At 66.6% G+C, this 55,750-nt stretch carries 53 protein-coding genes and 1 pseudogene (2 of these 54 only partly in view); 32 read left to right on the forward strand and 22 right to left on the reverse strand.

Annotated elements, in window-relative coordinates; translation table 11 throughout:
- The 9 genes from U5A56_RS12035 to U5A56_RS12075 all read left to right on the forward strand — a co-directional run.
- A protein-coding gene (locus U5A56_RS12035; RefSeq protein WP_321922491.1) for an aldehyde dehydrogenase family protein crosses the window boundary here: on the forward strand, nt 1–1,235 show its 3' portion. 268 nt of this gene lie to the left of the window's left edge; 1,235 of the gene's 1,503 nt are visible here — the last part of the coding sequence; its start codon lies off the left edge, out of view; its stop codon occupies nt 1,233–1,235.
- A 106-nt stretch (nt 1,236–1,341) separates the two neighbouring features.
- Nucleotides 1,342–2,682: an aspartate aminotransferase family protein gene (locus tag U5A56_RS12040; RefSeq protein WP_321922493.1), complete on the forward strand. Its 1,341-nt coding sequence runs from the start codon at nt 1,342–1,344 to the stop codon at nt 2,680–2,682.
- 252 nt (nt 2,683–2,934) lie between these two features.
- On the forward strand, nt 2,935–4,437 hold the full coding sequence (locus U5A56_RS12045; RefSeq protein WP_044846673.1) for an APC family permease: 1,503 nt from the start codon (nt 2,935–2,937) through the stop codon (nt 4,435–4,437).
- Nucleotides 4,434–5,024 carry a DUF3156 family protein gene (locus tag U5A56_RS12050; RefSeq protein ID WP_321922495.1) on the forward strand — a complete coding sequence of 197 codons (591 nt, stop codon included), beginning with the start codon at nt 4,434–4,436 and terminating at the stop codon, nt 5,022–5,024. Before U5A56_RS12045 ends, U5A56_RS12050 begins: the two co-directional genes overlap by 4 nt.
- A gap of 60 nt (nt 5,025–5,084) precedes the next feature.
- Nucleotides 5,085–6,023 (forward strand): helix-turn-helix domain-containing protein, encoded by a 939-nt coding sequence (locus U5A56_RS12055; protein WP_044846726.1) that lies wholly within the window; start codon nt 5,085–5,087, stop codon nt 6,021–6,023.
- Between the two features lie 176 nt (nt 6,024–6,199).
- Nucleotides 6,200–7,408 carry a porin gene (locus tag U5A56_RS12060; protein WP_321819820.1) on the forward strand — a complete coding sequence of 403 codons (1,209 nt, stop codon included), beginning with the start codon at nt 6,200–6,202 and terminating at the stop codon, nt 7,406–7,408.
- Nucleotides 7,409–7,601: 193 nt separating this feature from the next.
- Nucleotides 7,602–8,840 (forward strand): ABC transporter substrate-binding protein, encoded by a 1,239-nt coding sequence (locus tag U5A56_RS12065; RefSeq protein ID WP_257769420.1) that lies wholly within the window; start codon nt 7,602–7,604, stop codon nt 8,838–8,840.
- Nucleotides 8,841–8,874: 34 nt separating this feature from the next.
- A complete protein-coding gene (locus U5A56_RS12070; protein ID WP_321922498.1) occupies nt 8,875–9,744 on the forward strand; it encodes a sugar ABC transporter permease in 870 nt (289 codons plus the stop codon).
- Nucleotides 9,741–10,601: a carbohydrate ABC transporter permease gene (locus U5A56_RS12075; protein ID WP_044846678.1), complete on the forward strand. Its 861-nt coding sequence runs from the start codon at nt 9,741–9,743 to the stop codon at nt 10,599–10,601. Before U5A56_RS12070 ends, U5A56_RS12075 begins: the two co-directional genes overlap by 4 nt.
- A 9-nt stretch (nt 10,602–10,610) precedes the next feature.
- Here the strand turns inward: U5A56_RS12075 and U5A56_RS12080 are convergent, their stop codons facing one another.
- The gene (locus U5A56_RS12080) at nt 10,611–11,633 is read right to left on the reverse strand and encodes a LacI family DNA-binding transcriptional regulator (protein ID WP_321922500.1); all 1,023 of its coding nucleotides are present in this window, start codon (nt 11,631–11,633) and stop codon (nt 10,611–10,613) included.
- Between the two features lie 6 nt (nt 11,634–11,639).
- Between U5A56_RS12080 and U5A56_RS12085 the strand changes: the two genes are divergently transcribed.
- Nucleotides 11,640–12,560, forward strand: coding sequence for a phosphatidylinositol-specific phospholipase C (locus U5A56_RS12085; RefSeq protein WP_321922502.1), 921 nt, complete (start codon nt 11,640–11,642; stop codon nt 12,558–12,560).
- Nucleotides 12,561–12,674: 114 nt separating this feature from the next.
- Here U5A56_RS12085 and U5A56_RS12090 read toward each other — a convergent pair whose 3' ends face one another.
- Together U5A56_RS12090 and U5A56_RS12095 are read right to left on the reverse strand one after the other, a co-directional pair.
- On the reverse strand, nt 12,675–13,013 hold the full coding sequence (locus U5A56_RS12090) for a hypothetical protein (RefSeq protein WP_321922503.1): 339 nt from the start codon (nt 13,011–13,013) through the stop codon (nt 12,675–12,677).
- Nucleotides 13,014–13,053: 40 nt separating this feature from the next.
- Nucleotides 13,054–13,665 carry a LysE family translocator gene (locus tag U5A56_RS12095; protein ID WP_044846680.1) on the reverse strand — a complete coding sequence of 204 codons (612 nt, stop codon included), beginning with the start codon at nt 13,663–13,665 and terminating at the stop codon, nt 13,054–13,056.
- 83 nt (nt 13,666–13,748) lie between these two features.
- Here U5A56_RS12095 and U5A56_RS12100 point away from each other — a divergent pair, with 83 nt between their 5' ends.
- The gene (locus U5A56_RS12100) at nt 13,749–14,276 is read left to right on the forward strand and encodes a GNAT family N-acetyltransferase (protein ID WP_321922505.1); all 528 of its coding nucleotides are present in this window, start codon (nt 13,749–13,751) and stop codon (nt 14,274–14,276) included.
- Between the two features lie 15 nt (nt 14,277–14,291).
- Here the strand turns inward: U5A56_RS12100 and U5A56_RS12105 are convergent, their stop codons facing one another.
- From U5A56_RS12105 to gcvA, 3 genes are all read right to left on the reverse strand, one after another.
- Complete coding sequence (locus U5A56_RS12105) at nt 14,292–15,353, reverse strand: alkene reductase (RefSeq protein WP_321922507.1); 1,062 nt, start codon at nt 15,351–15,353, stop codon at nt 14,292–14,294.
- Nucleotides 15,354–15,424: 71 nt separating this feature from the next.
- Nucleotides 15,425–15,733, reverse strand: a complete 309-nt coding sequence (locus U5A56_RS12110; RefSeq protein ID WP_059449595.1) for an ArsR/SmtB family transcription factor — start codon at nt 15,731–15,733, stop codon at nt 15,425–15,427.
- A gap of 122 nt (nt 15,734–15,855) precedes the next feature.
- Nucleotides 15,856–16,755: a transcriptional regulator GcvA gene (gene gcvA / locus U5A56_RS12115; protein WP_321922509.1), complete on the reverse strand. Its 900-nt coding sequence runs from the start codon at nt 16,753–16,755 to the stop codon at nt 15,856–15,858.
- A 120-nt stretch (nt 16,756–16,875) separates the two neighbouring features.
- On the opposite strand from gcvA, the gene U5A56_RS12120 reads away from it, so the two are divergent.
- The gene (locus U5A56_RS12120) at nt 16,876–17,580 is read left to right on the forward strand and encodes an SDR family oxidoreductase (RefSeq protein ID WP_321922511.1); all 705 of its coding nucleotides are present in this window, start codon (nt 16,876–16,878) and stop codon (nt 17,578–17,580) included.
- Between the two features lie 48 nt (nt 17,581–17,628).
- Here the strand turns inward: U5A56_RS12120 and U5A56_RS12125 are convergent, their stop codons facing one another.
- The 3 genes from U5A56_RS12125 to U5A56_RS12135 all read right to left on the reverse strand — a co-directional run bounded on the left by U5A56_RS12125 (nt 17,629) and on the right by U5A56_RS12135 (nt 20,225).
- Entirely contained in the window at nt 17,629–18,768 is a 1,140-nt protein-coding gene (locus tag U5A56_RS12125; RefSeq protein ID WP_124489035.1) for a patatin-like phospholipase family protein, read from the reverse strand.
- 123 nt (nt 18,769–18,891) lie between these two features.
- Nucleotides 18,892–19,233 (reverse strand): cupredoxin domain-containing protein, encoded by a 342-nt coding sequence (locus tag U5A56_RS12130; RefSeq protein WP_044846686.1) that lies wholly within the window; start codon nt 19,231–19,233, stop codon nt 18,892–18,894.
- Between the two features lie 47 nt (nt 19,234–19,280).
- Nucleotides 19,281–20,225, reverse strand: coding sequence for a metallophosphoesterase family protein (locus tag U5A56_RS12135; protein ID WP_044846687.1), 945 nt, complete (start codon nt 20,223–20,225; stop codon nt 19,281–19,283).
- A gap of 244 nt (nt 20,226–20,469) precedes the next feature.
- On the opposite strand from U5A56_RS12135, the gene U5A56_RS12140 reads away from it, so the two are divergent.
- The 3 genes from U5A56_RS12140 to U5A56_RS12150 all read left to right on the forward strand — a co-directional run bounded on the left by U5A56_RS12140 (nt 20,470) and on the right by U5A56_RS12150 (nt 23,917).
- A complete protein-coding gene (locus U5A56_RS12140; RefSeq protein WP_063927853.1) occupies nt 20,470–20,724 on the forward strand; it encodes a hypothetical protein in 255 nt (84 codons plus the stop codon).
- An 80-nt stretch (nt 20,725–20,804) separates the two neighbouring features.
- A complete protein-coding gene (locus U5A56_RS12145; RefSeq protein WP_321922514.1) occupies nt 20,805–22,559 on the forward strand; it encodes an ABC transporter permease subunit in 1,755 nt (584 codons plus the stop codon).
- A gap of 11 nt (nt 22,560–22,570) precedes the next feature.
- The gene (locus tag U5A56_RS12150) at nt 22,571–23,917 is read left to right on the forward strand and encodes an AAA-associated domain-containing protein (protein WP_044846689.1); all 1,347 of its coding nucleotides are present in this window, start codon (nt 22,571–22,573) and stop codon (nt 23,915–23,917) included.
- 27 nt (nt 23,918–23,944) lie between these two features.
- On the opposite strand, the gene U5A56_RS12155 is transcribed toward U5A56_RS12150, so the two are convergent.
- Nucleotides 23,945–24,823 carry a MurR/RpiR family transcriptional regulator gene (locus tag U5A56_RS12155; RefSeq protein ID WP_321922516.1) on the reverse strand — a complete coding sequence of 293 codons (879 nt, stop codon included), beginning with the start codon at nt 24,821–24,823 and terminating at the stop codon, nt 23,945–23,947.
- A 368-nt stretch (nt 24,824–25,191) separates the two neighbouring features.
- Between U5A56_RS12155 and ggt the strand changes: the two genes are divergently transcribed.
- Nucleotides 25,192–26,943, forward strand: a complete 1,752-nt coding sequence (ggt, locus tag U5A56_RS12160; RefSeq protein ID WP_321922518.1) for a gamma-glutamyltransferase — start codon at nt 25,192–25,194, stop codon at nt 26,941–26,943.
- A gap of 223 nt (nt 26,944–27,166) precedes the next feature.
- Entirely contained in the window at nt 27,167–28,495 is a 1,329-nt protein-coding gene (locus U5A56_RS12165) for a dicarboxylate/amino acid:cation symporter (protein WP_044846692.1), read from the forward strand.
- Here the strand turns inward: U5A56_RS12165 and U5A56_RS12170 are convergent.
- On the reverse strand, nt 28,492–28,881 hold the full coding sequence (locus U5A56_RS12170) for a DUF3331 domain-containing protein (RefSeq protein WP_044846693.1): 390 nt from the start codon (nt 28,879–28,881) through the stop codon (nt 28,492–28,494). The genes U5A56_RS12165 and U5A56_RS12170 overlap by 4 nt on opposite strands.
- Before the next feature lie 44 nt (nt 28,882–28,925).
- Nucleotides 28,926–30,218, reverse strand: coding sequence for an NAD(P)/FAD-dependent oxidoreductase (locus U5A56_RS12175; protein ID WP_257769470.1), 1,293 nt, complete (start codon nt 30,216–30,218; stop codon nt 28,926–28,928).
- A gap of 146 nt (nt 30,219–30,364) precedes the next feature.
- On the opposite strand from U5A56_RS12175, the gene U5A56_RS12180 reads away from it, so the two are divergent.
- Nucleotides 30,365–31,018: a TetR/AcrR family transcriptional regulator gene (locus tag U5A56_RS12180; RefSeq protein WP_124892734.1), complete on the forward strand. Its 654-nt coding sequence runs from the start codon at nt 30,365–30,367 to the stop codon at nt 31,016–31,018.
- 219 nt (nt 31,019–31,237) lie between these two features.
- On the opposite strand, the gene soxR is transcribed toward U5A56_RS12180, so the two are convergent.
- A complete protein-coding gene (gene soxR, locus U5A56_RS12185; RefSeq protein ID WP_321922522.1) occupies nt 31,238–31,714 on the reverse strand; it encodes a redox-sensitive transcriptional activator SoxR in 477 nt (158 codons plus the stop codon).
- A 79-nt stretch (nt 31,715–31,793) separates the two neighbouring features.
- Here soxR and U5A56_RS12190 point away from each other — a divergent pair, with 79 nt between their 5' ends.
- The 4 genes from U5A56_RS12190 to U5A56_RS12205 all read left to right on the forward strand — a co-directional run bounded on the left by U5A56_RS12190 (nt 31,794) and on the right by U5A56_RS12205 (nt 39,664).
- Complete coding sequence (locus tag U5A56_RS12190; protein WP_321922524.1) at nt 31,794–33,020, forward strand: efflux RND transporter periplasmic adaptor subunit; 1,227 nt, start codon at nt 31,794–31,796, stop codon at nt 33,018–33,020.
- 13 nt (nt 33,021–33,033) lie between these two features.
- Nucleotides 33,034–36,207, forward strand: coding sequence for a multidrug efflux RND transporter permease subunit (locus tag U5A56_RS12195; protein WP_321922526.1), 3,174 nt, complete (start codon nt 33,034–33,036; stop codon nt 36,205–36,207).
- The gene (locus U5A56_RS12200; RefSeq protein ID WP_321922528.1) at nt 36,204–37,700 is read left to right on the forward strand and encodes an efflux transporter outer membrane subunit; all 1,497 of its coding nucleotides are present in this window, start codon (nt 36,204–36,206) and stop codon (nt 37,698–37,700) included. The genes U5A56_RS12195 and U5A56_RS12200 overlap by 4 nt, the downstream gene beginning before the upstream one ends.
- 446 nt (nt 37,701–38,146) lie before the next feature.
- Nucleotides 38,147–39,664: a purine-cytosine permease family protein gene (locus tag U5A56_RS12205; protein WP_321922530.1), complete on the forward strand. Its 1,518-nt coding sequence runs from the start codon at nt 38,147–38,149 to the stop codon at nt 39,662–39,664.
- Nucleotides 39,665–39,853: 189 nt separating this feature from the next.
- On the opposite strand, the gene U5A56_RS12210 is transcribed toward U5A56_RS12205, so the two are convergent.
- The 3 genes from U5A56_RS12210 to U5A56_RS12220 all read right to left on the reverse strand — a co-directional run bounded on the left by U5A56_RS12210 (nt 39,854) and on the right by U5A56_RS12220 (nt 42,545).
- Nucleotides 39,854–40,609: a glucose 1-dehydrogenase gene (locus tag U5A56_RS12210; RefSeq protein ID WP_321922532.1), complete on the reverse strand. Its 756-nt coding sequence runs from the start codon at nt 40,607–40,609 to the stop codon at nt 39,854–39,856.
- 43 nt (nt 40,610–40,652) lie between these two features.
- On the reverse strand, nt 40,653–41,186 hold the full coding sequence (locus tag U5A56_RS12215; protein WP_321922534.1) for a VOC family protein: 534 nt from the start codon (nt 41,184–41,186) through the stop codon (nt 40,653–40,655).
- Between the two features lie 441 nt (nt 41,187–41,627).
- A complete protein-coding gene (locus U5A56_RS12220; RefSeq protein ID WP_321922536.1) occupies nt 41,628–42,545 on the reverse strand; it encodes a LysR family transcriptional regulator in 918 nt (305 codons plus the stop codon).
- Nucleotides 42,546–42,838: 293 nt separating this feature from the next.
- Here U5A56_RS12220 and U5A56_RS12225 point away from each other — a divergent pair, with 293 nt between their 5' ends.
- Together U5A56_RS12225 and U5A56_RS12230 are read left to right on the forward strand one after the other, a co-directional pair.
- Complete coding sequence (locus U5A56_RS12225) at nt 42,839–44,155, forward strand: MFS transporter (protein ID WP_321922538.1); 1,317 nt, start codon at nt 42,839–42,841, stop codon at nt 44,153–44,155.
- Between the two features lie 150 nt (nt 44,156–44,305).
- Nucleotides 44,306–45,556 (forward strand): MFS transporter, encoded by a 1,251-nt coding sequence (locus tag U5A56_RS12230; RefSeq protein WP_321922540.1) that lies wholly within the window; start codon nt 44,306–44,308, stop codon nt 45,554–45,556.
- Between the two features lie 264 nt (nt 45,557–45,820).
- Here the strand turns inward: U5A56_RS12230 and U5A56_RS12235 are convergent, their stop codons facing one another.
- Nucleotides 45,821–46,297 (reverse strand): nuclear transport factor 2 family protein, encoded by a 477-nt coding sequence (locus tag U5A56_RS12235; protein WP_321922542.1) that lies wholly within the window; start codon nt 46,295–46,297, stop codon nt 45,821–45,823.
- Between the two features lie 158 nt (nt 46,298–46,455).
- On the opposite strand from U5A56_RS12235, the gene U5A56_RS12240 reads away from it, so the two are divergent.
- The gene (locus U5A56_RS12240; protein ID WP_321922544.1) at nt 46,456–46,824 is read left to right on the forward strand and encodes a helix-turn-helix domain-containing protein; all 369 of its coding nucleotides are present in this window, start codon (nt 46,456–46,458) and stop codon (nt 46,822–46,824) included.
- A 316-nt stretch (nt 46,825–47,140) separates the two neighbouring features.
- Here the strand turns inward: U5A56_RS12240 and U5A56_RS12245 are convergent, their stop codons facing one another.
- Complete coding sequence (locus U5A56_RS12245; protein ID WP_321922545.1) at nt 47,141–47,515, reverse strand: hypothetical protein; 375 nt, start codon at nt 47,513–47,515, stop codon at nt 47,141–47,143.
- Nucleotides 47,516–48,126: 611 nt separating this feature from the next.
- Between U5A56_RS12245 and U5A56_RS12250 the strand changes: the two genes are divergently transcribed.
- A complete protein-coding gene (locus U5A56_RS12250) occupies nt 48,127–49,233 on the forward strand; it encodes a porin (RefSeq protein WP_044846708.1) in 1,107 nt (368 codons plus the stop codon).
- Nucleotides 49,234–49,419: 186 nt separating this feature from the next.
- Here the strand turns inward: U5A56_RS12250 and U5A56_RS12255 are convergent, their stop codons facing one another.
- Complete coding sequence (locus U5A56_RS12255; protein ID WP_044846709.1) at nt 49,420–49,818, reverse strand: GreA/GreB family elongation factor; 399 nt, start codon at nt 49,816–49,818, stop codon at nt 49,420–49,422.
- A 514-nt stretch (nt 49,819–50,332) separates the two neighbouring features.
- Between U5A56_RS12255 and U5A56_RS12260 the strand changes: the two genes are divergently transcribed.
- Nucleotides 50,333–50,662: a DUF4148 domain-containing protein gene (locus U5A56_RS12260; protein WP_044846710.1), complete on the forward strand. Its 330-nt coding sequence runs from the start codon at nt 50,333–50,335 to the stop codon at nt 50,660–50,662.
- Between the two features lie 153 nt (nt 50,663–50,815).
- Here U5A56_RS12260 and U5A56_RS12265 read toward each other — a convergent pair whose 3' ends face one another.
- Nucleotides 50,816–51,277, reverse strand: a complete 462-nt coding sequence (locus tag U5A56_RS12265; RefSeq protein WP_044846711.1) for a CBS domain-containing protein — start codon at nt 51,275–51,277, stop codon at nt 50,816–50,818.
- Between the two features lie 177 nt (nt 51,278–51,454).
- Here U5A56_RS12265 and ribA point away from each other — a divergent pair, with 177 nt between their 5' ends.
- From ribA to U5A56_RS12280, 3 genes are all read left to right on the forward strand, one after another.
- Entirely contained in the window at nt 51,455–52,105 is a 651-nt protein-coding gene (ribA, locus tag U5A56_RS12270; protein WP_044846712.1) for a GTP cyclohydrolase II, read from the forward strand.
- Between the two features lie 221 nt (nt 52,106–52,326).
- The gene (locus U5A56_RS12275; RefSeq protein ID WP_321922548.1) at nt 52,327–53,619 is read left to right on the forward strand and encodes a tyrosine-type recombinase/integrase; all 1,293 of its coding nucleotides are present in this window, start codon (nt 52,327–52,329) and stop codon (nt 53,617–53,619) included.
- A gap of 319 nt (nt 53,620–53,938) precedes the next feature.
- Nucleotides 53,939–54,184 (forward strand): helix-turn-helix transcriptional regulator, encoded by a 246-nt coding sequence (locus U5A56_RS12280; RefSeq protein ID WP_321922549.1) that lies wholly within the window; start codon nt 53,939–53,941, stop codon nt 54,182–54,184.
- 116 nt (nt 54,185–54,300) lie between these two features.
- Here U5A56_RS12280 and U5A56_RS12285 read toward each other — a convergent pair.
- Nucleotides 54,301–54,771, reverse strand: a pseudogene (locus U5A56_RS12285) (integrase core domain-containing protein); the annotation flags it as partial.
- Nucleotides 54,772–54,791: 20 nt separating this feature from the next.
- On the opposite strand from U5A56_RS12285, the gene U5A56_RS12290 reads away from it, so the two are divergent.
- Together U5A56_RS12290 and U5A56_RS12295 are read left to right on the forward strand one after the other, a co-directional pair.
- Nucleotides 54,792–55,046, forward strand: coding sequence for a DoxX family protein (locus U5A56_RS12290; RefSeq protein WP_321922550.1), 255 nt, complete (start codon nt 54,792–54,794; stop codon nt 55,044–55,046).
- Nucleotides 54,997–55,344 carry a hypothetical protein gene (locus U5A56_RS12295; protein ID WP_321922647.1) on the forward strand — a complete coding sequence of 116 codons (348 nt, stop codon included), beginning with the start codon at nt 54,997–54,999 and terminating at the stop codon, nt 55,342–55,344. The genes U5A56_RS12290 and U5A56_RS12295 overlap by 50 nt, the downstream gene beginning before the upstream one ends.
- Before the next feature lie 90 nt (nt 55,345–55,434).
- Here U5A56_RS12295 and U5A56_RS12300 read toward each other — a convergent pair whose 3' ends face one another.
- On the reverse strand, nt 55,435–55,750 hold the end of the coding sequence (locus U5A56_RS12300; RefSeq protein ID WP_321922552.1) for an oxidoreductase. 605 nt of this gene lie beyond the right edge of the window; 316 of the gene's 921 nt are visible here — the last part of the coding sequence; its start codon lies beyond the right edge, outside the window; its stop codon occupies nt 55,435–55,437.

The raw sequence follows: 55,750 nt of genomic DNA on the forward strand, positions 1-55,750 counted from the left end.
AGCTCGCCGACCTGATCGAGGCCGACGCCGAAACGCTCGCGCAACTCGAAACGCTGAACCAGGGCAAGTCGATCCACGTGTCGCGCGCGATCGAGGTCGGCGCGAGCGTCGAATACGTGCGCTACATGGCCGGCTGGGCGACCAAGATCACCGGCCAGACGCTCGACGTGTCGATCCCGTTCCCGCCCGGCGCGCGCTATACGGCCTATACGCGCAAGGAGCCGGTCGGCGTGGTCGCGGCGATCGTGCCGTGGAATTTCCCGCTGATGATCGCGGTGTGGAAGCTGATTCCGGCGCTCGCGGCCGGCTGCACGATCGTGCTGAAGCCGTCGCCGGAAACGCCGCTCACCGCGCTGCGCCTCGCCGAACTCGCCCTCGACGCCGGCGTGCCGCCCGGCGTGTTCAACGTCGTCACCGGCGCACGCACGTGCGGCGCCGCGCTGTCGAGCCATCCGTCGATCGCGAAGATATCGTTCACGGGTTCGACCGCGACCGGCAAGCTGGTCGGCGCGGCGGCCGTGCAGAACATGACGCGCTTCTCGCTCGAACTCGGCGGCAAGAACCCGATCGTGATGCTCGACGACGTCGACGTCGCGCAGGCGCTCGATGGCGTCGCCGCCGGCGCGTTCTTCAACCAGGGGCAGGTGTGCGCGGCCGCGTCGCGCATTTACGTCCATCGCAGCAAATTCGCGCAGCTGGCGGATGGCCTCGCGGGCGTTGCGCAGTCGATGAAGCTCGGCGCGGGGCTCGATACCACCGCGCAGATCAACCCGCTCGTCTCCGCGCACCATCGCGACAAGGTCGTCGAGCACATCGAAGGCGCGCGCCGCGCGGGCCTCACGTTCCTCGCGGGCGGCACGCCCGCCGACGACCTGCCCGGCTACTACGTGAAGCCGGCCGTGATCGCCGATCCGCATCCGGACAGCGCGATCGTGCGCGACGAAGTGTTCGGCCCGGTGATCGTCGTCGTGCCGTTCGCCGATGCGGCCGACGCGGTGCGTCTCGCGAACGCGTCGCCGTACGGCCTCGCCGCGAGCATCTGGAGCAACGACCTGAAGCGCGTGATGAACCTCGTGCCGCAGATCGAGGCCGGCACCGTGTGGGTGAACTGTCACATTCCGCTCGACCCGTCGATGCCGTTCGGCGGCTACAAGCAATCGGGCATCGGCCGCGAGTTCGGCCAGTACGCGATCGAAGGCTTCACCGAAACCAAATCCGTCTGCATCGCGCACTGACGCGCGGCGCCTGCTCCGAATACCACGAACCCCGCGAACACCCCGAAAACCTCGAACCTCGACCCCGGGCGGTCGAGATTCAAACGATCCAAAAGTGGAGATTGCAATGAGCTACAACGAAGCGAAGTTCTGGCACCCGATGCTGCACCCGAACGAAATGAAACAGCGCAAGCCGATCCGCATCGTGCGCGGCGACGGCTGCTACGTGTTCGACGAAACCGGCAAGCAGCTGGTCGACGGCGTCGCGGGCCTGTGGAACGTGAACGTCGGGCACAACCGCCAGGAAGTGAAGGATGCGATCGTGCGCCAGCTCGACGAACTCGAATACTTCCAGCTGTTCGACGGCATCTCGCATCCGCGCGCGGAAGAGTTGTCGAAGAAGCTGATCGACATGATGGAGCCGGAAGGGATGCGCCGCGTGCTGTACAGCTCGGGCGGCTCGGACTCGATCGAGACCGCGCTGAAGATCGCGCGCCAGTACTGGAAGGTGCGCGGCCAGGCCGACCGCACCAAGTTCATCTCGCTGAAGCAGGGCTATCACGGCACGCACTTCGGCGGCGCGTCGGTGAACGGCAACACGGTGTTCCGCCGCAATTACGAGCCGAACCTGCCCGGCTGTTTCCACATCGAGACGCCGTGGCTGTACCGCAACCCGTTCACGCAGGATCCGGAGGAGCTCGGCCGGATCTGCGCGGAAATGCTGGAGCGCGAGATCCAGTTCCAGAGCCCCGACACGGTCGCCGCGTTCATTGCCGAGCCGGTGCAGGGCGCGGGCGGCGTGATCGTGCCGCCGGCCAACTACTGGCCGCTCGTGCGCGAGGTGTGCGACCGCTACGGCGTGCTGCTGATCGCCGACGAAGTCGTGACCGGCTTCGGCCGCAGCGGCAGCCTGTTCGGCAGCCGCGGCTGGGGCGTGCGCCCCGACATCATGTGTCTCGCGAAGGGGATCTCGTCCGGCTACGTGCCGCTCGGCGCGACGGCCGTGAACGCGCGGATCGAGGATGCGTTCGCCGCGAACGCGGACTTCGGCGGCGCGATCATGCACGGCTACACGTACGCAGGGCACCCGGTCGCCTGCGCGGCCGCGATCGCGAGCCTCGACATCGTCGTGAAGGAAGACCTGCCGGCGAACGCGGCGAAGCAGGGCGCGTATCTGCTCGAAGCGCTGCAGTCGTTCCCGGAACGCTTCGCGGCGGTCGGCGAGGTGCGCGGCAAGGGGCTGATGCTCGCACTCGATCTCGTCGCGAACAAGCAGACCCGCGAGCCGATCGACCCGCTGTCCGGCTATGCGAACGCGGTCGCGGAAGTGGCGCGCGAGCACGGCGTGCTGGTGCGGCCGGTCGGCACGAAGATCATCCTGTCGCCGCCGCTCGTGATCCAGCGCGAGCAGCTCGACCGGATCGTCGACGCGCTCGCGGCAGGCTTCGAGGCCGTGCCGTTCGCATGAGGCCGTGACGGCATGAGCGCATGACGCCGAACCGGCGGTGGAGGGCGGGATAATCCGTTCGCCACCGCCGGTTTGCCGATTTGCGCTATGACCGGATTATTTTGCTTGCGTATTTTTTCGACATCGGATCAGGTTTGGATCGACAGGGGCCCGGGTGCCGGCGCTTGAGCGCCGCCCCGGGCCGACCGCGAAGCATGGCTCGGAGCGGGCGCCGCAGCGCCGGTTCCGGCCCGAAAAGGGAAGGAGACGAAGATGTCGGGATGGTCTGGAATGACCGGCGCAGCGGGCGACACGCCCGCCGGTGCGTCGGCTGAAGCGGGCGGCGGCACGGTGCTGAAGGCCGGTGCGGTCGGGTTTCCGACCGCGCTGGCGAGCGCCGTCGGCCTCATCATGGCGAGCCCGGTGATTCTCACCGCGACCTCGGGCTTCGGGATGGGCGGCTGGGCGTTCGCGGTCGCGATGATCATCGCGTTCGTGATGATGCAGGCGCAGGCCACGACGTTCTCCGAAGCCGCCGCGATGCTGCCGACGGCCGGCTCGGTTTACGATTACCTGTCATGCGGGCTCGGCCGCTTCTGGGCGATCACCGGCACGATTTCCGCGTATTTCCTCGTGCACGTGTTCGCCGGCACGGCGGAGACGATCCTGAGCGGCATCATGGCGCTCGTGAACTTCGAATCGCTGAACGCCGCGCTCGAGAAGCACAACAGCTCGTGGCTCGTCGGCGTCGGCCTCGTGGTCACGTTCGCGATCACCAACATCATCGGCATCAAGGTGTTCAGCAAGCTCGAGATCGTGCTGACGGCCGGCATGTGGCTGTCGCTGATGATCTTCGGCATCCTCGGCCTCGCGGCCGCGCCGGCCGTGCATCTCGACGGCTGGTTCGGCGGCTCGGAAGTCGGCACGTCGGTGCCGGCCGTGCTGTCGCTGGTCGGGATGGCGATGTTCATGTTCGTCGGCTGCGAGTTTGTCACGCCGCTCGCGCCGGAAATGAAGGCGCCGGGCCGCACGATTCCGCGCGCGATGGCGCTCGGCCTCGTCGGCGTCGCGATCTGCATGTTCCTGTACGGCGCGGCGATCCGGCGCCAGGTCGCGAACGTGCCGGTGAGCCCGGACGGCCTCACGCACCTGCTCGACACGCCGGGCGCGATTCCCGCGTTCGCGCTGCAGGTGCTCGGGCCCTTCGGCCGCATCTGGTTCGGCATCGCGTTCCTGTGCGCGGGCGCCGCGACGATCAACACGCTGATGGCCGGGCTGCCGCGCATCCTGTACGGGATGGCGATCGACGGCGCGCTGCCGCGCTGCTTCGCGTATCTGCATCCGCGCTTCAAGACGCCGGTGGTCGGCATCGTCGCGGCGGCGGTCGTGCCGATCTTCCATGCGTGGCTGATCAACGGCAATCTCGACAGCATCCTGCACCTCGTGCTCGCCGCGACCTGCGCATGGGGCACCGCATACCTGCTCGTGACCGCGTCGGTCGTGATGCTGCGCATCCGCCGCCCGGACCTGCCGCGCCCGTACCGTTCGCCGCTGTTTCCGCTGCCGCAGATCGTGTCGAGCGTCGGCATCGTGCTCGCGATCTGGTACATCACGCCGCCCGGCATGAACGCGCGCGACATCTACGTGCCGTTCGGCGTGATGCTCGGGCTCACCGCGCTGTACGCGCTGTTCTGGACGCTCGTCGTGCAGCGTCGGCATCCGTTCAGGCCGGTGCCGGTCGAGGAAGTGCTGCGCAACGAGCACGTCGCCTCGTGAGGGCCGCGCTCGCCCGCTGGCGCGCGGCGCCCGACGCACCGCCGCCCGGCCACCGGCCCGGCGCGATCGCCGCGCGCGTGCTCGCCGACCTCGGTGCGGTGCGCGACGCGGACGGCGGCGCGGCCGAAATCCTGGCCCGGCTGCCGAACGGCGTGCGCGTGAGCATCGAAGAGCGCGTTGACCGCCAGTTCCTGATGCATACGGTCAGCGTGCAGGTGTCGATCAGCGCGGACGGCCCGGCCGGGCAGGGCCTTGCGCGCGTGCTGCAGACCGGCTGGCTGCGGCGCACCGGCATCGCGGCCGCGCCCGAGCCGGGAAGCGACCCCGGATTCGCGCGGACGGTGGCCGCGCTCGTCGCCGATTCGTCGCTCGCCGACGCGCTGCGCCCGCTGCACCTGACCGACTGTACGATCGCCGCGCACGACGGCCGCTGGACGCTCGCCGTCGTGCCGTTCGGCGGCAGCGAGGTCGTGAACCGGATGCCGTCGTTTCGCCGCTACGTGCGCGTGACCGGCGAGCAGGCCGCCGCGCTGTCGGCGGCCTGTCTTGCATTCGAAACTGCACTGCGCGGAATTTTGCGGGGGTAAGCTGTGGCGCTGCGCGCCGTGCGGCCGCAGCGTGGAATCAGGGTTTTACCGGAGATGCCGATGCTGTTCCAGTCACGCTCACACGAAGACGTGCATGACCACGGGCTCGCGATCGCGGGTTGGCATCAGGTCTACCGCCAGATGACGCCGGGCCGCTTCAGGGGCACCGTCACGCAGGTGCTGTACGACGATTTCCATTTCTTCCGCGAGACGACCAACCGGCGTGTCGCGCAAACCGGCCTCGCACCGGCCGGGCGCACGTCGCTCGCGGTGCCGCTGTCGGTGCCGCTCGCCGGCACGTTCCAGAGCCAGCCGGTCGACGGCTATGCGCTGCTCGCGCTGCGCGCCGGCGAGGATTTCGAATTCCATACGCCGGAAGGGATGGGACTGGTCGGGATCAGCGCGGCGTCGGACATGGTCGACGAGCTCTGCGAGGCCGAATTCGGCGCAGCCGGCGCGCGCAAGCTGCGGCACGTCACGCGGCTGTCGGACGCGCAAGGCGTCGCGCTCGGCGCGCGGCTGTCGTCGCTGATCGACGACGCGCAGCGCAACCCCGGCTGCCTCGAATACGCGGCCACCCGCAAGATGTTCCGCGACACGATGCTCGGCATGTTCCTCGATGCGCTCGAGCAGGGCATCGGCGTCGAGCGCCGCGACATCACGCACGCCACCTACAGCGATATCGTCAGCCGTTGCGAGAAACACCTGCGCGACCGGCCCGAGGAACCCGTCACCGTGCTCGAGCTGTGCCGCGCGCTGCGCTGCAGCCGCCGCACGCTGCAGACGAGCTTCCAGCGCGTCGCCGACGTCACGCCCGTCGGCTATCTGCGCACGATCCGGTTGAACGCGGTGCGGCGCCTGCTGCGCACGACGTCCGCGCATCAGCTCGGCGTCGGCGAGGCCGCAGCAAGCTGGGGCTTCACGCATCTCGGCTATTTCGCGCGCGAGTATCGCGACCTGTTCGGCGAGCTGCCGTCGCAAACCTTGCGCCCCGAATGACGTCTTCGCATCGCGACGGCGCCGCCGGGCGGCGTCGCGTGTCGCCCGTTCCGTTCGCTTCACCATTTGCTGATTTGGGATAGGGGTCCCGAATTTTCGCTGGATAGAGTCCTGTCACCGAAATCGACAACACCATCGGTTCGCACTGCGAATCGATGACAACAGAGGGACGGGACATGAAGATCGGACGAAGACTGGCCGCGGCCGCGGCCACGCTGGGTTGCATGCACGCGCACGCGCAGACCTCCGGCAGCGTGACGCTGTACGGCACCGTGGACACCGGCGTCATCTATTCGACGAACCAGCAGTTCACGCGCGCCGACGGCAGCACGGGCGGCGGCCATGCATGGCAGATGGGCGGCGGCAACCTCGTGCCGTCCCGCTTCGGATTTCAGGGTGCCGAGCCGCTCGGCGGCGGGCTCGACGCGGTGTTTTCGCTCGAGCAGCAGTTCCTGTCCGCGAACGGGCAGGCGCTGCAGGGCGGCACCGCGTTCAGCCGGCAGGCGTGGGTCGGGCTGCGCCAGGAGGCGATCGGCACGCTCGGCCTCGGCCGGCAATACGACTCGTACACGGACATGCTCGGCGCGTATGTATCGAGCAACAACTGGGCGACGCCGTACGGCTCGCACCTCGGCGACGTCGACAACCTGAACGCCGCGTTCAACTTCAACAACGCGGTGAAGTTCACCAGCGCGGATTTCAACGGCCTGACGTTCGGCGGCACGTTCAGCTTCGGCGGCCAGGCCGGCGACTTTTCCGCGAAGCGCGGCTATGCGGTCGCCGCGACCTACACGCGTGCGCCGGTCGCGTTCTCGGTCGGCTATCTCGACCTGCACCAGCCGCTCGACGCGGCGCTCGGCGGCGCGAGCGGCTATATCGGCGACTTCGCGTGCAGCAACCCGGGCGCGATGTACTGCCTGCTGCAGGACGCCGGCTCGATGCGCGCGTTCGGCGCGGGCGGCTCGGTGACGCTCGGCGCGGCGACGGTCGCGCTGACCTACACGCACACGCGCCTCGGCGACAGCCGCTATTTCTCGACCGGCGCGCAGCCGCGCACGCAGGCGTTCACGTTCGACATCGGCGAATTGAACGTCACGTACATGTTCACGCCCGCGCTGCAGGGCGGCGTCGCGTATATCTTCAACGCCGCGCACACGGACGGCCGCGGCACGACGCGTTTTCACCAGGTCAACGTCGGCACGAACTACAGCCTGTCGAAGCGCACCGCGCTGTATGCGGTCGCGATCGGCCAGATCGCGAGCGGCACGGGGCTCGGCACCGACGCGAACGGCAATGCGGTGAACTACGCGCAGATTCCGGTGCTCGCGAACAGCAATTCGAGCCGGCAGCTCGCGGTGATGGCCGGGATTCGCGTGAACTTCTGACGGCACGCACACGACGGCACGGGCGGCGGGCGGGGCGGCCGGCCGCACCGTCGGCCGCTTTCGCCGCGTGCCACAAATTCTTAACGATCGACGTGAACAATGGCGTTCGCTTCAGGCCGCCCGAAGCGTCGCCCGCGTTGCACACGTGTGCAACGCCCGGCGGCTCGCCACCACGCCGATCGAGAGAGACCACATGACCCTGCTGAGCCGCCTGCGCGGGCTGTCCGCCGCCGTTGCGCTGTCCGTTGCCGCCTCGCACGCCTTCGCGGCGGACCTCGTCATCGCGGGCCGCGACGACATCTACGGCAAGGGGCTGGCCGACGCCGTCGCCGGCTTCACCAAGCTGCATCCGGGCACCGACATCGAGTTGCTCAAGCTGCCGAACGCGAACCTGTACCAGAAGCTGAAGCTGTCGATGCGCGAAGGCACCGGCACGTACGACCTCGTGATGATGGACGATACGTGGGCACCCGAATTCATCGGCAACGGCTGGCTGAAGCCGCTGCCGGCAGCGCTCGCCGACGCCGATCTCGTGCCGTCCGCGGTCGCGCTCGGCCGCAACGCGGCGGGCGCGCTGTACGCGCTGCCGATCGTCGGCAACGTCGAGATGTTCGCGTACCGGAAGGATCTGCTCGCGAAGTACCAGCTGCAGCCGCCTCGCAACTGGGACGACGTGCTGAAGATCGCGCAGACCATCGGCGGCGCGGACAAGAGCGTGTCGGGCGTCGTGTTCCGCGGCACCAAGGGCAACCCGGTCGTAACGGGCTTCCTGCCGATCCTGTGGGCCTACGGCGGCGACGTGTTCGACCGTGCCGGCAACGTGACGATCGATTCGCGCGAGTCGCAGGCCGCGCTCAAGACTTTCCTTGCGCTGAAGACCGCCGCGCCGAAGGACGTCGACGTATACGGCGCCGCCGAGGTGCGCGACGCACTGCAGCGCGGCACGGCCGCGCAGTCGATCGAGGTGTGGCCGGCGTGGATCCCGGCGCTCGACGATCCGAAGCAGTCGCGCGTGGTCGGGCAGATCGCGCTGCAGCCGCCGCCCGGGCAGACGGCCGGCCCGGCGCCGATGCTCGGCATCTGGCAGATGGGCATTCCGAAGGATGCGCCGCACGCGAAGCTCGCGCAGGATTTCCTGGCCTACCTGAGCTCGCGCGACACGCAAACGCGTCTCGCCGGGATCGGCATTCCGCCGACGCGCCGCAGCGTGTTCGCCGATCCGGCGCTGGTGCGCCAGTACCGCTGGTACCCCGATCAGCTGAAGGCGCTCGAGGCCGGCCGTGCGCGGCCGCGCGTGAAGGACTGGCAGCAGGTCGAGAGCATTCTCGGCGACCAGCTGCAGCTCGCGCTGACCGGGCAGGCCGCTCCCGACGCCGCGCTGCGCCAGGCGCAGCAGAAGATCGCGCAGGCGATGGCCGCGGCCGGCAAATGACGGCACGCCGCCACGCATCGTCCGGAAACCGCGCATGAAAGCCCTCGGCCGCGGCCTGCCGTTCGTCGCGCTGCTCGGGCCCGCGCTGCTGGTGCTGGCCGCGCTCGCGCTGTACCCCGTCGCGCAGGTGCTGATCGACTCGTTCTGCCAGGTCGACTACACGGCGGGCCGTCGCGCATTCGCGGGGCTCGCGAACTATCGCGCGGTGCTCGGCGACGACGCGTTCGCGGCCGGTTTCGGCAACACGCTGCGCTTCACGATCGCGGCGTCGCTCGTCGAGGTCGCGCTCGGCTTCGGTCTCGCGCTGCTGTTCGTGCGCGCGTTTCCGGGGCGGCGCATTGCGCTGCCGCTCGCGATCCTGCCGATGATGCTCTCGACGCTCGTGTGCTCTGCGATCTGGCGCAACTGGCTCAACTTCGACGGCTTCCTGAACGCGCTGCTCGCCGCGTTCGGCGTCGAAGGCGTGCGCTGGCTGTCCGATCCGCATCTTGCGTTGTGGTCGCTCGCGCTCGTCGACGTGTGGCAGTGGACGCCGATGGCGTTCCTGATCGTGCTGGCCGGGCTGCAATCGATCCCGCAGGAACTGTACGAAGCCGCACGCACCGACGGCGCGAGCGAATGGCAGTGCCTGCGCGACATCACGCTGCCGCTCGCGGCGCCGCAGATCGGCCTCGCGCTGCTGCTGCGCTCGATCGACACGTTCAAGCTGTTCGACAAGGTCTACGCGCTGACGGGCGGCGGCCCCGGCAACGCGACGCAGACGCTGTCGACCTACATCTACGACACGGGCTTCCGCTTCTTCAACGTCGGACCGGCGAGCGCCGCGTCGGTGCTGATGCTCGCGGCGTCCGCGCTGCTCGTTTCGGGGTACGTATGGCAGACGGTTCGCAAGCGGCGCGCATGACGGCGCGATCCGCGTACCTCGCGCACGCGCGAAAGGGTGCCGCGTTCGCGCATGCCGCGCCGTGGGCGCTGCGCATCATTGCGCTCGCGCTGTTGTTGCTGCCGTGCCTGTGGATGGCCGGCGCGGCGTTCATGCCGACGCTCGAACGCCTCGATCATCCGCTGCGGATCTGGCCGGCTGCGCCGACGTTCGAGCATTTCGCGTCGGTGTGGTCGAACGGTATCGGCGCGCCGCTCGCCAATTCGCTGCTGGTCGGGTTCGGCACGACGCTGCTCGCGCTGACGCTCGCGTTTCCGGCCGCATACGCACTCGTGCGGCTGCGGTTTCCGGCGCGACTGGATGTGCTGTTCCTGATGCTCGTGCTGGCGTTGAAGCTGATGCCGCCGATCACGATCGCGGTGCCGCTGTTCGCGCTCGCGAAGCGGTTGCATCTGCTCGATTCGACGCTCGGGCTGATGCTTGCTTACCAGATCTACGCGCTGCCGATGGCGATCTGGATGCTGCTCGCGTTCGTGCGCGACGTGCCCGTCGAATACGAGGAGGCCGCGTGCATCGACGGCGCGGGGCTCGCGCGGCGGCTCGTGCAAATCGTGCTGCCGCTGTGCGCGCCGGGGCTGATCGCGACCGCGATCTTCGTGTTCATCGCCGCATGGAACGAGTTCCTGATCGCGCTGCTGTTCGTGTCGACGCCGAGCCGCTTTACGCTGCCGCTCGCGATTGCCGGCTACGTGACGGAGAACGGTATCGACTGGGGCGACCTGATGAGCGCGGGGCTGCTGGCGTCGCTACCGACCCTTGCGGTGGCCGGCTACGTGCAGCGCTACCTGCTGCGCGGCTTCGCCGGCGGGCTGAAGTGACGCGACGCGTTACGCGCAGCTATGCCGCACCACGTGCGTAACCGGCACGACCCGCGTGCGCGACGCGCCGTCGAACGTCTGGATCCGGTCGGCGAGCAGATCGACGGCCGCGTGCGCGAGGCCTTGCGTGTCCTGGCGCAGCGTCGAGAGCCGGTAGGCGTCGTATGCGGCGGCGGGGATGTCGTCGAAGCCGATCACGCGCAGGTCGTCGGGCACGCGCAAGCCGAAGGCGTCGCGCGCGGCGTCGATCATGCCGAGCGCGAGCAGGTCGGACGAGCAGAACACACCGTCCGGCCGCTCGCCCGTCGCGAACAGTTGCCGTGCGGCGTCGAGGCCGCATGCATGCGTGTCGGAGTCCGTATCGATCACGCGGACGAGCGCCGCATCGTACGCGTCGCCGCATTGCAGCGCCTGCTCGAACGCATCCGCGCGCGCGCGTGCGCTGTAGCTCGCGGTGCGCGGCCCGACGAACGCGAGCCGGCGCGCGCCGGCCCGCACGAGCCGCTGCGCCGCATGGACGGCGCCCGTGGCGTTGTCGCTGACGACGACGTCCGCGCCCGGCAGGTTCGCTTCGCGGTTGATCATCACGACGGGAATCCGGTGATCGAGATACTGTCGTGCGACCGACAGCGGCGGCGAAGCGGACGTCATCACCAGGCCCGCGATCCGGTAGCTGAGCAGCCGTTCGAGCGATTGCCGGACCTGATGCGGATCGTCCGCATTGGTCACGAGCGGCGTGAACGCGCGCTGCCCGAGCGCGGCCATCAGGTCCGACAGCAGCCGCGCGCGGAACGGATTCTCGAACCCGGCCGTCACGACGCCGATCATGCTGCTGCGCTGCGTGATCATGTCGCGCGCGATCAGGTTGACCTGGTAGCCGAGCGCACGCGCGGCCGCCATCACGCGTTCGCGCGTCTCGGGCGCGATGCTCGCCGTCGGCGAGAACGCGCGCGACACCGCGGAGCGCGACACGCCGGCCCGCACGGCGACATCCGACGCGGTCACCCATGTCTTTCTTTCCTTGTCAGTCATCGATTCATGATCCCTTCGCGACACGAAGCCTCCACGCCGCTGGCCGACTGGATGTCGGCGCTCGACGACGCGCGGCCGCTGCATACGCTGACCCTACCGGGCAGCCATGACACCTGTGCGTATACGGTCGACGATCCGCTCGTGCGCACGCAGCGCGCGCCGCTCGATGCGCAGCTCGCGCATGGCGTGCGGTTGCTCGACATTCGCTGCCGGCACCGGGGCGATACGTTCGACATCCATCACGGCGGCATCGCGCTCGGCCTGTCGTTCGACGACGTGCTCGCGGACTGCACGCGCTTTCTCGATGCGCATCCGCGCGAATGCATCGTGATGTCGGTGAAGGACGAATGGCCGGCGCATGCGTGCACGCGCAGTTTCGACGCGACGTTCGATGCGCATTGCGCGCGGCATCCGCGGCTGCGCTGGCATGCGGGCCGCGCGCTGCCGGCGCTCGGCGACGTGCGCGGCGCGATGGTGCTGTTGCGGCGGTTCCGCAGCAGCCGGCCGCTGGGCATCGACCTGACCGCGTGGCCCGACAATGCGACGTTTACGGTCGATCATCCGGATGCGGCGTTCGTGATCCAGGATGAATACCGTGTGCCTGTCGCCGGGTCGATCCATTACAAGTGGCGTGTGATCGATGCGCTGCTGAGCCGCATGCCGTCGCCGGAGAGCGGGCGCTGGGCGATCAATTTCTGCAGCGGCACGGGGATGGGCGCGAATCCGTCGGTGGTCGCGCGCGGCGACGGCAGGGTGGTCGGGATTCAGGCGCGGCTCGCGGCGCGGTTGCGAGAAGCGCGCGGGCCGTGTGGCGCGATGCTCCTCGATTTCTGCGACGACGATGACTGGGCGTTGGTGCGGGCGTTGGTCGAGTGTAATGAGGATGTGCCTGTGGCGGATGGCAGGCGCAGGTCGGTGGGTTGTTAGCGCATTCGCATTGACGATCGCGAACTAGCTGATCGGGGCACTGCCTGAGAAAGGTGAAATGCGTGGCATTCGAGACGCCGTCGATATCGAGGACCGATCGCGCGGGTGGGGCAATCAGTACGTGTCGCCGATCGTGATGCAGAAATGCAGCTGGTCGGTTGTCCCGGGGTATTTGTTGTGCCACACCTTCGATTCGGACACCATCGTGCTGCGGCAGAACGCGGCGGCCTCCGCCAGCGGCCAATCATCAAGACTCACGGTGCCCTGCGGAGCGCTGCCATGTCCGACACGTCCGTCGGCAGTCAGGACCCAACCTTCCCAACCATAGATCGGAATGCGATGACGCTCGCAATAGTCAATGCATTCGAGCGCGGCGTCGAGCGGAAGCACGATCTCGCGACGAGAAATCGACAGTGCGGCAAGTGCCGCGGGAATTTTCTCGAGTTGCGGCATCGCAGGTCTGCAGAGAGCGGTAGGGTGTGCGATCGACGGACTACCGCGTCGCAATCGCCACCGCCGCACCCGCCATCGCGGTCGCGCTCGTGCGGTTCGCGACCCGCTTCGCGCGTGCCGACGTCAGAAATGCCCGCGCACGCACCGCGAGCAGCGACCAGAAGCAGTCGGCGAGGATCAGGATCGCGAGCATCGTGCCGACGAGCTCGGCCCACGCGAGCACACCGACATGCGTCAGATCGACGATCGTCGGCAGCAGCGCGAGATAGAACAGCATGATCTTCGGATTGCCAAGCGTGACCAGCGTGCCCGCGACGAACATGCGCCACGGCGACTGCCCGCGCGGCAGGTCGCCGGCCTGCGTGTCGGTCGGCGCGGTCCACATCTTCCACGCGAGGAACAGCAGGTACGCGACGCCGAGCAGCTTCAGCACGAGCAGGCCCGTCTCGAACGTGCGTGCGAACGCCGACAGCCCGGCCACCGCCAGCGTGAGCCACAGCGCCTCGCCGATCCACATCGCGGCGAGGAACGGCAGCACGTCTCGCACGCCGTTCGTCAGCACGCGCGCGACGAGCGCGGCGACGCTCGGGCCGGGCGTGCCGGCGGTGACGAGCAGGGCGATGGCGAACACGGCGAGCGCGGACAGCGTCATGGCGAACCTCGTGGGCAAGGCGTTCGAAAGGTATGAAGTTTCGATTATAGTGACGGCCGTTCCTGCCTGCCTACCTCGTCGTGATGACAGTATCGATCCGGATTCGTCCCGCCACGCGGGAAGACGCGGCCGCGATGGCCGCCGTGGAAGTTGCCGCCGCCCAGCGCTTTCGCGACATCGGCATGTCCGACATCGCCGAAGGCGAGCCGACCGATGCGGCCGACGTGCTCGCACGCATCGACGACGGCCGCGCGTATGTGGCGACGGACGAAGCGGGGGCCTGCGTGGGTTTCGCGTTCTACCGGCTGCTCGATGCGCAGCGGCTTTATCTGGAGGAGCTGGACGTCGCGCCGTCGCATGCGGGGCAGCGGATCGGCGCGCGCCTGATCGAACGGATCATGACGCGCGCCGCGCAAGACGGCATCGCGCAGGTCGTGCTGTCGACGTTTCGCGACGCGCCGTGGAATGCGCCGTACTACGCGCGCCTGGGCTTCGACGTCATCGACGACGCATCGCTCGACGACACGCTGCATGCGATCCGCGCGCATCACGTCGCGCGCGGGCTCGACGAGACGCAGCGCGTGTTCATGCGCGCGGACGTGCGCGCATGAACGTGCCGCCGGCCGTCAGGCCGCGTCGCTGAGCGCCGGGTAGTCGGTGTAACCCGTCTCGCCTTCGGCGTAGAACGTCTCCGGCACCGGCTTGTTCAACGGTGCGCCGAGTTCGAGTCGACGCGGCAGGTCCGGATTCGCGATGAACAGCTTGCCCCACGCGATCGCGTCGGCGTGGCCGCTCGCGAGCGTGTCCTGCGCCGATTCGAGCGTGAACTGCTCGTTCGCGATCAGCGGGCCGCCGAACGCCTCCTTCAGACGCGGGCTCAGCTGGTCGCCCGAATACGATTCACGCGTGAAGATGAACGCGATCTTGCGGCGGCCGAGCTCGCGTGCGACGTAGCCGAACGTCGCGGCCGGATCGGAATCGCCCATCGTGTGCGCGTCGCCGCGCGGTGCGAGGTGCACGCCGACACGGCCCGCGCCCCACACGTCGATCGCCGCGTCGACCGCTTCGAGCAGCAGGCGCGCGCGGTTCTCGATCGGGCCGCCGTACGCGTCGGTGCGCAGGTTGGTGCTGTCCTGCAGGAACTGATCGAGCAGGTAGCCGTTCGCGCCGTGGATCTCGACGCCGTCGAAGCCCGCCTTCTTCGCGTTTTCCGCGCCCTTGCGGTACGCGGCGACGATGCCCGGAATTTCATCGATGTCGAGCGCGCGCGGCGTCACGTACGGACGCGGCGGCCGCACGAGGCTCACGTGACCGCCCGCGGCGATCGCGCTCGGCGCGACCGGCAGGCCGCCGTCCAGGAACACCGGATCGGAAATCCGGCCGACGTGCCAGAGCTGCAGCACGATGCGGCCGCCCGCCGCGTGCACGGCCTGCGTCACGCGCTTCCAGCCTTCCACCTGCTCGTCGGACCAGATGCCCGGCGTGTCCGCGTAGCCGACGCCCTGCGGCGTGACCGAAGTCGCTTCGCTGATGATCAGGCCGGCCGACGCGCGCTCGGCGTAATAGCGAGCCATCAGGTCGTTGGGCACGCGCGCGCTGCCGGCGCGGGCACGGGTGAGCGGCGCCATCACGACGCGGTTCGGCAGGGTCAGGTCGCCGAGGGTAACGGGGTCGAACAGGGTGGGCATGGAGATAACCTCTTCACGAAAGGCGGGATGGCCGTCGCATCGTGCGCGACGGGTGGCCCGCATGGCCTGGGTCAGAGTTCGCGACGCAGGGCGTCGAGAAATGCGTCGATGACGGCCTCGTTGCGCCGGAAGAACGCCCACTGGCCGATCCGCGTCGACGTCACGAGCCCCGCGCGCTGCAGCGTCGCGAGGTGCGCGGAAACCGTCGACTGCGACAGCCCGCAGCGCGCGTCGATCTGCCCGGCGCAGACGCCGTGGTCGTACGGCAGCGTCTGCTCCGGGAAATGCGCGCCCGGCGTTTTCAGCCAGACGAGGATTTCCCGGCGCACGGGGTTCGAGAGCGCTTTCAGGATCGCGTCGATGTCGAGTTCGGTCGGCATGGAAGGGCGTAGTGTTCGGGGCAAACGGGTATCGTCGATGGGCGAATCATATATCGGAAAATAACGATATGTATGAAGGCACTGATGGAGGTGGGGTTGTTGATCTGTCGGACTTCAGCGCGTCACCCCTTCCCGTACTGCGCGAACAGCCACCGCCGCATCGCATCGAGCGCTTCCGAATGCGCATTGGCCTGCGGAAAGACGACGTAAAACCCGAGCGACATCGGAAACGAAAAGTCGAACACGCGCCGCAGCCGGCCTTCCGCGATATCGCGTTCGACCAGCGGCTCGCTCGTCAGCGCGATGCCCTGGCCGGCGACCGCGGCGTCGATTGCGAGCAGCGACTGGCTGAACCGCGGCCCTTTCGTCGGATCGGCCCGGCCTTGGCCGCCGAGCTTGTCGATGAACTCGGGCCACAGATCGTGCGCGTCGTGCAACAGCACGTGCTTTGCGAGGTCCGCGGGCGTCCGGATCGGCGAGCCGCTGTCGAGCAGTTTCGGGCTGGCGACGGCAAAGATGTCGAGCGGAAACAGCAACTCGGCGACCAGGCCGGCCGGGAACGGCGGCTTGCTCAGTCGAATCGCGATGTCGACGCCGTCGGCCCGGAACGACGCCAGCCTTTCGTCGGCGATCACGCGCACCTCGATGTCGGGATGCAGCCGGCCGAAGTCCGACAGGCGCGGAATCAGCCACTTCGACGCGAACGACGGCGTCGTGCTGACCGCCAGAACCGTCGGGCGCTGCCCGAGCGCGTCCGTGGCGTCGGAGATGATCTGCAGCGCACGCTGGACCGACGAAAAATACTCGAGCCCTTCGCGCGTCAGCGCCAGCCCCCTGGGCAGCCGCCGGAACAGCTGAACCTCCACGACGTCCTCCAGATGCCTGACCTGTTGCGCCACCGCGCCCTGGGTCACGCCGAGTTCGTCGGCGGCCAGCCGGAAATTGAGGTGTCGCGCGGCGGCTTCGAACGCGCGAAGCGCATTGAGCGGCGGGAACCGGCGGGTACGCGTTAGCGCCTTCATGCAGTAGAAATTCTACAGGGTGGGTGGAGAAATCTTGGTTCGACAGGCCGATTATAGAGTTCTACAGTGCTGCCATGGACGATGATCGCGGCGCTGCGCCGACCCATTCAGGAGAACAGCATGACTGTACAGAAAGTGGCTTTGGTGACGGCGGCGGGCAAGGGCATGGGCGCCGCGATTGCGCGGGATCTCGCGAGCAACGGTTATCGCGTCGCGCTGATGTCGCCGTCCGGCAGCGCGGTCGAACTGGCGAAGGAACTCGGCGGGTTCGGCGTGGCGGGGTCGGTCACCGAAGACGCCGACATTGCGCGCTTCGTGAACGAGACGCTCGCGAAGTACGGCCGTATCGATGCGGTCGTCAACAATACCGGGCATCCGCCGAAGGGCGACCTGCTCTCGATCGGTGACGACAAATGGCACGAAGGGCTCGACCTGATCGTGCTCAACGTCGCGCGCGTGCTGCGCCGCGTGACACCGGTCTTCCTGAAGCAGGGCGGCGGCGCGGTGGTCAACATTTCGAGCTTCGCGGCCGACGCGCCCGAGCAGGCGATGCCGGTGTCGTCCGCGCTGCGCGCGGCGCTCAGTGCGTTCACGCGCCTGTACGCCGACCGGTACGCGAAGGACAACATCCGCATCAATTCGGTGCTGCCCGGCTTCATCGACAGCTGGCCGGAGACGCCCGAGATCGTCGCGCGCATTCCGGCCGGCCGTTTCGGCAAGACACAGGAGATCGCGCAGACCGTGACGTTCCTGCTGTCGGAAGGCGCCGGCTACATCACCGGGCAGAACATTCGCGTCGACGGCGGCATCGTGCGCGCGCTTTAAGCCGGTGCCTGGCAGGGCGGTACGCGCGGGGACGTTGCGCCGGCTGCGTCAGTTGTGCCGTTCGCCGATTCGGTTCTCTTCCGGGCTCCAGACGCTGAGCCCTTCCGTCGGGTCCATCGGCTGATCCCACGGTCGCGCGGCGATCGCCTGCATCGTCGCGTCGAACCCGGCCTGCCGGCGCGCCGCGATGCCGTCCGGCGTGAAATCGATGTCCTTCCACTGATCGTCGCCGTCGAGCCGCGGCGCCGCGAGCTTGATCACGTGCATCGTCGTCTGGCAGCCCCACGCGGCGAGCGCCTGCACGTCGGCCGACGTTCGCTCCGCCTCCGGCAGCCGCATCACCAGTTCCTTGATCACGTGGCGCAGCCGGTGAATCTGCTGTTGCCGCGCGATGTTGCCGTCCGTGCGGCTCGCGTACTGGATGTCCTTCTGCCGCTCCGACACCTGCCAGATGCTTTGCGGCTCGGGCCCGACCGGATTCCACATCTGCACCGAGAAGATGATCGAGCTGCGGCGCGGCGCATCGTCGAGCACGACCTCGACCGGCGTATTCGAATAGATGCCGCCGTCCCAGTAGGGTGCGCCGTCGATCCGCACGGCCGGGAACGCGGGCGGCAGCGCGCCCGAGCCCATCACGTGGTCGAGGTCGAGCGGCCGGTCGCGCGAATCGAAATAGCGCATCGTGCCGGTGCACGCGTTGACCGCGCCGACGGTCAGTCGCGGCCGGCACGCATTCAGCAGGTCGAGGTCGATCAGCGACGCGAGCGTGTCGCGCAGCGGCTCGACCACGTAATACGACGCGTGCTCGACGCCGACCCGCGCGAGCGGCCCGAGCCACGCGGCGGGATTCGGCCGGAAGAATCCCGTGAGGCCCGCGCCGATCACCGCGAGTTCCGAGCCTATCTTGTCCCAGGTCGTCGGGAAGCCCGGCACGGTCACGGCGGGCCGTTCGGTGACGTGGCGCCAGAATTCGGCCATTCGCTGCGCGCGGTGCGCGGGCGCGTTGCCGGCGATCAGCGCCGCGTTGATCGCGCCGATCGACGTGCCGATCACCCAGTCGGGCTGGATGCCCGCCGCGTCCATCGCCTCGAATACGCCGAGCTGGTATGCGCCCAGTGCGCCGCCGCCCTGGAGCACGAGCACGACCTGTCCGGGTAGCTTCGGGTGTGCGGGTTGACTTGCCGTCATCGCTTGCCTCGTGGTCGGTGACGGCCGGCGGGGGCCGGCCGGTTGGAACCAGTGTAGGCGATCGGCGGGCGTCGCTCCGCGGTGCCGGATCTTCGCGCGCATGGTGCGGCTCGGCGCGCCGCGTCATTCCACGGTGATGGTCTCCTTCATGTACGGATGAATCCCGCAGAACACCTTGTAGACCCCCGGCTTGTCGAAGCGGAACGAGTAGGTCTCGTCCTGGTCGAGCGCGTTCGAATGGAAGATGCCCGCGTCGTTGACGACGGTATGCGGTTCCGCGTCGAGGTTCTTCCACGTGACCGTCGTGCCGGCCTTGATCGTGGTCGACATCGGCGAAAACATGAAGTTGTGGATCGTCACGAGCGGGCCGGCCGGGGGTTGCGCGAATGCGGCGAGCGGCGTGCCGGCGGCGGCCGCGCACAGGGTCAGCGCCGCCAGCAGCGTCGAGGGCTTGAGGAAGGTCATGTCGGTCTCCTTGCGTAGCGGAATCGGGCGAGGGATCAGGCGAGGGATCAGGCCAGCGTCGTGTCGCGCAGCGACGCCGCCACGGGATGGCCGGCGAAGTCGACGGTCGTCACGCCGAGCATCGCGGGCAGCCGGTCGCGCGGCACGGTGAGCGGCACCGGGCCGGGGCCGTTGCCGGCGGTCGGCTGCGGGAACGCGGTGGAGCGCGCGGTGTGGAACGTCACGTTGCCTTCGACCTTCGACACGATCTGGTGAATGTGCCCGTTCAGCACGGTGACCGAGCCGAAGCGGCGCAGCAGCGCCATCGTCTGCGGTGCGTCGCCGGTGCCCCAGCCCCACGGCTCGTAGATGGTCCACATCGGCATGTGCGAGAACACGACGATCGGCGTGCTCGACGATTGCCCCTTCAGATCCTGCGCGAGCCACGCGAGCTGCTCGTCGCCGAAGCTGCCGAGTCCGTTCGGCTTGAAGTGCATCACGTTGACGAGCGCGACGAAGTGCACACCCGCGTGATCGAAGCTGTAGTAGCCGCGGTTGTCCGACGCCTTGCCGAAGCGGCTGAAATATTCGGCGCCCGAGCCGTCGGTCACGTCGTGTTCGCCGGGAACCGTATGCAGCTCCGGCACGCGCAGCGCGGACAGCAGCTGCGACGCCTGGTCGAACTCCGCTGCCTTGGACAGGTGCGTGATGTCGCCGGTATGGATCGCGAGCGCGGGCGTGGCAGGCATCGCGTTGACGAGCTCGATGGTCTGCCGCAGCGTGGCCGCGACGTCGGGATTCGCGTCCTTGTTGAAGCCGATGTGCGTGTCGCTGATCTGCACGAACAGCGGCCGGCCCTTGTCCGCGGGGAGTGCGGCGCCGCTTTGCGCGAGCGCGAGGTCGAACGGCGTCAGGATGCCGCCCGACAGTGTAAACAGCGTGCCGAGGCCGCCGAACGCCATGCATTGCAGGGCCTTGCGACGCGACGGGCGGGTGGGATTCGATGAAGACATGTGAGCCTCGCATTCGTGTGACGGAACCGGACGGCCGGATCGTCCTGGAATAAGCCGGCGCCTTCGTATGCCATACCGCTGCGGCGGCGGATTTATTCCCGCGCGTTGCGAGGTTGCTCGCGGCTTGCGGCGCAATGACGGACCACCGGCGGATGACCTGTCAATGTCCTGTAAGTGACACGTCACGTTTGCGTCATGTCCGCCCGATAGCCTGCGACACCGAATCACTTCTCCGGAGCCCCTCATGCCGAATCTCGCGGCAACGGAAACCAGCGGTGCGGGCGGTCATCGCACGCGCACCATCGGCTTCGCGCCGTTCTTGCCGATCGTTGCCTGCGGCGTCGTCTACGTCGGCGTTCAGCTGAGCGCGGATCCCGGTCCGGTCAAGGAGGGTTCGGTCCTGCCGATCATGCTGCCCGCCGTCGCGCGGGTGCTGGTCTTGCCTGCGTCGATCGCGCGTTCGGCGGTCCTGTACCGGGCGCGCCACAAGCCGTTCTGAGCCGCGCCGGCTAACGGCGCATCCGGCCGCGCGTCACGCGGCCGATCCCATCGATTTTCAATTCGACCAAGACGCTACCGATGGATATCAGTTTCTTCGATCCGAATCGCACCGCCAACGCGTCCGCGTGGCGCGTGCTCCCCAACCGCTGGGATGCGGTCGCGTTTCCGCTGATCATCGGCATACTCGCAATGGCGATCGTCGGCTTTCATCAGACGATGGCGCCGATCGCCGTGCTGCAGACGCAGAAGATCTCGCTCGACCCGTCGAACCTGCCCGAATACGCGTTGCGCACCACGCTGCGGATGCTCGCCGCGATGGTCGCGTCGCTGGTATTCACGCTTGTATACGGCACGCTCGCCGCGAAAAGCCGCCGTGCCGGCATGGTGCTGATCCCGATCCTCGACATCCTGCAGTCGGTGCCGGTGCTCGGCTATATCTCGTTTACGGTCACGTTCTTCCTCGCACTGTTCCCGGGCCGCGTGCTCGGCGCCGAGCTCGCGGCGATCTTCGCGATCTTCACGAGCCAGGCGTGGAACATGACGTTCAGCTTCTACCAGTCGCTGCGCACGGTGCCGCGCGACCTGAGCGAAGTGTCGCGCGGCTTCCACCTGACGCCGTGGCAGCGCTTCTGGAAGCTCGAAGTGCCGTTCTCGATGCCGGGGCTGATCTGGAACATGATGATGTCGATGTCGGGCGGCTGGTTCTTCGTCGTCGCGTCGGAGGCCATCACCGTCGGCAACCAGACGATCACGCTGCCGGGCATCGGCGCGTATCTCGCGCAGGCGATCGCCGACAAGAACCTCGGCGCGGTGGGCTGGGTGATCGTCGCGATGTCGGTCGTGATCCTCGCGTACGACCAGTTCCTGTTCCGCCCGCTCGTCGCGTGGGCCGACAAGTTCCGGATGGAGAACACCGCGTCGGGCGATGCGCCGCAGTCCTGGCTGCTCGACATGCTGCGCCGCACGCACCTGATCCACCAGCTGCTCGTGCCGGCCGGCTGGCTGCTGTCGCAGGCCGCGCGGATTCCGTTGCGCGTGCCGGCGCTCACGGGCAAGCGCTCGCGCGGCACGTCGGCGCGCGGTTCGTCGCGCGTCGGCGATATCGTGTGGGGCGCGTTCGTGATCCTGCTGACCGTGTACGTCGGGTGGCGTGTGGTCAGCTTCGTGGCGACCGGCGTGACGACGGCCGAGGTCGGCCATGTGCTGGTGCTCGGGCTGATCACGTTGCTGCGCGTGCTGGTGCTGATCGCGATCGCGTCGGTGGTCTGGGTGCCGCTCGGCGTGCTGATCGGGCTGCGCCCCGCGCTGGCCGAGAAGATCCAGCCGCTCGCGCAGTTCCTCGCCGCGTTCCCGGCGAACCTGCTGTTCCCGGTGTTCGTGATCGTGATCGTCCACTTCCATCTGAACGCGGACATCTGGCTGTCGCCGCTGATCGTGCTCGGCACGCAGTGGTACATCCTGTTCAACGTGATCGCCGGCGCGATGTCCTATCCGAACGACTACAAGGAAGCGACGAAGAACTTCCGCATTCGCGGCTGGCAGTGGTGGCGGCAGGCGATGCTGCCCGGCATCTTCCCTTACTACGTGACCGGTGCGATCACCGCATCCGGCGGCGCGTGGAACGCGAGCATCGTGTCGGAGTTCGTGCAGTGGGGCGACACCAGGGTCGTCGCGCATGGCCTCGGCTCGTACATCGCACAGATGACCGCCGCCGGCGACTTTCCGAAGATCATCCTGGGCATCGCCGTGATGTCCCTGTTCGTTACCCTGTTCAACCGTCTGCTGTGGCGTCCGATGTACGCCTATGCGGAATCCCGGCTCCGTCTCGATTGAGAGTAAGCGCGATGCAAAACCAGACCGTAATCAACGCCCCTGTCCAGACGTCCCAGCCGCTTCAGCCGCCGCGCCTCGGCGAGGAAATCCTGCGCGTCGAACATGTGAATCGCGGCTTCAACAAGTCGCAGGGCGAGTTGCTCGTGCTCGACGACGCGAACCTGTCGCTGCGCGAGGGCGAGATCGTCGGGCTGCTCGGCCGTTCTGGCTCGGGCAAGTCGACGCTGCTGCGGATCATCGCCGGGCTGATCGAGCCGACCGGCGGTGACGTGACCTATCTCGGCAAGCCGCTGCGCGGCCCGGCCGAAGGCGTCGCGATGGTGTTCCAGACCTTCGCGCTGTTTCCGTGGCTGACCGTGCTGCAGAACGTGGAGGCCGGGCTTGAGGCGCTCGGCGTCGGCGCGCGCGAGCGGCGCGAACGCGCGCTCGCCGCGATCGACCTGATCGGTCTCGACGGCTTCGAGAACGCATATCCGCGCGAGCTGTCGGGCGGCATGCGCCAGCGCGTGGGCTTCGCGCGCGCGCTCGTGGTCGATCCGACGATCCTGCTGATGGACGAGCCGTTTTCCGCACTCGACGTGCTGACCGCCGAGACGCTGCGTACCGACCTGCTCGACCTGTGGACGCAAGGCCGCATGCCGATCAAGTCGGTGCTGATCGTCACGCACAACATCGAGGAAGCGGTGTTCATGTGCGACCGGATCCTCGTGCTGTCGTCGAACCCGGGCCGCGTGATCGCCGAGATCAAGGTGCCGTTCAAGCATCCGCGCAACCGGCTGGATCCCGACTTCCGCAAGCTGGTCGACGACATCTACGCGAAGATGACTGCGCGTCAGACCGGCGAGGCGACGAAGAAGGGGCTCGAGCTCGGCAGCTGGATGCCGCGCGTGTCGACCAACCTGATGGCCGGCCTGATCGAGACGCTCGCGATGGCGCCGTATCACGGCCGCGCGGACATGCCGGAAATCGCGCGCACGCTGCATCTGGAGGTCGACGAACTGTTTCCGATCGCCGAAGTGCTGCAGTACCTCGGTTTCGCCGACGTGCGCGAAGGCGACGTGTTCCTGACGCCGCCCGCGCGCGTGTTCGCGGAGTTCGGCACGCAGGAACGCAAGCTGATGTTCGCGGATCACCTGCTGAAGCACGTGCCGCTCGCCGCGCGGATCCGGAAGGTGCTGAACGAACGCCCGGGCCATCGTGCGCCGCGCGTGCGTTTCGAGCAGGAGCTGGAGGATTTCCTGTCGGACGAGGCGGCGGAGGAAACGCTCGATGCGGTGATCGACTGGGGGCGTTACGGCGAAGTCTTTTCGTACAACGACAAGACGGAAGTGTTCAGTCTCGAGGACGTGGAGAGCTGACGTCCGCGCCCGAATGACGCGCGACCGTCATTCGGGCAAATCCCGCTGATTCGCGTCCTGCTCGCTGCCGCCCGCACTGAGCCGCTCGATCTTTTCCATCCGCTGCCGCGCCAACTCAGGAAGCCGGTTCGTCACGCCGATCACCAGCGCTTCGGCGAGCGCCAGCGCCGGCACGTTGGTCTGCAGCATCGCGAACGGGCGCCCCTGGATCCGCAGCACGATCTCGGCGAACGCGCTGATCGGCGAGCGCCATTCGTCGGTGATCAGCAGCACGCGCACGCCGAGCTGGTGCGCGGCCTGCGCGAACCGGATGCTGTCTTTCTGATAGCGGCGAAAATCGAAAATGACCAGCACGTCGCCGGGCCCCATGTCGGTCAGCGACACCGACGAGAGATTCAGGTTCGGCTCGACGTACTGCACATGCGGGCGCGCATACGCGAGCGTGAACGAAAACAGCGACGCGAGCGGCGCGGTATAACGCCCGCCGCCGCAGAACACGCGGATTTCCGGATCGGCCAGCAGCGTCACCGCTTCGTCGAACGCCGCCGCGTCGAGTCCCTCGATCGTGGTGGCAAGCGATTGCGAGAGCCGCTGGAAGATCGCCGCATGGCTGTCGCGCATCCCCGATTCCGAGTGGAACGCATCCATCCGCGCGAGCGGCGAATTCATCGCGGTATCAATCTCGTCGTGCAGCGCCTGCTGGAACGACGAGTAGTTCGGGAAGCCGATGCGCACGACGAAGCGGAACACGGTCGGGTCGCTGACTTCGGCTTGCTTCGCGAAGCTCGCGATCGGCCCGAGCCCGAGGCTCGGATAGCGCTCCAGCAGCGCGTGCGCGACCTTCTGTTCCGACGGCGTGAAGCTATCCATCTGGGATAGCAGCAACGCCCTGATGCTTGTCCCCATCGGGCACTCCGGCTTGTTTTTATCTGAATGAATGACAAACGGCAGGCATGCGTCTGCCGGCGACGCCGTGCATGTTAGCCGATCGCCGCGCCGCGGACCGTGTGAGGCCACAGATTAGAGGGGCGCATCATTCGGGTCGTCAATCGGCTGATTATGTAATGTATTAAACATTATCGATCGGAACCTTTCCATAAATTCATCGGGAATTCAGTAATTACCCTAGGTTTTGACATGAAAATGCCGATGCTATGATCGCGGCCTCGCCGGAATGTATGGTTTATTACATGCCGGATCAGCAGCGTCGTCCGGCCTTCCGAGTCGGTTGCGCATCCCGGTATGGCCCGGTCATTCGTCTGGAGGATTCCGTCATGAGGCGGCTCGTCGTACTCACCCTGTTGTCGGCCATCAGCGCAGGCGCGCTCGCCGCTTCGGAACCCGCGGTGGAAGCGAAGAACGGCATGGTCGTGTCGTCGCAGCACTTCGCGTCGCAGATCGGCGTCGACATCCTCAAGGAAGGCGGCAACGCGGTGGACGCCGCCGTGGCGGTCGGCTACGCGCAAGCGGTGACCAATCCGTGCTGCGGCAACATCGGCGGCGGCGGCTTCATGACCCTGCACCTGGCCGACGGCCGCGACCGCTTCATCAACTTCCGCGAGACCGCGCCGGCCGCGGCGTCGGCGAACATGTATCTCGATGCGAACGGCAACGTCATTCCGGACGACAGCCTGTACGGCTATCGCGCGGTCGGCGTGCCGGGCACGGTCGCGGGTCTCGACCTCGCGCAGCGCAAGTACGGCAAGCTGACGCGCAGGCAGGTGATGGCGCCGGCGATCCGGCTCGCGCGCGACGGCTTCGTGCTGACGCGCGGCGATACGGACATTCTCGACACGACGATCGAGCGCTTCAGGAAGGACCCGGAAGCCGCGCGCATCTTCCTGCGCCCGGACGGCACGCCGCTGCAGCCGGGCGACCGCCTGGTGCAGAAGGACCTGGCACGCACGCTCGAGCGCATCGCGGAGCAGGGCCCCGACGCGTTCTATCACGGCGAGATTCCGAAGATCGTCGAAGCCGCGGCGAAGCGCGGCGGCGGGGTGATCACGGCGGCCGATTTCGCGTCGTATCGCGCGCAGGACATGGCGCCGCTGACCTGCACGTATCGCGGCTACGAGTTCGTGTCGGCGCCGCCGCCGAGCTCGGGCGGCGTGACGATGTGCGAGACGCTGAACGTGCTCGAAGGGTATGACCTGCGCAAGTTCGGCTACCAGTCTGCGTCGGTGGTCCACTACATGACCGAGGCGATGCGCCACGCGTACGAGGACCGCAATACGCTGCTGGGCGACCCGAACTTCATCGACAATCCGGTCGCGAAGCTGACGAGCAAGCAGTATGCGGCCGAGATCCGCAAGCAGATCAGCGGCGACATGGCGACGGCATCGGTCGACGTGCAGCCGGGTGTCGGCGTGCACGAGAAGCCGGAGACGACCCACTACTCGATCATCGACCGCGACGGCAACGCGGTGTCGACCACGTACACCGTCAACGGCCGCTTCGGCGCGGTGGTGATCGCGCCGGGCACGGGCTTCTTCCTGAACGACGAGATGGACGACTTCACGGTCAAGGTCGGCGCGCAGAACCTGTTCGGCCTCGTGCAGGGCACGCGCAACTCGATCGCGCCGGGCAAGCGTCCGCTGTCGTCGATGGCGCCGACGATCGTGAAGAAGGACGGCAAGGTGTTCATGGTGGTCGGCTCGCCGGGCGGCTCGCGGATCATCACGATCACGCTGCAGACCGTGCTGAACGTGATCGACTACGGGATGACGCCGCAGGATGCGGTCGGTGCGCCGCGCGTCCATCATCAATGGCTGCCGGACCAGGTCTATTACGAGACCCGCGGCCTGTCGCCCGACACGCTCGCGATCCTGCGCAACATGGGCTACAAGATGGTCGAGCAGACGCCGTGGGGCGCCGCCGAGCTGATCATGGTCGGCCTGCCCGGCACCGAGGCGGTGAGCCATCAGAGTTCCGGTAACGATTCGTCGGTGTCGGGCAACGTGCGCGTCGGCTACATCTACGGCGTCAACGATCCGCGCCGCCCGGCCGGTTCGGCGATCGGCTACTGACGTGAGCTGATTTGATCTGATTGCACCAGGCTGAACGGTTGCCCCGGCGTTCGCCATCGCGCGAGCGCCGGGGCAGCGACAGCGCGTCCGTTCGCGGACGTCCGCAGTATCGGGCGGGGCGGGTGCCCGGAATGCCGGGCCCGACCGACCCGCAATGCGCGCCGTGGCACGGCACTGACGCGCGCATTTTTTTTCATTCCTGCTCCGTGCGTCGAGTTCCGTTATGAACAAACGAATGTCTGCGGCAGTCTGGATCTTGCTCGCGATGGCGGCCGGCATCTTCATCGGCTACATGATCTATACGCAGTTTCCGGACAAGCAGTCCGCGACCGAGATCGCCGGCTACATCTCCCTCGTGTCCGACGTGTTCCTGCGGCTGATCAAGATGGTGATCGGCCCGCTGGTGTTCTCGACGCTCGTCGTCGGCATCGCGCACATGGGCGACGCTTCGTCGGTGGGACGCGTGTTCGTGAAGGCGTTCGGCTGGTTCGTCACCGCGTCGCTGATCTCGCTGCTGCTCGGGCTGCTGATGGCGAACCTGCTGCGCCCGGGCGAGAACCTCGGCCTTCCGCTGCCGGATATCGGCGCATCCGCGCATCTCGCGACCTCCAAGTTCACGCTGAAGGATTTCGTCAGCCACATGGTGCCGAAGTCGATCGCCGAGGCGATGGCGAACAACGAGATCCTGCAGATCGTCGTGTTCTCGATGTTCTTCGGCGTCGCGCTGTCGGCGCTCGGCGAGCGCGGCAAGATCCTCGTCGCCGCGATCGACCAGCTGGCGCACGTGATGCTGAAGATCACCGGCTACGTAATGAAGCTCGCGCCGCTCGCGGTGCTGGCGGCGATGGCCGCGACCGTCGCGGTCAACGGGCTGTCGGTGTTGTTGAAGTTCGCGGTGTTCATGGGCGACTTCTACGTGAGCCTGTTCCTGCTGTGGAGCACGCTCGTGATCGCCGGCCTGCTGTTCCTCGGGCCGCGCGTATTCAAGCTGCTGGTGCTGATCAAGGAAGCGTTCATGCTGTCGTTCGCGACGGCGAGCTCCGAAGCCGCGTATCCGAAGATCCTCGACGCGCTCGACCGCTTCGGCGTGAAGCGCAAGATCTCGAGCTTCGTGATGCCGATGGGCTATTCGTTCAATCTCGACGGCTCAATGATGTACTGCACGTTCGCGTCGCTGTTCATCGCGCAGGCGTACAACATTCACCTGTCGCTCGGCACGCAGGTCACGATGCTGCTGGTCCTGATGCTGACGTCGAAGGGGATGGCCGGCGTGCCGCGCGCATCGCTCGTCGTGATCGCGGCGACGCTGCACCAGTTCGACATCCCGGAAGCGGGGCTGCTGCTGATTCTCGGCGTCGACACGTTCCTCGACATGGGGCGCTCGGCCACCAATGCGGTCGGCAATTCGATCGCCAGCGCGGTGGTCGCGAAGTGGGAGGGCGAGCTGATGTCGGAGTCCGAAGCACAAGCGCATGCCGCGCATCTCGACGCGGAACTGGAACGGCAGAACCGCGATCCGGCCTATGGTGCCGGTCAGGCGACGTCCGTTTAAGCGGCACACGCCTCGTCGATGCACGCCGCCAGCACCATCGCGGCGGCGTTGCCCGGCGCCGAGCCGAGCAGTTGCGGCGCGTAGACGCTGTCGCCGCGCGCGATCGGCCGCCCCGACAGCGCGCAGACGCCGCGCTTGCGCGTCGTGAACAGCCGCCACTTCTGGTAGCCGTAGTGGCCGGTGCACGCGTCGCACCACGAAATCATCACGGTGTCGGCCGTGGGCCGCTCGAGCACGCTGATCGACGGCTGGCTCGTCGCATCCCACGACGGCAGGCGATCGCGCGTGATGCTGCGCCGTCGCGGGGCGGCCCATGATACGGACGGCATGTCGAAGCTGCCGATCGCGGCGACGGTCCTGAGCCAGGCAACTGCACTGTTGCTCATCTTTGCTTTCCTCGAAACGTTGGGCGACGCCGCGAAACGCGGCGTCACGACAAGCGGATGCGCGGCTGCACGCAGCCGTTGATCCGTTCGGCGAGCCACAGCAGCGTCGCCTTGGAGAATCCGTGCAGCGCCTGCTGGTGGCGCCGGTACAGCATCAGGTGGCTGAATTGCGCGAAACGCCCCTGGATGAAGCCGCCGCGGAAGAACCCGAATTGGCCGAGCGTGCCGAACGCGTCGTAGTCGCTGATCGACACGAGCGCGCCGAAATCGTGGAACGCGAACGGCGGCAGCGGCTTGCCGTCGAGCCAGGCGGGCAGGTGTTTCGCGAGATGTTCGGCCTGCTGGGTCGCCACCTGCGCGGTGGGCGGCAGCGGCCGTTCCTGGCCGTCGGGCTGCAGGCTCGCGCAATCGCCGATTGCGAACACGTGCTCGTCGGCCGTGGCCTGCAGCGTAGGTCCGACCAGGATCTGGTTCGCGCGGTTCGTGTCGAGCCCGCCGAGTGCCTGCATGAAATCGGGCGCCTTCACACCCGCCGCCCACACCATCAGATCCGCTTCGGCGAACGAACCGTCGCCGTAGTGGAAGCCGTTCGCATCGGCCGCCGTCACGCGCGTGGACGTCAGCACGTGAAAGCCGATCTGCTCGAGCCGTCGCTGCGCCGACGCGGAAATCCGCGGCGGAAATGCGGCGAGGATGCGCGGGCCGCTTTCGAGCAGCGTGAGCCGCAGCCGCTCGCGCACCGTCGCGTCGCCATACGCCTGCGCCACTTCCAGCAGCCGGCTCAGTTCCGCCGCCAGCTCCACGCCCGTCGCGCCCGCGCCGACGATCGCGACGCGAAACGGCTCGTCGCGCGCGATGCTGCGGAACACGCGCATCCGCAGCGCTTCGTTGAAGGTTTCGGCCTGCCGCTGGCTGTCGATGAAGTAGCAGTGCTCGCGCACGCCCGGCACGCCGAAATCGTTGGCCTGGCTGCCGAGCGCGAGGATCAGCACGTCGTATTCGAGTTCGCGCGCGTCGATCACGCGTTCGCCGTCCTGCGAGCGAATCTCGCCGAGCTGCACGCGACGGCGCGCGCGATCGAGCCCCGTCAATTCGCCGGGCTGGTACGTGTAGCCGTGATCGCGCGCATGGGCGAGAAAGATCACCTGCTGTTGCTGCACATCGCGCGTACCGGCCGCGATCGTGTGCAGCATCGGCTTCCAGACATGGGTCGGGCTGCGGTCGACCACGGTGACCTGGGCGCGCCCGGTGCGGCCGAGACGTTCGCCGAGGCGGGTTGCGAGCTGCAATCCGGCGATGCCGCCACCGACGATCACGATGCGAGTAGGGGTTGTCATGAATAAATCATCACGTGATGAATAAGGTATGATCCTAGCGCTTCCCGGCTTCGCGTGTCAACGGAGCGGGCAGGCAACCCGGTTCCGCGGACGCGAACCGGGGCCCGGACACGGGCATTCGATTCATTCAACGGGAGCAGGAAAACGTGGCTGAAGTCACTGAGCGCGCGCCGTCGAAGCGGCGTACGCGCGGGCGGCCGCTGGCGGAGGCGTCCGTCGGACCGGACGTGATATTGCGGGCCGCGCGCCGCACGTTCGCGAAGCGCGGCTACGACGCGACGAGCGTGCGCGAGGTCGCGCGCGAGCTGGGCATCGACGCGGCGCTGATCGCCCATCATTTCGGCGCGAAGGAGACGTTGTGGCTGGCTGTCGTCGAGCAGATCGTCGACCTGGCCGAGCCGCTGTTCGACGCGTTGCGCGCGCTGCGCACGTCGTCATTGCCGCATCGCGAGCGCGTGCGGCGCGCGATCGAGCTGTGCGTCGATCACGAGTTCGCGGAGCCGGACATCGGCATGTTCTTCTCGACGGCAGCGACCGAGGAGGGCGGGCGGCTCGACTGCCTGCAGCAGCGGATCGTGCGCCCGTATCACGACGCGATGTTTCCGCTGCTGGCCGACGCGGTCGAGGCCGGCGAGATCCGCCCGGTCGATCCGAACGTGCTGTTCTTCATGATCGCGAGCGCGGTCGGCACGACGGTGTCGTATAGCCACATGATGCTGGAGTTCACGTCGCTGCCCACGCGGCAGGAGGCGTTCCGGCAGGCCGTGCTCGACGTCGCGCTCGGCATCCTGAGCGTCTGAGCGTCTGAGCGCCGCGCGCGACGCGAAGCCGGCCGGCGCGCCGGCGCGATTGACCTTACGCCGGGCAGGGCTCGGACTTCCATTGTTACCAACCGTCAACATTCAGGCAGACTGGCGCCCTCACGGGCACGGCGATCGCGGTGAACGGCGGGGCGGGCCGGTCGGGTGACGCGGGAAGCCGGCGCGGCATCGTGCATCGCACCGGCCGCCGCGCATGCGTCAGTCGAGATCGGGCGGCGTGTCGCCGAGCCAGCGCCGCGCGCCCGGCCCGTGGCGTCCCGCGCGGTCCTCGGGATTGGTCAGCTTGCAGCGCTTCAGCGACAGGCAGCCGCAACCGATGCATTCGTCGAGATTGATGTAGAGCCGCTGCAGTTCCTCGATCCGGTTCGCGACGCGCTGTTTCCAGCCGCGCGACAGCCGCTGCCAGTCCTTGTTGGTCGGCGCGGTGTCTTCCGGCAGGCTCACGAGCTGTTCGGCGATCTCGTCGAGCGAATAGCCGATCTTCTGCGCGAACACGATGAACGCGATCAGCCGCAGCACCGCGCGCGAATAGTGGCGATGGCTCGAGCCGTTGCGGTGCGACTTGATGAGCCCGCGCGTCTCGTAGAAACGCAGCGTCGATGCCGGCACGCCGCTGCGCGCGGCCACTTCGCGGATCGACATCAGCGGCCATTGCGGGATTTCGTCGATACCCATGACGCCCTCCGGGAAAGCTTGACTTGAAGTTAACTTCAACTTTTATGCTACGCGGCAGTTTAACCCGTCGCGAGGCATCATGCTCTCCTTATCCCTACGCAGGACCTCGCCTTTGGGCGCGGCCTGCGCACTGCTGCTGGCGTTGTCGGGCTGTCACGACGGCAAAGGCGAAACGGCGGCCCAGCCGCTTCCCGAAGTCGGCGTGACGACCGTCGCGCCGCGCACGATCCGCCTCGCGGACGAATTCAACGGACGCGTCGAAGCAGTCGACGCGGTCGAGCTGCGGCCGCGCGTGAGCGGCTATCTGCAGCGCATCGCGTACAAGGAGGGCGACCTCGTCGCGCAGGGCGCGGTGCTGTTCGAGATCGATCCGCGTCCGTACCGGATCGCGCTCGACCGCGCGAACGCACAGCAGCAGCGGGCGCGCGCGGCCGCGAGCCTCGCCGATGTGCAGCTCAAGCGCGTGCGGACACTGATCGATGCGCATGCAACTTCCCAGGAGGAACTCGACAACGCGCGCGCGACCGCCGAGCAGGCGCGCGCCGACCTGCGGGCGGCCGACGCGGCCGTCGCCGACGCGAAGCTCAATCTCGGTTTCACCGAGGTGCGTGCGCCGATCGCGGGGCGCGTCGGCCGCGCGATCGCGACCGCCGGCAACCTCGCGCGTGCGGACGACACGCTGCTCACGACCGTCGTGTCGCAAGACCCCGTCTACGTGTATTTCGACTGCGACGAGCAGAGCTACCTGCGCTACAACGCACGGCGCGCCAACCCGAAGCATCGCGCGATCGGCGCCGATCCGGTGCGCGTGGGTCTCGCGAACGAGACGGGTTTCCCGCACGCGGGCACCGTCGATTTTCTCGACAACCGGCTCGATCCGCAAACCGGCACGATTCGTGCGCGCGTGCGGCTGCCGAACGCGGACCACACGTTCACGCCGGGCCTCTATGCGCGCGTCCAGCTCGTCAGCGGTCGCGACCAGGATGCGCTGCTCGTCGACGACAAGGCGGTGCTCACCGACCAGGACCGCAAGTACGTGTACGTGATCGGCGCCGGCGACAAGGCGCTGCGTCGCGACGTCACGATCGGCCGTGCGCTGGACGGCGAGCGGATCGTCGAGAAGGGGCTGGAGCCGGGCGATCGCGTGGTCGTCGACGGCGTGCAGCGGATCTACTATCCGGGTGCGCAGGTGAAGCCGAAGGTGCTGCCTGCACGCGCGGATGCGGACACCGGCACCGGCCCGGGCAGCGGCACGCAGGCCGCGGCGGTGGCCGTGGCCGACGCCGGCGCGCCGGCCGCACGGTAACGGGAGGCCCGCAATGGATTTCTCCCGCTTCTTCATCGACCGGCCGATTTTCGCGGTCGTGCTGTCGATCGTCATCTTCGCGATCGGCCTGATCTCGATCCCGATGCTGCCGGCCGGCGAATATCCGGAAGTCGTGCCGCCGAGCGTCGTCGTGCGCGCGACGTACCCGGGCGCGAACCCGAAGGAAATCGCCGAATCGGTCGCCGAACCGCTGGAAGAGGCGATCAACGGCGTCGAAGGCATCATGTACATGAAGTCGGTCGCCGGTTCGGACGGCAGCCTGCAGGTCGTCGTCACGTTCCTGCAGGGCGTCGATCCCGATACGGCCGCCGTGCGCGTGCAGAACCGCGTGAGCCAGGCGTTGTCGCGCCTGCCGGACGAGGTGCGCCAGTACGGCGTGACCACGCAGAAGCAGTCGCCGACGCCGCTGATGTACGTGAGTCTCTATTCGCCGGACAACAGCCGCGATTCGCTGTACCTGCGCAACTACCTGACGCTGCACGTGAAGGACGAGCTGTCGCGCCTGACCGGCATCGGCGACGTCGGCGTGTACGGCTCAGGCGACTACGCGATGCGGCTCTGGCTCGACCCGAACCGGCTGGCGTCGCGCGGGCTGACCGCGAGCGACGTGATCGCCGCGGTGCGCGAGCAGAACGTGCAGGTGTCGGCCGGCCAGCTCGGCGCGGAGCCGACGCCGAAGAAAAACGACTTCCTCGTGTCGATCAACGTGCGCGGCCGGCTGCGCACCGTGCAGGAATTCGGCGACATCGTGCTGCGCAACGGCGACGACGGCCAGGTCGTGAAGCTGTCCGACGTCGCGCGCATCGAGCTCGGCGCGGGCGACTATACGCTGCGCTCGTACTTCAACGACAAGCATTCGTCCGTGGTCGGCATTTTCCTGTCGCCTGGCGCGAACGCGCTCGACGTCGCGAAGGCGGTGTATGCGAAGCTCGACGAACTGTCGAAACGTTTCCCGCCGGGCGTCGCCTATCGTCCGGTGTGGGACCCGACCGTGTTCGTGCGCGAATCGATCCGCGCGGTGCAGCACACGCTGATCGAGGCCGTCGTGCTGGTCGTGCTCGTCGTGATCCTGTTCCTGCAGACCTGGCGCGCGTCGATCATTCCGCTCGTCGCGGTGCCCGTGTCGGTGGTCGGCACGTTCGCGTGGCTCTACCTGCTCGGCTATTCGATCAACACGCTGACGCTGTTCGGGCTCGTGCTCGCGATCGGGATCGTCGTCGACGATGCGATCGTGGTGGTCGAGAACGTCGAGCGCAACATCGCACAGGGTTTGAGCCCGCGCGACGCCGCGCACCAGGCGATGCGCGAGGTGTCGGGGCCGATCGTCGCGATCGCGCTCGTGCTGTGCGCGGTGTTTGTGCCGATGGCGTTCATGTCGGGTGTGACGGGCCAGTTCTACAGGCAGTTCGCGGTGACGATCGCGATCTCGACGGTGATCTCCGCGGTCAATTCGCTGACGCTGTCGCCCGCGCTCGCCGCGAAACTGCTGCGTCCGCACGGCGCGCCGAAGGACGCGTTGACGCGCGTGCTCGACCGCGCATTCGGCTGGCTGTTTCATCCGTTCAACCGCTTCTTCGAGCGCAGCTCCGATCGCTATCACGGCGTGGTCGCGCGCACGCTGAAGCGGCGCGGCGCCGTGTTCGCGGTCTATGCGGCCTTGCTCGCCGCGACCGCGCTGCTGTTCAACGCGGTGCCGGGCGGCTTCATCCCCGTGCAGGACAAGCTGTACCTGTTCGCCGGCGCGAAGCTGCCGGAGGGCGCGTCGCTCGCCCGCACCAGCGCCGTCACCGAGCAGATGACGAAGATCGCGCTCGGCACCGACGGCGTCGAGATGGTGCCGGCGTTCGCCGGGCTGAACGCGCTGCAAGGCGTGAACACGCCGAACATCACGAACTCGTACGTGATCCTGAAGCCGTTCGACCAGCGTCACCGCAGCGCCGCGCAGATCAACGCGGACCTGAACGCACGCTTCGCGGCGATCGGCGGCGGCATCACCTATGCGCTGATGCCGCCGCCGATCCAGGGCCTCGGCAACGGTTCGGGCTACTCGCTTTACCTCGAGGATCGCGGCGGGCTCGGCTACGGTGAATTGCAGAAGGCACTGACGGCGTTCCAGGCCGCGGTCGCGAAAACGCCGGGGATGAGTTATCCCGTCAGCTCGTACCAGGCGAACATCCCGCAGCTGGAAGTGAAGGTCGACCGGCTGAAGGCGAAGGCGCAAGGCGTCGCGCTCACCGACCTGTTCAACACGCTGCAGGTCTATCTCGGCTCGATGTACGTGAACGACTTCAACGCGTTCGGCCGCGTGTACCGCGTGATGGCGCAGGCCGATGCCGGTCACCGGCAGACGGCCGCGGACATCGCGAACCTGCGCACGCGCAACGCGAAAGGCGAGATGGTGCCGATCGGCTCGATGGTGACGGTCGCGCCCGCGTATGGGCCGGACCCGGTCGTCCGCTACAACGGCTATCCGGCGGCGGACCTGATCGGCGACGCCGATCCGAAGGCGATGTCGTCGTCGCAGGCGATCGCGAAGCTGCAGCAGATCGCGAAGGACGTGCTGCCGCCGGGCATCACGCTCGAATGGACCGATCTCAGCTACCAGCAGGTCACGCAGAGCAATGCGGCGATCGTCGTGTTCCCGCTCGCGGTGATGCTCGCGTTCCTGGTGCTCGCGTCGCTGTACGAGAGCTGGACGCTGCCGCTTGCGGTGATCCTGATCGTGCCGGTGTGCATGTGCGCGGCGCTGTTCGGCGTGTGGCTGTCCGGCGGCGACAACAACGTGTTCGTGCAGGTCGGTCTCGTCGTGCTGATGGGGCTCGCGTGCAAGAACGCGATCCTGATCGTCGAGTTCGCGCGCGAACTCGAAATCCAGGGCAAGGGCGCGATCGCGGCGGCGCTCGAGGCATGCAGGCTTCGGCTGCGCCCGATCGTGATGACGTCGGTCGCGTTCATCGCGGGCTCGGTGCCGCTCCTGATCGGCGGCGGCGCGGGCAGCGAAGTGCGGGCGGCTACCGGCGTCACGGTGTTCGCGGGGATGCTCGGCGTCACGTTGTTCGGGCTGTTCCTCACGCCCGTGTTCTACGTGGCGATCCGCAAGCTCGCGCGCGGCACGCCGGCCGTGTGGAGCGAACAGCACGGCACCCTCGAAGGAGAAAACCGATGAGCGCCGCATTCCGTCTTTCCGCGCTCGCGCTGTCGATGACGCTCGCCGCGTGCGCGGTCGGCCCCGATTTCAGGCGGCCCGCTACGGCGAGCGCCGCGCGCTTTGCGCGCGACACGCATCCGGCTACGCCCGATGCGTCGTCGCCCGACGCGTCGGCCGCTGCCGATGCCGCGTTCTGGCGCGGCTTCGGCGATCCGGCGCTCACGCAGCTGATCGATGCGGCGCTCGCAGCGAACCAGGACCTGCAGGTCGCCGTATCGCGCTACGACGCATCGAACGCGCTGCTGTCGCAGGCCGCGTTCGACCGCTATCCGACAATTACCGCGAGCGGCCGGATCGGCCATCAGCTGACGAGCAGGGACCAGGCGTTCGGCGCGCCGCGCAGCCAGCGCGACACGCCGATCTCCAGTGTCGGGATCAATGCGGCGTGGGAACTCGACCTGTTCGGCCGCGTGCGCCGCTCGATCGAGTCGCAGCGGGCGGAAACGGCTGCGAGTGCGGCCGACGTGCGCGCGGTGCGCGTCGCGATCGCGGGCGAGGTCGCGAGTACGTACGTGGATCTGCGCGGCTCGCAGGAGCGGCTGCGGATCGCACGCGAGAACGCCGACAACCAGAAGCAGACGCTCGCGCTGATCAATGCGCGTGTCGGCGCGGGACGCGGCTCCGAACTCGATGCGGCGCGGGCGCGCGCGCAGTACGAATCGACGACGTCGCGGATCGCCGTGTACGAAGCGGCGATCGGCGTCGACGAGCATCGGCTCGCGGTGTTGACCGGGCAGACGCCGGATGCGCTGATCGGCCGGTTCGACATCCCGAACGCTGCCGCATCGAAAGGCGTGCCGGTACCGCTGCCGGCGCTTGCAGCCGACATCGATCCCGGCACGCCGGGCGACCTGCTGCGCCGCCGTCCCGATGTCGCTGCCGCCGAAGCACGACTGCACGCGGCGACCGCGCGCGTCGGCGTCGCGACAGCCGACCTGTTTCCGCGCTTCACGCTGTCGGGGCTGCTCGGCAGCGCGACGAGCAGCTACGGATTCTTCCGTGCGGGCAGCGATACGAACCTGATCGCGCTCGGCATCGACTGGTCGTTCCTCGATGTCGGCCGCGTGCGCGCGCGGATCGCGGCGAGCGACGCGGACGCGGCCGGCCAGCTCGCGCAGTACCGGCAGACCGTGCTCGGCGCGCTGGAGGAAACGGAGAACGCGCTGCTGCGTGTCGCCCGCACGCGGGAGGAGACCGCGCACCTCGTGCGCGCGGCGGACGACAGCGCTCGCGCGGCACAGCTTGCACAGACGCGCTTCTCGGCCGGTGCGATCGACTACTACGAAGTGCTCGACGCGCAACGGACGCTGCTGCAGGCGCAGGACGCGGCGGCCGACGGGCGGATGCGCAGCGCGGCATCGACGGTCGCGCTGTACAAGGCGCTCGCGGGCGGCTGGCCGTCGGAAACGGCGCAGCAGGCACCCGGTCCGCTCGCGCGATCGGGGCAGTAGGGCGCGGTCGCGCGGCGGGCAGGGGCGTTGCGTCCGCCCGCCGGGCGATCGACTTCGCATCGCCGGGTAGGCGCCTGCGTCCCCGTTGCCGGCCCGCAACGGCGTCGCACGGACTGACGACGGTCGATGCGGCGCCGGTCCCGTGGATCGGCATGGCACTCCGTGCGCCTGCCTTGCAGCGATGCCGGCCGTTCAGCGGGGCCGGATCGCCGGCCGGCTCGCGCGTCGGTGGCAGCCCGGCGCACCTTGCATCGCCCGGGCCGCCCGCGCGGCGCGCCAACCGGTCGATTCCCCGTCGCGAAACATTGTTCTGCCTCGTCGTAAACGTCTCGAATGCGTGATATTTGCGCTGCCCGATCCGGTTTAGAGTGGCCGCAAATCGATGACGATGTGTCGTATGGCCGCAGTCGCGGGCCGTACAGACGCGCCAGAGGAGCTGGAGACAAATGACTGAAGGCAGGATTACCCAAGTCGAATCGTTCGGTTTCGAGCGTATTCCCGACGTATCGCGCTATGCGCGTCCGATCGATCTGTTCCGGTTGCTGTTCGGCGGCTGCAACACGTTTTCCACGTCGGTGCTCGGCAGCTTTCCCGTGCTGGTCGGGCTGTCGTTCAAGGCCGGCATGTGCGCGATCGTGCTGGGCGTGCTCGCCGGCACCTGCATCCTCGCGCCGATGAGCCTGTTCGGCCCGCGCAACGGCACGAGCGACCCCGTGTCGTCCGGCGCGCATTTCGGCATTCACGGCCGGATCGTCGGGTCGTTCCTCGCGCTGCTCACGTCGATCGCGTTCTTCTCGCTCGCGGTGTGGAGCTCGGGCGATGCGCTCGTCGGCGGCGCGCACGACATGGTCGGCGTGCCGGTCAACGGCTTCACGCTCGGCGCCGCGTACATGGTGTTCGCGGTGCTCGTGCTGATCGTCTGCATCTACGGCTTTCGCTTCATGCTGTGGGTCAACAAGATCGCCGTGTGGGCCGCGAGCCTGCTGTTCGTCGCCGGCCTGTTCGCGTTCGCGGGGATGTTCGACCTGAACTACGCTGGCACGTTGAACCAGGGCAGCGCAGGCTTCTGGGCCGCGTTCGTCGGCGCCGTGCTGGTCGCATTGAGCAACCCGGTGTCGTTCGCGTCGACGCTCGGCGACTGGGCGCGCTACATTCCGCAGCAGACGCCGAAGCGGCGCGTGATGGCCGCCGTGTTCGCCGCGCAGATCGCGACCTTCGTGCCGTTCTTCTTCGGGCTCGCGACCGCGACCATCATCGCGTCGAAGGCACCCGCGTTCATCGCGTCGAACGACTACGTCGGCGGGCTGCTCGCCGTGTCGCCGCGCTGGTTCCTGCTGCCGATGTGCCTGATCGCGATCATCGGCGGGATGTCGACCGGCACGACCGCGCTGTACGGCACGGGCCTCGACGTGTCGAGCATGTTCCCGCGCTTCCTGAATCGTGTGCGCGCGACGCTGCTGATCGGCACGATCGCGATCGCGTTCATCTTCGTCGGCCGCTTCTGGTTCAACCTCGTCGAAAGCGTCGCGACGTTCTCGACGCTGATCGACACGTTCAGTTGCCCGTGGATGGCGATCATGGTGATCGGCTACGTGACGCGCCGCGGTTACTATCTCGCGGACGATCTGCAGGTGTTCAACCGCGGGCTGCGCGGCGGCCACTACTGGTTCACGCACGGCTGGAACCTGCGCGCGATGGGCGCGTGGCTGCCGGCGGCCTTCATCGGACTGTCGTTCGTGAACCTGCCGGGCCAGTTCGTCGGGCCGCTCGGCAACCTCGCGGGTGGACTCGATCTCAGCGTGCCGGTGTCGCTGGTGGTCGGCGGGCTGCTGTATTTCGTGCTGCTGACGGTGTATCCGGAAGCGGAAGGCGTGTACGGCGCGCGCGGACGTTTCCTCGTGCGCGGCGGCAGGCAAGCGGCGCGCGGTGTCGGCGCCCCGGCAATTCAGCCGAAGGGGTATTGAGCGCAGCATCGCGCGTCGCTGCGCGCTGGAAATACCGGTGCCGCCGCGCGGGAGATCCGCCGGCGGCATGGTTGTTTCAGGATGCCGGGTTGTATGCGCGTATGGAAGGCCGCCCCTGACTTCTCCCGCGCGCGGCCGAAAACGACAGCGCCCGCCGGGCAGGCGGGCGCGTGTCGACTCCGCTGCGGATCAGTGGAACGTGCTGCCCGCGAGCATCCCGCCGTCGACGATGAATTCCGAACCCGTGCAATACGCGGATTCGTCGGACGCGAGGAACAGCACGAGGCTCGCCACTTCGTCGGGTTTGCCGATGCGTGCGATCGGCAGGCCGCTGTAGATCGAAGACGGGTCGAAATCCGCGTATTCCGGCGGCCGCGCCATCACGGTGTCGATGCCGCCCGGGTGGACCGAGTTCACGCGGATCCCGTAGCGGCCGAACTCGAGCGCGGCGGCCTTCGTCATCCCGCGCACCGCGAACTTGCTCGATACATACGCGCTGCCGCCGGCCACGCCTTCCATCCCGGCCGTCGACGACACGTTGACGATCGAGCCGCCGCCCGCATCCCTCAGCGCGGCCAATGCCGATTTCATGCCGAGCCAGCAGCCGACCTGGTTCACGTCGATCACCTTGCGATAGTCGTCGAGCGAACACGACTCGATCGGCACGAGCTTCAGGATCGCCGCGTTGTTCACGAGGATGTCGAGCCGCCCGAAATGCGCGAGCGTCGCATTGACGGCGGTGTGCCAGTCGTCTTCGTTCGTCACGTCGAGATGCTGATAGCGCGCGGCGTCGCCGAGTTCGGCCGCGACGCGCCGGCCCGCGTCGTCCAGCACGTCGGCGATCACCACGCGTGCGCCTTCGGCGACGAACCGGCGTGCCTCCGCCTCGCCCTGGCCGCGGGCGCCGCCCGTGATCAGCGCTACCTTGCCTTCGAGTCGTTTCATCGTGTGTGCTCCTGTGAGTGTAGGGGGACGCGCGCGGGCCCGCTCAGGCGGCAGCTGACGCGTCGATGATGCGGACCGGATCGGCGCCGTCCCAGGTACGCGCTTCGGCGATGCCGTGCGCGATCATCGCGCGCATGCCTGCACCTTCGATTACTTCGACGCGCACGCCGGGATCGTCGGCGTCGTCGAGATAGGCGACGCGCGTGGCCGGGTTGTGCGCGTCGAACACCACGCGCAGCCCGCGCGCCGTAAGTTGCGCGACGGCGGCATCGAGATCGTCGACCACCCATGCGACGTGATGCAGGCCTGTGAGCAGTTGTCCGTGCGCATCGCGGTACGGCGACGGCGCGTCGTTCGTCACGTGGATCAGTTCGATCTGCAGATCGGCGCGATACGCGAGCCCGACATCCATCGTGACCGTCGTCGCTTCGCCGAGGCAGCGGCCGTCGAGCCGCACGTTGCGGAACACGGTCCACGGGCCGACATCGTGGCGGGCGCGCCAGCGCGCGATGCTGCGGTCGAAATCGGCGACCACATAGCCGATCTGGTCGATGGGGCCGAGGATAGGGTCGTTCATGGTGTCTCCGTGGCGGGCGCGAGCGGGCGCGGCGCCGTTTCGTGCGGCATTCGGCGCGTGATGAATGACGGTCATGATGGCAACAAAGGCGGCGCGGCGTGCCGTCCAAACGGACTAGCTGCACGCTATCCGGACGGCGCTGGGCGCTGCATCGCTGACGACGGATTTGCGTATAGGACGGGACGAGCGAGGAAGGCGAGAGAGGCGAGGAAAGCGAGGAAGCGAGGAACGCGAGGAACGCGAGGAACGCGAGGAACGCGAGGAACGCGAGGAAGCGGGCAAGCGGGCAAGAGGGCAAGCGGGCAAGCGGGCAAGCGGCAAGCGGGGAAAGCGGAAAAGCAGGAAAGCAGGAAAGCAGGAAAGCAGGAAAGCAGGAAAGCAGGAAAGCAGGAAAGCAGGGAGGAGCCGAAGCTGACGAAGCGCGTAAACCGGATTCGCGCATTACCCCGCGTTCGGCCTCTTGACCGTCAGTCGGCACACCGTTGCAAGCGCAAGCAGGTTCGGATCACGTTCACGCCGATGCAGGAAGCTGAGGCCGATCGTCTGGCGGATCGTCGGTCCGGCGAGCGGCACCAGCGCGATCTTGTGCGAGAAGAGGTCGCGCACGCGGCCCGGCAGCAGCGAATGGCCGACACCGCCCGACACGAGGTTGATCAGCGAAAAGATGTCGCCCACGCGCATCACGACGTTCGCCGTGACGCCCGCGGCCCGGAACGCTTTCGTGAAACCGTCTTGCGTCGCGAAACCTTCGCCGAGCGACACGAACGGCACGTCGCGGCAGGCGGCGAGATCGACCGCATCGCATTGCGCGTACGGCGAATCGATTGGTGCGGCGAAGAACATTTCGTCCTCGAACAGCGCGATTGATTCGATTTCGGCGTCCGGTTCGGGCAGCGCCATCAGCGTCGCATCGATCGCGCCTTGCCGAAGCTTGTCAAGCAGGTCGGCGTTCGAGCCGAGCACGAGCTCGGCCTGCAGCTCGGGCCGACGCTCCTTCAGCGCGATCACGACCTCGGGCACCGTACGGATCGTCAGCGAATAGAGCGAGCCGATCTTCAATTGCCCGGCGCCGTAGCCGGCGGCTTCCCGCGTCGAGCGGATCCCGTCCGTCATCGTCTTCAGCACGTCGCCCGCGACCTCCGCGAGCACCTGCGCGGCGTCGGTCGGAATCAGGTTCCGTCCTTCGTGGCGAAACAGCGCGCAATGCATCCCTTCCTCGAGCGTGTGCAGCGCGCGATGCACGCTGACCGTGCTGACGTTGAGCGCCTCGGCGGCTTTCGCGAGGCTGCCGGCTTCCATGAAGGCGAGAAGCACCTCGAGCTTGCGGAAGGTGATCTCTTCGTTGATGCGATTGCGCATGGTCGGGGCGGCGGGAAGGGCGATCGACGATTCTGCCGCAGAACACCGGCAGCAACAATGCGCGAATGTCCGGAATATCCGCATCGCGGCGGTACGCGATGACGACGTTTAATCTGCGGCTAAGTATCGACCGCTCCCGTTAATTGATGCGGGTTTTCGGCGTCCCTATGATCGGTTCATGCCGGTTGCGCTCGGGCGCGGGACGATCTTGCGTGTCCCGTCGCGCGCAGCGGTTCGCGATCGCCCGCCCGGGCGGCGGCCGGCACGGCCCCACGAGACTGCAGGAGACAAGCATGCGCGACCTACGTCGGAACACGCGGCATCGGCAAGTCGTTGCCGCTGTCGTCGGCAATACCCTCGAGTGGTACGACTTCATCGTCTACGGTTTCTTTTCCGGCATCATCGCGCGGCTGTTCTTTCCCGCCGAAAGCCAGTATGCGTCGCTGCTGATGTCGCTCGCGACGTTCGGCGTCGGCTTCTTCATGCGTCCGGTGGGCGGCATCCTGCTCGGGCTCTATGCGGACCGCAAGGGCCGCAAGGCCGCGATGCAGCTCATCATCTTCCTGATGACGCTGTCGATCGCGCTGATCACGTTCGCGCCGTCGTACGCGACGATCGGCCCGGCGGCGCCGATCCTGATCGTCGTCGCGCGGCTGCTGCAGGGCTTCGCGACCGGCGGCGAATACGCGAGCGCCACCGCGTTCCTGGTCGAGAGCGCGCCCGCGCACCGGCGCGGCCTGTACGGCTCGTGGCAACTGATCGGCCAGTGTCTCGCCGTGTTCTCGGGCGCGGCGATGGGCGCGTGGGCCACGCAGTCGCTGTCGGATGCGGCGCTGCACAGCTGGGGCTGGCGCGTGCCGTTCGCGCTCGGGCTGCTGATCGGGCCGGTTGGCTTGTGGATCCGCCGTCACATGGAGGAGACCGAAGCGTTCCTTGATGCGAGCAAGTCGACGGTCGAGCCGCCGGCGAGCGTGTCGCGCGTGCTGCGCGACAACCTGCGCGGCGTGCTGGTGTCGATGGGGCAGACGATCACCGGCACGGCGGTGTTCTACGTGATGCTCGTCAACATGCCGACGTTCGTGCACAAGACCTTCGGGCTGCCGCTCGACCAGGTCTTCAAGGTGCAGATGGTGGCGGTCGCGCTGCTGACGGTGACGATTCCGGTCGCGGCGATCGTGTCCGACCGCATCGGCCGGCGGCCCGTGCTGATTGCCGGCACGCTGTCGCTGCTGACGCTCACGTATCCGCTGTTCTCGTGGCTGGCCGCCGCGCCGGGCGTCGGGCGCCTGCTCGTGATGCAGCTCGTGATCTGCACGATCATCGGCATCTGCTACGGTCCCGCGCCGACCACGCTCGCCGAGCAGTTCGCGACGCGATCGAGATCGACCGGCGTCGCGCTCGCGTACAACGTTGCCGTGATGGTGTTCGGCGGTTTCGCGCCGTTCATCGTCACATGGCTGACGCGTGCGAGCGGGTCGCCCGTCGCGCCCGCGTGGTACGTGCTGTTCGCCGCGTCGTTCGGGCTGGCCGCGAGCGTGTTCATGCACGACGGCGCGCCGTGCGTGCTCGCGCGCCGGCAGTTCTCGGGCGAGCCGCTGAGCGCCAAATAGTCGTTCGCCATTCGGGGCGATCAGCCATCGGCCCGGGCGGCATGCGACGTATCGGCGCCGCCGATGGTCAGCATCGCGGGCGGCGGCCTACCGGGGCCGCCGCCCGCTCGTTACGCTGGCGCGATCATCCACTCTGTCCGGAAGGTCGCCATGTCCCGGCTCGACTACACGCTGCTCGGCCCCTGCCTGCTCGCCATCGCGATCGACGCGATGGGGTTCGGGCTCGTCTACCCGATGATGTCCGCGATCTTCAGCGATCCGCACGCGGGCATCCTGCCGGCCGACGCCGGCGAACACGCGCGCAATTTCTACCTCGGTGTCGGCTACGGGATCTATCCGCTCTGCATGTTCTTCGGCTCGTCGCTGATGGGCGAGTTGTCGGACCGTTACGGCCGCCGCCGGATCCTGCTGCTGTGCGTGCTCGGCCTTGCGGCCGGCTACGCGCTGATGGCCGCCGGCGCGTGGCACGGGAGCGTCGCGCTGCTGCTGGCCGGGCGCGGGCTCACCGGTTTGATGGCCGGCTGCCAGGGCATCGCGCAGGCGGCCATCACCGACCTGAGCACGCCCGGGAACAAGGCGTACAACATGAGCATCATGTCGCTCGCGTTCAGCGCCGGCGTGATCGTCGGCCCCGTGCTCGGCGGCGTCACGTCCGACCGGACGATCTCGCCGCTGTTCGACTACGGCACGCCGTTCGTGCTCGTCGCCGCGCTGTCGCTCGTGTGCGCGTTCTGGACCTGGGCGTCGTATCGCGACACGGCCGCGCCGCGCGGCGACACGCGCATCGATCCGCTGCTGCCGCTGCGGATCATCGGGGAAGCCGCACGTCAGCGCAACGTCGCGTTCCTGTCGGTGGTGTTCTTCCTGATGCAGGTCGGCTACGGACTCTACCTGCAGACCATCATGCTGCTGCTGCAGGCGAAGTTCGGCTATACGAGCGCGCGGCTCGGGCTGTTCAGCGGCGTGATCGGCATCTGCTTCGTGTTCGGCCTGCTGTTCGTCGTGCGGCGGATGCTGCGCGTGTGGCGGGTGGTCGACATCGCGAAGACGGGCCTGCTCGTCGCGGGCCTCGGCCAGATCGCGTCGGCACTGTTCCCGCACGAGCCGGTGCTGTGGGTGCTCGCGATGGTGGTCGGCTGTTTCGACATGGTCGCCTACACGACCATGTATACGGCGTTTTCCGATGCCGTCAGCGAGGACCGGCAGGGCTGGGCGCTCGGCGTCGCGGGCTCGGTGATGGCCGTCGCATGGGTCGTGACGGGCGCGCTGACGAACCTGCTGCCGGTATTCGGCGAGATCGGGCTGCTGCTGATCGGCGGCGCGGGCTTCCTGCTCAGCTTCGTGATGATGGTGAGCTATGGGCGCAAGCAGGCCGGCGGGCGCGCGACCGCGCTGTCGTAGACGGTTGCGCGCAGGTTGGCCCGATCCTGTCGGACGTTGTCCTGCGGGTCGCTGACGCGCGTGAGCGCGCGGCCCGACACCAGTGCCTCGCGGTCACGGCGGGTCAGCCCGCGGCGGCAATCTGGCGCGGGGCCGCGTGCGGCGACGTGTTGACGACCGGGCAGGTGCTCGCGCTCGATGTCGCACGACGCATGCGCGGCCGGTGCGCTGGCCGCGTTCAAGGTGCGAAGCGGTCGGCCGCGCATCGGCGCGCGGCCCGCCCGGTCAGAACATCGTGTTCCCGTTCGCTGCTTTTTCGGGCACCGGCTGGATCACGTCCCAGTGCTCGACGATCTTGCCATCCTTCACGCGGAAGATGTCGACCACCGCTTCGCCGCGATCGCCCGGGCGCTCGGTCGCATGCACGTGCAGATAGACGAGGTCACCGTCGGTCGCGCTGCGGACGATTTGTGCGCGTGATTCGGGGTTCTTCTGGAACGCGCCGACGAAGTACGACACGAACGGCTTCTTACCGTCGGGCACGTGCGGGTTGTGCTGCTTGTAGTCGTCGGCGACGACGGCGGCAGCCTCGAGCGCTTCGTGCTTGTTGAAGAAGCGGTCGTAGAACGTCAGCACGAGCTGGCGGTTGGCTTCCTCGGCGGCCAGGTCGCGCGCGGCCGGGCCTGCGGCCAGCGCGGCGGTCGATGCGGCAAGCAGGACGAACGCGGCAACGGTGCGGACGGGCGAGCGGAGCGATGACATGCGGCAGGTTCCTTGTCGGGAGATGCGTGGACGGAATCCGCTCGGCCATCGAGTCGATCGAATGGTACAGTTGCCGCGAACCCGTCACAAGAAGTCACCGCGGTGTGAACAGGTCACACCGCGGTGACCGTGCATTACCCGTGAAAGAGAATCCCGTCATGTCGTTTCCGTCCGCCGACGAATCCGTCGAATTCGATCAGCCGTGCCCGATCCGCGATGTGCTCGACCGCATCGGCGACCAGTGGAGCCTGCTCGTGCTCGACGCGCTGTCCGGCGGCACGATGCGTTTCAACGAACTCGCCCGTGCGATCGGCGACGTGTCGAAGCAGATGCTGTCGCGCACGCTCAAGCGGCTCGAGCAGGACGGCTTCGTCAGCCGCACGCTGTATGCCGAGGTGCCGCCACGCGTCGAATATGCGCTGACGGACCTCGGGCGTTCGTTCCTGACGCCGATGCACGCGCTGATCCGCTGGGCAGACGAACATCATCGTGCGATTTGCGCGGCCCGTCGCCGCGCGCGCGAGTAGGAAAGCAGCGGGCGTTGAGCGGAGTGCGTCGTGCGGTCGCGTGACGGCCGGCGACGGGATGCGTGCGTTGCGGCAGCAGCAGATGATTTCGTTATCCGAAAGTTTCGAGGGCGCTGCTTTCGCATGCGGTGTCGCGAAGGGCGCAACGCAAGCCTGGCGATCGGCGTTTGAAGGGTGCCGACGACTGTCGTGACCGGGGCAAGCGCGATTGGCATCCGCACGGTCGGTCAGCTCGTATTCAGGACAGGGCGGCGTGTCGATCGGCAAGGGCGTGGAAGCGGCGGATTCGCGCCGACCGACGGCCGGCGCGGACGACTTAACGCCAGGTGCCGTCGACGTAGACCCACACTCGACCCTGGCGCCGCCAGTATCCAGGTACCCACCTGCGCCCGGGGCGGCGGGCGACCCAGCGTCCGGACACCCATATATAGTGGCCGCGCTGCCAGCGCCAGTAGCCGTCGGTCCAGACATAGCCGTGCGGCCGTGGAGGCGGCGGCCGGCGATCATGCCGCGGTGCAGGCGGCGCGAAGCCCGGGCGATCGGAATAAGGCGGCCTGCCGGGGCCCGGAGGCGGTCCGGGCGGCCGGTACCCGGGCGGGGCGGGCTGGGCGGAGACGGTGCGCAGCCAGCCGCCGGTGGCGGCAAAGGCGGCGGTCAGTCCGACGGCGCGCAGCAACGAGCGTCGATTCATGCGGGTCCTCTATATATGTAGTCGAAGCCGCCTTACATTAGCCCGCCGGTCCCGGAGCCGGGTTACGCCGGTCGTTAAGGCTGTTACCGCATGTCACGACGGCCCGGCGGCTGCCGGGGCGCCGCCGTCGATCTCCCCGTTGAAGTTGGCGCCGACGGCCAATGGGGGCGGCTACGGCCGCGCGGCCGAATGTTTACCGTTCAGTCGCTGCGTTTTAGGCGGCCAGGCCCAACATTTGAGATTGTTTTGGGTAAAAATTACCGTTTTCGCGTGGTTCCATCGATTCCGTTTGTTGTTTCTATGCAACCGTCAAGACGATGACACGAAAGAATGGTGGGATGAAAGCCTCCAAAAAACATCCGTCAATAGGTCAAAAAAAGACGTTAAAACAAATACTTATAACGCGTCCCCACTTTCATTATTTCTAGTTCTGGAAAAGCTTATTTCTTTATTTGCAGATCGCGCCCCTAGGGTACACCCCTAAACTCACGGTTCCCAAACGGGCAACTATCCGGGCGCGGCCAGAAGGACCGATGGCGCTCCCGGGCGGTTGCAGACCGTTTATGAACAAGGTCGCGAGACCTGCCTCTTTTTAGAAGGGAGCTCCACGAATGAACAAGACTCTGATCGTTGCAGCAGCTGCAGCATCGTTCGCTACCGTCGCTCACGCGCAAAGCAGCGTCACGCTGTACGGCGTGCTGGACGCAGGCATCACCTACCAAAGCAACGTCCAGAACGCAGCCGGCCAAGGCAAGTCGCTGTGGTCGATGGGTTCGGGCATTGACCAGAGCCGCTTCGGCCTGCGTGGTTCGGAAGACCTCGGTGGCGGCCTGAAGGCAATCTTCACGTTGGAAAGCGGCTTCAACATCGGCAACGGCAAGTTCGCGAACAACAACGGCATGTTCAACCGCCAGGCTTTCGTCGGCCTGTCGAGCCAGTACGGCACGGTTACGCTGGGTAAGCAGTACGACTCCGTCCAGGACTACCTGGCACCGCTGACCGCAACGGGCTCGTGGGGCGGTACGTACTTCGCTCACCCGTTCAACAACGACAACCTGAGCACGAACGGCGGCTACTCGGCTAACAACACGATCAAGTTCGCAAGCGCGAACTACGCTGGCCTGCAATTCGGCGGCACGTACTCGTTCTCGAACAGCACGAACTTCGGCAACAACCGTGCTTACAGCGGCGGCGTGTCGTACCAGTACCAAGGCCTGAAGCTGGGTGCAGCTTACTCGCAAGCGAACAACCCGAACAACAACGGCACGGGCGCAGTTGACTCGTCGTCGGCTCTGTTCAACGGCCAAGGCCGCCTGCGCACGTACGGCGCGGCTGCTGCATACGCATTCGGCCCGGCGCAAGTTGGCGCAGCATGGACGCAATCGCGTGTCGACAACCAAGCTAACGGCGCGGCTACGTTCCACGCTGACAACTACGAAGTCAACGCGAAGTACAACCTGACGCCGGCTCTGGGCCTGGGCGCAGCGTACACGTACACGAACGCGAAGGTTGCTGGCGAAAGCACGCACTGGAACCAGTTCGGCCTGCAAGCTGACTACTCGCTGTCGAAGCGCACCGACGTCTACGCACAAGCTGTGTACCAGCGCGCTGCGAAGAACGGCGTTGGCGCATCGATCTACAACGGCGACGTCAACACGCTGCCGAGCTCGTCGATCAACCAAACCGCAGCAACGGTTGGTCTGCGTCACCGCTTCTAAGCGTGACGGCTGGGTAACCAGCTTCGCAGTATCGAAAAAGGCGCCTTCGGGCGCCTTTTTTTTCGCCCGCCGCATCGGCGATGCGGGCTGCGATGACGCTGCGTATCGTCCGGCCGCAAAAAAAGCGAGGCGCTGAGCCTCGCTTTTTGTTTGGTGTGCCGACGTGTGCGCTGCCGGCCGGCAGCATCAGCGCGTGTATTCGCCGTTGGCTTCCGGCTGGAACACGATCGCGGCGACCTTCATCAGCCTTTCGGCGCCGCTCGGCTGCAGCACTTTCACCAGCTGGCCGCGTTGCGTGCCGAGCAGCGCCATGCCGACCGGCGAGAACACGTTCAGGCGGCCGAGTTCGAGATTGGCGGCGTCCGGATAAACAATCGTCCAGGTGGCCTGTTCCTGGGTCGCTTCGTCGAGCAGTGTGATCTGCGAGTTCATCGTGACGACGTTTGCCTTGATGGCGTCCGGTTGCACGATGTCTGCGCGCTCGAGCAGCGTGTCGAGCATCGTCTGGAAGCGCGGGTTGTGTTCGGCGTGCTTCTCGAGGCGAGCAACGTCGAGTTCGGTCAACTGGTAAAGGCGTTGTTTCATGGCAGTTCTCCAAATGATCGGCATGGGGCAGGCGGGGCGTGCCTATGGGGATCGCCCGGAGCCTGTCTGACCTGGCTCCGGGAAGGAGGCCGAGCCGTCAGATCAGGCGCCGGGCAGGCGCGAGCGGCGCCTGGGCCGTGCGTCGAGCGAGGGGATGCGCCGGCTGGCCGGCGCGCACGCGCACGCCGACCGGGCCGGGCGGCGAAACCGAAGCGAGCATGGGCGCGTGCATGGTGAATGGGGTATCGAGAGGTGAATAAAACCTTACGATTCTACAACACAACCTTCCGGATCGGTGCTTCGGCTGTCGGCCTTTCGTCAGGCATTGTTGTGAAAATGATTTAAGTAATAGCGATCGCGCACGGTGACAGCGGTCGATTTTTTCCGAAAATGCAACGCTGTATGTTCAAACCAAGGGTTTCCCCTTGGTATGGCCAGCACTACACTTGATCCATCGCTTCAGACAGTCCCGCCGGGAGCGACGTCAAAAGAGAACATATTTCGGAGGTCCACCATGAAGTCGATCATCTACGCAGCGATCGCTGCATCCGTTCTTGCCGCCCCGATCGCATCGTTCGCACAGTCCGAGCAGGGCTTGACTCGCGACCAGGTTCGGGCCGAGCTCGTGCAACTCGAACAGAACGGCTACAAGCCGCTCGCGAGCGATTCGCAATATCCGGACAACATCCAGGCCGCGGAACAACGGATCCAGCCGAACCAGCCGATGCTCGCCCAAGCCGATACGAGCGGTTATGGTGCGGTGGCGACGGGCGCAGGCCAGTCGGGCCGCCGCATGACGCATGAAGCCGCGAATCCCGTGAACTCCGTCTACTTCGGCAACTGAACATTCCCGGGTCTGCCCGAGCACAGCATGTGACCGACGGGACGCGCGCCGCTTGCGCGCGTCTGCGTCAGCAGAGCAGAACCTCCGTCGCCGCATTCCGGCGGCTTTTCCGCCCAGACGCTCGCGCGTTTGGGCCTTTTTCGCTGGGACGGATCAGGCGGACGTGACCGTCGGGGTGCCGTGGATATAGTGTTCGAGTTGGCTGATCGTGAATTGCTGGTCGGCAATCACGCTCTTCACGAGGTCGCCGATCGAGATCAGGCCGATCAGCTTGCCGTCCTGGATGACGGGCAGGTGGCGCATCCGGTGCTCGGTCATCAGTGCCATGCACTCATCGGTGGATTGCGACGGTTCGACGTAGCGCACCTTGGCCGTCATGATTTCCTCGACGCGGGTGGCTTTCGACGAACGGTCCTGCAGCACGACCTTGCGCGCGTAGTCGCGCTCGGTGACGATGCCCGCGATGTCGTCGCCGTCCATGACCAGCAATGCGCCGATTCCCTTTTCCGCCATCAGCTTGATGGCGTCATAGACGAAATCGGCTTTCTTGACGGTGTAGATCGTGCGGCCGGAATCCGGCTTGGCTTTGAGAATTTGCGCGACAGTCGTGCTCATTTGCTTTCTCCGTGTGCGGGACGATGCAGGGAAGGCAGGGCGTGATGCGCGGCACCCGACGGGCCCAGTATAGCCGGGCCTGCTGCGGCAGTCGCGTGACGTTTCCAGATTAGCGGTAAACTCCGGTCACGCACTATCCACACAACTCCTACATTCCAGATCGTTTCGATTGAATTCATGATGTCTTCGCGTCCCCAATCGCCCACGCAGGGCAATGGCCAGGCAGACGAGTGCGTGACGCTCGTCGCCACCGCGTCGCTGCCCACGCGCTACGGTACGTTCACGTCGTACGCTTTCCGCGTATCGGGCAGCGATGCCGAACATCTCGCGCTCGTGATGGGCGACGTCACCGGCGAGCAGTCCGTGCTCACGCGGCTGCATTCCGAATGCCTGACCGGCGACGTGTTCGGCTCCTTCCGCTGCGATTGCGGCGAGCAGCTCGATCTCGCGCTGCGCTACATCGCGGCGGAAGATCGCGGTGTGCTGCTGTATCTGCGCGGCCACGAGGGGCGCGGCATCGGCCTGAGCAACAAGATCCGCGCATATGCGCTGCAGGAGCAGGGGCGCGACACCGTCGAGGCGAATCTCGACCTCGGCCTGCCCGACGACGCCCGCGAATACGATTCGGCCGCCGCGATCCTGCGGATCCTCGGCGTGACGTCGGTGCGCCTGATGAGCAACAACCCGAAGAAGTTCGACACGCTCGTGAAGCACGGCATTCCCGTGTGTGAACGCGTGGCGCTCGCCGTGCCCGTGCGCGAGGAAAACGAGCGTTACATCCGAACCAAGCAGGTCAAGTTCGGGCATTACTTCGAAGAAAACGAATAGCGGAAATTTCGGACTTGTCCCGATTCGTCCGAACTGATCCATCAATGTCCATAAATATTTGAATTTTAAGGATTATGTCGTGTCCGTTGATGCCTCGGTAAACGCATTGGCGCTTGTCTCCGTGTGCCTAAACTCGTTGCCTCGGCGTAGGTTTATGTGATGTAGCGCAGAAAACCTACGCCGAGTATGCTTCTCTCGAGAAAACCTACGCCGAGGGAAGAATGCGGTTCGATGCACGTGTCGCGGCCAAACTGCTGAGTGGCGAACACCTGACCTTTGAGGGGTTCCCGGGGTTACGCCTCCAGGCGTCGACGAGCCGCAAGTCGTGGACGTATCGTTACAAGTCGCCGGTCGACGGCCGGATGCGACAGGTAAAGCTCGGCGAATGGCCGGCGATGGCGTTTGCCGCAGCGATCGCTGCGTGGGAAAAGAACCGTGTCGAACGCGATTCTGGCACTGAGCTTTCAGCGCTCCGCCGAAAGCGAGATAAATCGACTGCTCGTCCATCACCTGCCGTCTACACAGTTGGACAGGTGTGCCGCGACTATCTTGAAGGGTATGTAGAAGTAAGTCGGAAGACAAAGGGAGCGGTTGAGGTCGCACGTATATTCAAGGCGATGTTGGGGCCTATTGCGGACGTGAGCGCAGCGACCATCACACGCGCCCAGGCATTCGACTTAGTCGACTCGCATCGGTCAACGCCTATGCTTGCGGCGCGCCTTCGTATGGAGCTTGGCTGCGCATGGCACTATGCGCTTGATGCTGGGCGCCTTCCCGAAAATACTCCGAACTGGTGGCGGGAAGTTCTACGAGGGCGATTGAAGAGCAAAGGGCGCAAGGTCGAGGGGAAATACACGGGGACACAGAAGCGGGTGCTCTCGCTGGACGAACTCGGCACATTGATCCGATGGTTGCCGAACTTCAGTTTGACTGTTGCTGACGCGTTGACGCTCTATATTTGGACCGGTACGCGGGGTGGCGAAATTGTCGCTATAGAGAGTACCGAGATAACCGAGGAAGCCGACGGTCTCTGGTGGACCATTCCGAAGGAAAAGACCAAGGGATTACATAACGAGAGAGCGACAGATCTTCGAGTGCCACTCATAGGCCGTGCCGAGGTTGTTGTGCGACGACGTCTCGATCAGGCCAAGGGAACGTTTCTTTTTAAGTCGTCGCACGGATCGTCGATGGACCAAACCGTGGTTCAGCACGGCGTCTACTATCATCAGCCATATTGCAAGATCGCGCCGAAGCATGACCGGCCGCGTTTAGCCGTCACGCATTGGTCAGCTCACGATCTTCGACGCACAACCCGGACGCTGCTCGCGACGCTGGGATGTCCCAATGATATTGCCGAGGCCGTCCTCGGGCATGTACAGCCTGGAATCATCGGTATCTATAACCGCCATACCTATGACAAGGAACGGCGCGAATGGCTCACGCAGCTGTCACATCGTCTCGAAGCGATTGCCGCGACGTATCCCGCGAAGAAGCAGATCGTCGGTGTTTCTTGATCGAGCTTCATTGAGCTTCAAATAAAAATAATCGACCGCGCAGGGCGGAGCGGTAAGGATTTTCGACTCAGCCTCATTTGGGAAAGGATTGCTGCGGAACTTCGAGGAAATCCGTCGTCCGATTGGTGCGCCGCCAAACGGAATGTTGTTCCTGCTAGCGCGTTTGCCCCGCTCGGCAAATGCCTACTAAAGTCGGATGTACGTGCGCAATCGCAAGTACGAAGTGCTCCCTAAATCTCATCGATTCTCCGGTCGTGCATGTTCGCAATGCCTCTGCGCGGATAAGGAGTCAACGGCAGCAGACGAAAGGTGAAGTGGAATGAAGATCTGTTTCTCTTTGAAGGAGGTGGCAGCGGCACTCTCGCTGTCACCGGCGACCGTACAGAAACTCGTACGAGAGAAAGCTTTCCCTGGGCCGCGACTACTGTCGGGCCGGAGGGTAGGATGGCTCACACATGAGGTTCAGAAGTGGGCTGACGCTCGTCCGGTTGCCGACCTGCTGCCACCTGAGAATTCCGGCGCTAGGAAGCGGCGAGTTCCTCGAGACGATCGCCCGGCTACGTGAGTCCTTCCGATTTCGGCGCCGAGGCTGTAATGGTCTCGCCCCCACGATACCGCACTGGCTCAATTTGACCAATTGTATCCACGGCTACCTGACCTGCGGTGGAATTTTGTAGCCAATCAGGCAGTGAGTCTCGCGTCGATATTATCGGAATCCAGCCAGGCTCGACGGACCGTGGCGGGAGGTTGATAGCGATGTGCACTATGGGGCCGGCGCTCGTTGTAGAACTGCCGCCAGCGTTCAATGAGCACCTTCGCCTCGGCGCGGCTGCGGAACCATTCCCGGTTCAGCAATTCGTCACGCAGCTTGCCGTTGAAGCTCTCGACGAACCCGTTTTGCCACGGACTGCCCGGTGCGATGAAGGCCGGACCGATGGCAGCATTTCGCAGCCAGCGCATAACCTTGGCAGCGGCAAATTCGGCGCCGTTGTCAGACCGAATGAACGCGGGCTTGCCGTACAGCCGCATCAGTCGCGACAGCGTCAGGATGACGTCCTGCGACCGCAGGCTGGCACCAACCTCGATCGCCAGGCACTCGCGGGTGTATTCATCGATCACGCAAAGCATCTTCAACGCCCGCCCGTCTGCTACGCCTCACGCTGGGCGGATGGATGTTGATCGAAGGCTGGCCCAAACTGACGATCCCAACGAGCAAGGTCGACTTCGTAGAAAGGATTGGCTTTCATCCAGGCTGGCTGTTCTCGCCCTTGTTGGCCGTGATGCAGGTGGTCGGCGGTCTCTCATTCATTCTTGGGCTCTACACGCGGCCTTTTGCACTGGCAAGTGCAGTCATGCTTCTCGTGACGGTGTATTACCGTGCATTTTCCCTACGATGCGGCTCCGTTGCTCACACAGGCCGGAATTGACAGCCTGAAGGCGAACCCGGCATTCTCCACGCCCAATGGTGCGAAACGCTTGGCTGATGGCGGTGTTTTCTTCGTCAAGCTCCTTCAACGCAAGGTATTCAGCTTTCCAGCATCTGGGCCATCGGCAACCTTTTCTTCGCCGCGTTCGGCGGTGGCTTGTTTTCGCTGGATCGCAAAATCAGCAGGACCTTCTAAAGTCGCAGCCGTGATGCGGCTTCGTCGGTTCTCGGGTTCGCGGCTTCAGTCTAAAGGTCCCATCGAATGGCCGCCTGGATACTCTCCGGGCGACCAAGTATGACTGGCGGGAAGTTGGAGGCTTCACTCAAGCGGCGGCTATGGGGAATCTCGTTCGCCGGGCGAAAAAGGGAGTGATCGGCTTGACACTTCTTCAATCTGATGCCGGCAACTTTGGATCGATGCCAGTCATCGACACCGATTGATCCCACAGCCGGCGGGCCAGTGCGGTGTCTTGCGCCGCTGCAGAACGCTTGGCCTCACCCGACACACCGCGTACCCCGCGGAAGCCAATGGGGCCATAGTAGCCCCCTGGCGTCACGATGTCGGTCGCGGCCTGCAACGCGGGCCAAGCCCCCTTGTCGGCACTATTGAGCAAGACCCCGACGATGGGATTGAGCACTTGCAAGGGGCCCATGTACCGCCCCAGGTTCGTTGAGGCCATTCCCGGATGACAGCCCACGGAGGTG

Origin of the sequence: Burkholderia sp. BCC1998 (assembly GCF_905339875.1) — a bacterium.
Lineage (GTDB): Bacteria > Pseudomonadota > Gammaproteobacteria > Burkholderiales > Burkholderiaceae > Burkholderia.

Bases quoted from the DNA above. Each gene is read 5' to 3' on its own strand.
- U5A56_RS12150 (WP_044846689.1), top strand. From the start codon at position 22,571: ATGCAAAACCAGACCGTAATCAACGCCCCTGTCCAGACGTCCCAGCCG.
- U5A56_RS12290 (WP_321922550.1), top strand. From the start codon at position 54,792: ATGTTGATCGAAGGCTGGCCCAAACTGACGATCCCAACGAGCAAGGTC.
- U5A56_RS12215 (WP_321922534.1), bottom strand. From the start codon at position 41,186: ATGAACGACCCTATCCTCGGCCCCATCGACCAGATCGGCTATGTGGTC.
- U5A56_RS12255 (WP_044846709.1), bottom strand. From the start codon at position 49,818: ATGAAACAACGCCTTTACCAGTTGACCGAACTCGACGTTGCTCGCCTC.
- U5A56_RS12105 (WP_321922507.1), bottom strand. From the start codon at position 15,353: ATGCCCACCCTGTTCGACCCCGTTACCCTCGGCGACCTGACCCTGCCG.
- U5A56_RS12055 (WP_044846726.1), top strand. From the start codon at position 5,085: ATGCTGTTCCAGTCACGCTCACACGAAGACGTGCATGACCACGGGCTC.
- U5A56_RS12100 (WP_321922505.1), top strand. From the start codon at position 13,749: ATGACAGTATCGATCCGGATTCGTCCCGCCACGCGGGAAGACGCGGCC.
- U5A56_RS12265 (WP_044846711.1), bottom strand. From the start codon at position 51,277: ATGAGCACGACTGTCGCGCAAATTCTCAAAGCCAAGCCGGATTCCGGC.
- U5A56_RS12230 (WP_321922540.1), top strand. From the start codon at position 44,306: ATGTCCCGGCTCGACTACACGCTGCTCGGCCCCTGCCTGCTCGCCATC.
- U5A56_RS12260 (WP_044846710.1), top strand. From the start codon at position 50,333: ATGAAGTCGATCATCTACGCAGCGATCGCTGCATCCGTTCTTGCCGCC.
- U5A56_RS12155 (WP_321922516.1), bottom strand. From the start codon at position 24,823: ATGGGGACAAGCATCAGGGCGTTGCTGCTATCCCAGATGGATAGCTTC.
- U5A56_RS12170 (WP_044846693.1), bottom strand. From the start codon at position 28,881: ATGAGCAACAGTGCAGTTGCCTGGCTCAGGACCGTCGCCGCGATCGGC.
- U5A56_RS12130 (WP_044846686.1), bottom strand. From the start codon at position 19,233: ATGACCTTCCTCAAGCCCTCGACGCTGCTGGCGGCGCTGACCCTGTGC.
- U5A56_RS12065 (WP_257769420.1), top strand. From the start codon at position 7,602: ATGACCCTGCTGAGCCGCCTGCGCGGGCTGTCCGCCGCCGTTGCGCTG.
- U5A56_RS12195 (WP_321922526.1), top strand. From the start codon at position 33,034: ATGGATTTCTCCCGCTTCTTCATCGACCGGCCGATTTTCGCGGTCGTG.
- U5A56_RS12060 (WP_321819820.1), top strand. From the start codon at position 6,200: ATGAAGATCGGACGAAGACTGGCCGCGGCCGCGGCCACGCTGGGTTGC.
- U5A56_RS12240 (WP_321922544.1), top strand. From the start codon at position 46,456: ATGTCGTTTCCGTCCGCCGACGAATCCGTCGAATTCGATCAGCCGTGC.
- U5A56_RS12175 (WP_257769470.1), bottom strand. From the start codon at position 30,218: ATGACAACCCCTACTCGCATCGTGATCGTCGGTGGCGGCATCGCCGGA.
- U5A56_RS12190 (WP_321922524.1), top strand. From the start codon at position 31,794: ATGCTCTCCTTATCCCTACGCAGGACCTCGCCTTTGGGCGCGGCCTGC.
- U5A56_RS12085 (WP_321922502.1), top strand. From the start codon at position 11,640: ATGATCCCTTCGCGACACGAAGCCTCCACGCCGCTGGCCGACTGGATG.
- gcvA (WP_321922509.1), bottom strand. From the start codon at position 16,755: ATGAAGGCGCTAACGCGTACCCGCCGGTTCCCGCCGCTCAATGCGCTT.
- U5A56_RS12250 (WP_044846708.1), top strand. From the start codon at position 48,127: ATGAACAAGACTCTGATCGTTGCAGCAGCTGCAGCATCGTTCGCTACC.
- U5A56_RS12165 (WP_044846692.1), top strand. From the start codon at position 27,167: ATGAACAAACGAATGTCTGCGGCAGTCTGGATCTTGCTCGCGATGGCG.
- U5A56_RS12225 (WP_321922538.1), top strand. From the start codon at position 42,839: ATGCGCGACCTACGTCGGAACACGCGGCATCGGCAAGTCGTTGCCGCT.
- U5A56_RS12275 (WP_321922548.1), top strand. From the start codon at position 52,327: ATGCGGTTCGATGCACGTGTCGCGGCCAAACTGCTGAGTGGCGAACAC.
- soxR (WP_321922522.1), bottom strand. From the start codon at position 31,714: ATGGGTATCGACGAAATCCCGCAATGGCCGCTGATGTCGATCCGCGAA.
- U5A56_RS12235 (WP_321922542.1), bottom strand. From the start codon at position 46,297: ATGTCATCGCTCCGCTCGCCCGTCCGCACCGTTGCCGCGTTCGTCCTG.
- U5A56_RS12210 (WP_321922532.1), bottom strand. From the start codon at position 40,609: ATGAAACGACTCGAAGGCAAGGTAGCGCTGATCACGGGCGGCGCCCGC.
- U5A56_RS12145 (WP_321922514.1), top strand. From the start codon at position 20,805: ATGGATATCAGTTTCTTCGATCCGAATCGCACCGCCAACGCGTCCGCG.
- U5A56_RS12120 (WP_321922511.1), top strand. From the start codon at position 16,876: ATGACTGTACAGAAAGTGGCTTTGGTGACGGCGGCGGGCAAGGGCATG.
- U5A56_RS12080 (WP_321922500.1), bottom strand. From the start codon at position 11,633: ATGACTGACAAGGAAAGAAAGACATGGGTGACCGCGTCGGATGTCGCC.
- U5A56_RS12135 (WP_044846687.1), bottom strand. From the start codon at position 20,225: ATGTCTTCATCGAATCCCACCCGCCCGTCGCGTCGCAAGGCCCTGCAA.
- U5A56_RS12110 (WP_059449595.1), bottom strand. From the start codon at position 15,733: ATGCCGACCGAACTCGACATCGACGCGATCCTGAAAGCGCTCTCGAAC.
- U5A56_RS12095 (WP_044846680.1), bottom strand. From the start codon at position 13,665: ATGACGCTGTCCGCGCTCGCCGTGTTCGCCATCGCCCTGCTCGTCACC.
- U5A56_RS12075 (WP_044846678.1), top strand. From the start codon at position 9,741: ATGACGGCGCGATCCGCGTACCTCGCGCACGCGCGAAAGGGTGCCGCG.
- ggt (WP_321922518.1), top strand. From the start codon at position 25,192: ATGAGGCGGCTCGTCGTACTCACCCTGTTGTCGGCCATCAGCGCAGGC.
- U5A56_RS12045 (WP_044846673.1), top strand. From the start codon at position 2,935: ATGTCGGGATGGTCTGGAATGACCGGCGCAGCGGGCGACACGCCCGCC.
- U5A56_RS12125 (WP_124489035.1), bottom strand. From the start codon at position 18,768: ATGACGGCAAGTCAACCCGCACACCCGAAGCTACCCGGACAGGTCGTG.
- U5A56_RS12140 (WP_063927853.1), top strand. From the start codon at position 20,470: ATGCCGAATCTCGCGGCAACGGAAACCAGCGGTGCGGGCGGTCATCGC.
- U5A56_RS12245 (WP_321922545.1), bottom strand. From the start codon at position 47,515: ATGAATCGACGCTCGTTGCTGCGCGCCGTCGGACTGACCGCCGCCTTT.
- ribA (WP_044846712.1), top strand. From the start codon at position 51,455: ATGATGTCTTCGCGTCCCCAATCGCCCACGCAGGGCAATGGCCAGGCA.
- U5A56_RS12070 (WP_321922498.1), top strand. From the start codon at position 8,875: ATGAAAGCCCTCGGCCGCGGCCTGCCGTTCGTCGCGCTGCTCGGGCCC.
- U5A56_RS12090 (WP_321922503.1), bottom strand. From the start codon at position 13,013: ATGCCGCAACTCGAGAAAATTCCCGCGGCACTTGCCGCACTGTCGATT.
- U5A56_RS12200 (WP_321922528.1), top strand. From the start codon at position 36,204: ATGAGCGCCGCATTCCGTCTTTCCGCGCTCGCGCTGTCGATGACGCTC.
- U5A56_RS12040 (WP_321922493.1), top strand. From the start codon at position 1,342: ATGAGCTACAACGAAGCGAAGTTCTGGCACCCGATGCTGCACCCGAAC.
- U5A56_RS12205 (WP_321922530.1), top strand. From the start codon at position 38,147: ATGACTGAAGGCAGGATTACCCAAGTCGAATCGTTCGGTTTCGAGCGT.
- U5A56_RS12220 (WP_321922536.1), bottom strand. From the start codon at position 42,545: ATGCGCAATCGCATCAACGAAGAGATCACCTTCCGCAAGCTCGAGGTG.
- U5A56_RS12280 (WP_321922549.1), top strand. From the start codon at position 53,939: ATGAAGATCTGTTTCTCTTTGAAGGAGGTGGCAGCGGCACTCTCGCTG.